Source organism: Cupriavidus sp. 86D6 (assembly GCF_057815095.1).
This window is the reverse complement of the sequence record NZ_JBYPSB010000001.1, coordinates 1-57,671: the sequence shown is the minus strand read 5'-3', so window position 1 is coordinate 57,671 and position 57,671 is coordinate 1. Positions and strand designations below refer to the sequence as shown.

Genomic DNA, 57,671 nt, shown 5'->3' with positions numbered 1-57,671 from the left:
GGCACGATGTCCGCCCACGACGTAGCGATCTTCGCCGCCGACAAATACCGGCTGCCGCTGCTGGACCTGTCGCAATACAGCCTGGACCGCGTGCCGTCGGTGCTGGCCGGCAACCGCGAATTCCACGCCCACCGCCTGCTGCCGCTGGGCCGGCGCGAGAACCGGCTGATCGTGGCGACGTCCGACCCGGCCAACCAGGCCGGCGTGGAGGCCATCCGTCAGAAGATGAACCTGACGGTCGAAACGGTCGTGGTCGAGCACGACAAGCTCATGAAGCATGTGCAGGCCGCCGGTGAAACGCTCGGCACGCTAAAGAACATCTCGCCGGTGACGCCGACCGCGCAGAAGATGATCGAGTACGACCCGTCGGCCGCGGCTGCCGCGCGCAAGGGGCCGGGCAACGACATCGACGACGCTCCGGTGGTGCGCTTCCTGCAGAAACTGCTGAACGAAGCGTTCAATCGCGGCGCATCGGACTTGCATTTCGAGCCGTTCGAGTTCTTCTACCGCATCCGCTTCCGCGTGGACGGCGTGCTGCAGGAAGTTGCGCGCCCGCCGCTGGACATCCGCGACAAGATCGCCACCCGCATCAAGGTGCTGTCGCGGCTGGACATTTCCGAAAAGCGCGTGCCGCAGGACGGCCGGATGAAGCTGCTGATCTCCGTGCCCAAGGACAAGGACAGCAAGGAAACCATCGAGAAGGCGATCGACTTCCGGGTATCGACCCTGCCGACGCTGTTCGGCGAGAAGATCGTGATGCGGATTCTCGATTCGTCCACCGACAAGCTCGACATCGACCAGCTTGGCTACGAGCCGGCGCAGAAGGAACTGCTGCTCGACGTCATCAAGCGCCCGTACGGGATGGTGCTGGTCACCGGCCCGACCGGCAGCGGCAAGACCGTGTCGCTCTACACGTTCCTGAACATGCTGAACCAGGGCGACATCAATATTTCCACGGCGGAGGACCCGGCGGAAATCCAGCTGCCCGGCGTCAACCAGGTTAACGTCAACGACAAGGCCGGCCTGACCTTCGCGGCCGCGCTCAAGTCGTTCCTGCGGCAGGACCCGGACATCATCATGGTCGGCGAAATCCGCGACCTGGAAACCGCCGATATCTCGATCAAGGCTGCGCAGACCGGCCACCTGGTGCTGTCGACGCTGCACACCAACGACGCGCCCACCACGCTGACGCGCCTGATGAACATGGGGGTGGCCCCGTTCAACATCGCGTCGTCGGTGCTGATGATCACCGCGCAGCGCCTGGCGCGCCGCCTGTGCTCGTGCAAGCGCGCGGGCGACCTGGCGCCGCAGGTGCTGCTCGATGCCGGCTTCACGCAAGCCGATATCGACGGCAGCTGGAAGCCGTACCACCCGGTGGGCTGCGAACGCTGCAACGGCAGCGGCTACAAGGGGCGCTGCGGCATCTACCAGGTCATGCCCATCACCGAGGCCATCCAGCAGATCATCCTGTCGCACGGCACGGCGTTGCAGATCGCCGAACAGGCCCGTAAAGAGGGCGTGCTATCGTTGCGCGAGGCCGGGCTGCAGAAGGTGAAACAGGGCATCACGTCGCTGGAAGAAGTGCTGGCGACCACGAACAGCTAGTCACGGACAAGGCGGTACTGACCAGGCGCGCGGCCGGGGACAGTACGAAAGGCAGAGCCGGCCGCGCATACGGGCATCCGCATCGGGTTGCGGAGGTCCAAAAACAATAGCAATAGCAATACTTCGGGGGTCAAATCATGGCGACGCGCGCACCAGCGGCGGGCGCCCGGACGGCAGCGCCGTCACGGGCCAGGACAGGGCGGAAGGCGCCCACGCAATACATCTTCGAGTGGGAGGCCAAGGACCGCAAGGGCAAGTCCTTCAAGGGCGAGCAACGGGCCGAGAGCCAGGCGGAGGTCACCACCACCCTGCGCAAGCAGGGCCTGACCGTCGTCAAGATGAAGAAGCGCAAGGCGGCGCGCGGCAAGAAGATCACCGAGAAGGACATCGCGTACTTCACGCGCCAGCTGTCGACCATGCTCAAGGCGGGCATTCCGCTGCTGCAATCGATCGACATCATCGCGCGCGGCCACGCCAACCCGAACTTCACCCAGCTGCTGAACGACATCCGCTTCGATATCGAGTCCGGCAGCAGCATGGCACAGGCCTTCCGGCGCCAGCCGAAGTACTTCGACACGCTGTACTGCAACCTGATCGATGCCGGGGAACAGGGCGGTATTCTCGACGCGCTGCTCGAGCGCCTGTCGCTGTACATGGAAAAGAGCATCGCGCTGAAGAGCCAGATCAAGTCGGCAATGATCTACCCGATCGCCGTGCTGTCGGTGGCCTTTGCCGTGACCGTGGTGCTGATGCTGTTCGTGATCCCGGCCTTCAAGGGCGTATTCTCGAGCTTCGGCGCGGCGCTGCCGGCGCCTACGCAGGTCGTGATCGGCATGTCCGATTTCTTCGTCGAATACTGGTATCTGATCGTCGGCGCGCCGATCCTGTCGATCGTCGCCTACTTCCGCGCCCGCAAGACATCGGAAAAAGTCCAGCGATGGCATGACAAGATGCTGCTGAAGATGCCGATCTTCGGCAGCCTGTTCCGCAAGGCCGTGGTCGCGCGCTGGACCCGCACGCTGGCCACGATGTTCGCGGCCGGCACGCCGCTGGTGGAGTCGATGGAATCGGTGGGCGGTGCGGCCGGGAACTGGCTGTATTACGATGCCACGCGTGAAATCGAGCAGGCCGTGCGCATCGGTACCAGCCTGACCAACGCCATGCAGGCCACGCACCTGTTCGACAACATGGTGCTGCAGATGACGCAGATCGGCGAGGAATCGGGTGCGCTGGACAACATGCTGCTGAAGGTGGCGGAATTCTACGAGCGTGAGGTGGACGACGCCGTGGCTGCCATTTCGAGCCTGATCGAGCCGCTGATCATCGTGATCCTGGGTGTGCTGATCGGCGGCATGGTGGTGGCCATGTACCTGCCGATCTTCAAGCTTGGCCAGGTGGTTTAACAACAGGTATCTCGCATGCAAGCAGTTTTTGGACCGGCCGGGGCCGTCACGCTGGATGCCCTGGCGCTGGTGCCGGCGCCTTTCCTGATCGTCGTGGCCGGTCTGCTGGGCCTGCTCGTGGGCAGCTTTCTCAATGTCGTGATCCATCGCCTGCCAAGGATGATGGATCACGAAGAGGCCAACTACATTGCCGAACTGCGCGGCGAGCCCCTGCCGCATCCCGGGCGTTACAACCTCATGGTGCCGCGCTCGGCCTGCCCGCACTGTGGGCACCAGATCGCGGCGTGGGAAAACGTGCCAATCGTCAGTTACCTGTTCCTGCGGGGCAGGTGCTCGTCGTGCAAGGCGCCGATCAGCATCCGCTACCCGCTGGTGGAAGCGGTAAGCGGGGTCCTGTCCGCACTGGCAATGTGGCATTTCGGCCCGACCGCCCAGGCCCTGGCCGCCATCGTCATGATCTGGGCCCTGGTGGCACTGTTCCTGATCGATGCCGATACCCAGCTGCTGCCTGACCAGATCACGCTGCCGCTGCTCTGGGTGGGGCTGCTGCTGAACCTGCAAGGATGGTTTGCGCCGCTGGCCGATGCCGTGATCGGGGCCGCCGCCGGGTATCTGGTGCTGTGGACGGTCAACCTGCTGTTCACGCTGGTACGCGGCCAGGCCGGCATGGGCCACGGCGACTTCAAGCTCATGGGCGCGCTGGGCGCATGGTTTGGCTGGCAGGCACTGCCTGCGCTGATTCTGATGTCGTCGATTGTCGGCGCGATCATCGGCGGGCTGATGCTGGTGGTCCAGCGCAAGGGCCGCGACACGGCGTTTCCGTACGGCCCGTATATCGCCGGGGCCGGCCTGATCGTGCTGTTCCTGGGCCCGGACGTGCTGCCGCTGGGGCTGATCGCGGGCCACTAGCGACGCCAGACCGGCCCGCATCGCAATCAGGGAAGTGCAAAACTGGTATCGTGGGCACCATTCGCCAATGACCCCCCTGCCTGCCCCCATGCTGGAAATCGGCCTTACAGGCGGTATCGGCTCCGGCAAGACCCGCGTCGCGGACATGTTTGCCGAGCGCGGTGCCGCGTTGATCGATACCGATCTGCTTGCCCACGAGATCACCGCGCCCGGCGGCGCGGCCATCGCACCACTGGTGGAAGCCTTCGGCCCGCGCTGCCTGCGGTCCGACGGCGCCATGGACCGCGACGCCATGCGCGCGCTGGTGTTTTCCGACCCCACGGCCAAGGCCCGGCTCGAAGGCATCACCCACCCTCTGATCCGCCAGCTGACCGAGGCGCGTGCGGCCGCCATCCGGTCTGCCGGCCAGCATCCGTATCTGATCTACGTGGTGCCGCTGCTCGTGGAATCGGGCACGTGGCGGGCGCGCGTCGGCCGCGTGCTGGTGGTCGATTGCCAGGAAGAGACGCAGGTGGCGCGGGTCATGGGCCGCAACGGGTTCACGCGTGACCAGGTGCTGGCCATCATGCACAAGCAGGCCACCCGGGCGGCACGCCTGGCCGTGGCCGACGACGTGATCGATAACGATGGCCCGCCCGACGCACTCGCGCCGCAAGTGGCGCGGCTCGATGCGCTGTATCGCAGTCTGTCGGCGCGGCCGGCCGGCGCATAAGACGACCCAAGGATCACCCGGTTGGGTTTCGCGCGGCGCCTCGGCTGTTCGGTCTGCGCCGCCCGGGGAACTTTCGATTTGTGGTTGGGCTCCGACTCGCATAGAATGCGCTGAAACATGCCGGGGAAAAAGCACCGAGTGACGGCTCCCGGCCTCTGCGCCACGGCTGGACCACCAGCGTGCGCGGAGAAACCGGCGGCAGCACCGCCGGGCGCCCTCGCCTACGAACCGCCATTCGGCGCGCAGCACGGATACCGACTTGATCCTGTACGAATATCCTTTCAACGAACGCATCAGGACGCTCCTGCGCCTGGAAGACCTGTTCGATCGGCTGGATTATTTCCTCGGGCAGGAACATCCGCTGCAGCACCACGTTGCCATCACCACGATCTTCGAGATCATCGATGTTGCCGGCCGTGCCGATCTCAAGACCGACCTGATCAAGGAACTGGAGCGTCAGCGCCAGGCCCTGGCGCCGCTGCGTGCCAATCCGCAGATCGACCAGGATGCACTGGTCAGCGTCATTACCGAAGTCGAACAGGGCATTGCAGCACTGAGCCAGACCGTTGGCAAGGCCGGCCAGCTGCTGACCGACAACGAGTGGCTCACCAGCATCCGCAGCCGGGCGATCATCCCGGGCGGCACCTGCGAATTCGACCTGCCGGCCTACTACGCCTGGCAACACCGTCCCGCCGAAGACCGCCAGGCCGATATCCTCAAGTGGGCCCGGCCGCTGACCTCGCTGCGCATGGGCGCGACCATCGTGCTGCGCCTGCTGCGTGAGTCCGGCCAGAGCGGCAAGGTCATCGCCACGGGCGGCAGCTATCAGCAGATGCTGTCCGGCCGCAGCTACCAGCTGATGCAGGTGTACCTGGACGAATCGCTGCTGGCCTTCATCCCCGAGATGAGCGCCAACAAGTACATGCTCTGGGTCCGCTTTACCCAGCAGGACGGCGACATGCGGCCGCGCTCGGTGGACGCGGATATCCCCTTCCTGCTCAAACTCTGTAATTTCTGAAGTTCGCGATGCCAGCCGTCGTCAAGTGTCCCACCTGCGGCAAGGATGTCGCCTGGGTGCCGGAAAACAAGTTCCGCCCGTTCTGCTCCGATCGCTGCAAGCAGATCGACCTCGGCGCCTGGGCGGCCGAGAAGTACGTCATCGGCGGCAAGCCGGACGAATCACCATCGCCAGACCTGCCGGCGGACGAGGAAGACTGACGACGCGTCGCAGGGCTGGCTCCCCTCGGCTGCATGGCGGCAGAGGGGATCGCCGATAGCGCGCTTCCGCACTCTCTCGCCGTCGCCAACGGAAATGCCCGGCTTGTAGCCGGGCATGCCTTGCCTGCGTTCAGCTGGCGCGGGATTCCTCCGCCAGCCATTCGACGACCGGGATGGTCGCCGGTAGCAGCGGCCCCACGTCCACGGGTACCGCCTGCCAGGAAAAAGCCTGGCCCTCCCTGCCAACCGGCTCGCCGCGCCAGTCGGTGATCTTGCAGAAATACAGCCGCACATAGGCGTGCGGGTAATCATGTTCGAGCGTGTGCCAGCGTTCGCTGCGCAGGATGTCGAGCCCCAGTTCCTCGTGCAGTTCGCGCGCCAGCGCGTCTTCCACCGTTTCGCCCGGCTCCAGCTTGCCGCCCGGAAATTCCCAGTAGCCCTCGTACGGCTTGCCCGCCGGGCGCTGTGCCAGCAGGAAGCGGCCATCGGACTGGATCATCACGCCCACGGCCACCTCCGTGACCTTGCGCGTCTGGCCGTCGGCCGTCGTCACGGTTTCCACCTGCGCCGTCATGCCCCGTTATTCCTTGTCCGCCACGAACGGCTGGCCATGCTTGCCGCCCCAGTCGCGCGCAAATTGCCAGGCCACCCGGCCCGAACGCGAGCCGCGCTCCAGTGCCCAGATCAGCGCGTCGCCGCGCGCCGCCTCGATATCGGCCGGCGTGCAGCCGAAGTGCGACAGCCAGTGCCCGACGATCGCCAGGTACTCGTCCTGCTTCGGCGGGTAGAACGACAGCCACAGGCCGAAACGCTCGGACAGCGAGATCTTCTCTTCCACCACCTCGCCCGGATGGATCTCGCCATCGGACGTGTGCTGGTACGTCTCGTTGTCCTTCATGTACTCGGGCAGCAGATGGCGGCGGTTCGACGTGGCATAGATCAGCACATTGTCCGACTGCGCGGCCACCGAACCGTCGAGCGCCGACTTCAGTGACTTGTAGCCCGACTCGCCGTCTTCGAACGACAGGTCGTCGCAGAAAATCACGAAGCGTTCCGGCCGCGAAGCCAGCCTTTCGACGATGTCGCCCAGGTCGCCCAGGTCGTCCTTGTCCACTTCCACCAGCCGCAGCCCATCCTTCACGAATTCGTTCAGGATGGCCTTGATCAGCGACGACTTGCCTGTGCCGCGCGCGCCGGTCAGCAGCACGTTGTTGGCCGGCAGTCCCTTCACGAACTGGCGCGAGTTGGCCACGATCGCGTCCTTCTGGCGATCGATGTTCTTCAGGTCGTTCAGGTGGATCGGCGGCAGCTGGCGGATAGCCTGCAGATAGCCGATGTTGCCGAACAGGCTCTGCCGCTTGCGCCAGCGGAATGCCACCGCCTCCTTCCAGTCCGCCTCGGTCAGTTCGGGCGGCAGCCATTGTTCAAGGCGGGCGAGGAAGTTGTCGAGGCGGGCAGCAAGGTCGGACATGGGGCGCTTCTTCTCAGACGAATGACGGAATACGAAAGGCGACGGGCGAAAGTCGAGAATTTGAAGGTTCTACGACTTACGAACGGTAATCGGCGTTGATCGACACGTAGTCGTGCGACAGGTCGCACGTCCACACCGTGGCGTCGGCATTGCCACGGCCCAGCGCGATACGCACCGTGATCTCGGCCTGCTTCATCACGCGCTGGCCGTCTTCCTCGCGATAGTCGGGGTTGCGGCCGCCATCGCGTGCCACCCAGACGTCGTCGAGCCACAGGTTGACGCGGTTCACATCGAGATCGTTCACGCCGGCATAGCCGACGGCGGCCAGGATACGGCCCAGATTGGGGTCCGACGCATAGAAAGCGGTCTTGACCAGCGGCGAATGGGCCACGGCATAGGCGATCTGGCGGCATTCGGCCACATCCTTGCCGCCTTCCACGCGAATCGTCATCAGCTTGGTGGCGCCTTCGCCATCGCGCACGATCATCTGGGCCAGTTCCTGGGCCAGCGACGTCACCGCGTCGCGCAGCGCGTCAAACGCCGGGCCTTCGGCGGCGGTCACGCTGACGCCCGACTTGCCCGAGGCAATCAGCACGAACGAGTCATTGGTCGACGTATCGCCATCGATCGTGATGCTGTTGAACGAGTGATCGGCCGCATGCGACACCAGCGTCTGCAGCACCGGCTGGGCCACCGCGGCGTCCATCGCAATAAAGCCAAGCATCGTCGCCATGTTCGGACGAATCATGCCGGCACCCTTGCTGATGCCCGACAGGGTCACGGTCTTGCCGTCGATCTGCACCGTGCGCGACGCGGCCTTGGGCTGCGTGTCGGTGGTCATGATCGATTCGGCGGCGGCCAGCCAGTTGTCGGCGCGCGCGTTGGCGATGGCCGTGGGCAGCGCGGCGGTCAGGCGATCCACGGGCAGCTGCTCCAGAATCACGCCGGTCGAGAACGGCAGCACCTGGTTGGCGGCGATGCCCAGCTGCCTGGCCAGCGCGTCGCAGGTGGCGCGCGCGGCGGCCAGGCCCGGTTCGCCGGTGCCGGCGTTGGCATTGCCCGTGTTGACCACCAGCGCGCGGATGCCGGCGCCCGCGGCCAGATGCTCGCGGCAGACCTGCACCGGCGCGGCGCAGAAGCGGTTCTGGGTAAAGACGCCCGCCACCGTGCTGCCTTCGGCCACCTTGACCACCAGCACGTCCTTGCGATTGGCCTTGCGGATACCGCCCTCGGCCCAGCCGAGTTCGACGCCAGCGACGGATTTCAGGTTGTCTGCCTGCGGCAGGGGCAAGTTCACGGGCATGTTCGTTTCCTTTGCTGCAAATTGTGTGATGCACCTGATGAACATGCCCGCTTGAGCGGTCGGCTCAAGCGGGCATGTCCAGGGATTCGGTCGATGACGCGCCGCTCGGGGCGCGTCACCGGCAGTGGCGGGCCGGCTTCAGCTCAGCTTGCCGTGGCACTGCTTGAACTTCTTGCCCGATCCGCACGGGCAGGGGTCGTTGCGGCCAACCTTGGGCATGCCGGCCAGCGCCACGTCGCCGCCCATCGCGGCCATCGCGGCGGCTGCCGTGCTGCTGCGCGGCGACGCCTCTTCCACCGGCTCGCCGCCGTCGGCGAATTCGTCGTGCTTGTATTGCACGTTGGCCAGGTGCGACAGGCCTTCCTCGATTTCCTCGGATGCCTGCTCCAGCTGCTCCGGCGACTGGATCTGCACGTTGAACACCACGCGCGTGACTTCGTTCTTGATGACGTCCAGCAGGCGGGCGAACAGTTCGAACGACTCGCGCTTGTATTCCTGCTTCGGGTCCTTCTGCGCGTAGCCGCGCAGGTGAATACCCTGGCGCAGGTGATCCAGCGCGGCCAGGTGCTCGCGCCAGTGCGTGTCGATGCTCTGCAGCATGACCGACCGCTCGAAGCCCGCGAACGAATCGCGGCCAACCTGTTCCACCTTGGCGTCGTAGGTCTCGCGCGCGGTCTTCAGGATCAGGTTCAGCAGCTCCTCGTCCTCGATGCTCTGGGCGCCCTCGATGGTCTTGGCCAGCGGCACGTCCAGGCTCCAGTCGTCACGCAGACGCTGCTCCAGCCCGGCGATATCCCACTGCTCTTCCATGCTTTCAGCCGGCACGTAGTCGCGGAACATTTCCACGATCACGCTTTCGCGCAGGTTGGCCACCATGTCGCCGACGTCCTTGGCTTCCAGCACGTCGTTACGGAGCTTGTAGATTTCCTTGCGCTGGTCGTTGGCCACGTCGTCATACTGCAGCAGCTGCTTGCGGATGTCGAAGTTGCGGCCTTCCACCTTGCGCTGTGCCGATTCGATCGAACGCGTGACGATGCCGGCCTCGATCGGCTCGCCCTCGGGCATCTTCAGGCGTTCCATGATCGCGCGCACGCGGTCGCCGGCGAAGATGCGCAGCAGCTGGTCGTCCAGCGACAGGTAGAAGCGCGACGAACCCGGGTCGCCCTGGCGGCCGGCACGGCCCCGCAGCTGGTTGTCGATCCGGCGCGACTCGTGACGCTCGGTGCCCACGATATGCAGGCCGCCCGATGCCTTGACCTGCTCGTGCAGCGACTGCCATTCCCCTTCGAGTTGCGCGATCCTGGCGGCCTTCTCGGCATCCGACAGGTTCGGGTCGGCCTGGATGAAGCCCGATTGCTTCTCGACGTTGCCGCCCAGCACGATGTCGGTACCGCGACCGGCCATGTTCGTGGCGATCGTGATCATCTTCGGCCGGCCGGCCTGCGCCACGATCTCGGCTTCGCGCTCGTGCTGCTTGGCGTTCAGCACCTGGTGCGGCAGCTTTTCCTTGTTCAGGAGGTCCGACAGGTATTCCGACGTCTCGATCGACGTCGTGCCCACCAGCACCGGCTGGCCACGCTCGTAGCAGTCGCGGATATCGCGCACCACGGCGTCGTAGCGTTCCTTCGACGTCTTGTAGATCTGGTCCTGCAGGTCCTTGCGCTGGGCCTGGCGGTTGGTCGGGATTACAACCACTTCCAGGCCGTAGATTTCCTGGAATTCGTACGCTTCGGTATCGGCCGTGCCAGTCATGCCGGCCAGCTTCTCGTACATGCGGAAGTAGTTCTGGAACGTGATGGTGGCCAGCGTCTGGTTTTCCTGCTGGATCGTCACGCCTTCCTTGGCTTCCACGGCCTGGTGCAGGCCGTCGGACCAGCGGCGGCCCGTCATCAGCCGGCCCGTGAATTCGTCGACGATCACCACTTCGTCGTTCTGTACCACGTAGTGCTGGTCGCGATGGAACAGGCTTTGCGCACGCAGGGCGGCGTACAGGTGGTGCATCAGCGTGATGTTCTGCGGCGCGTAGAGCGATTCGCCCTCGCCGATCAGCCCTTGCGCGGCCAGGATCTGCTCGGCCTTCTCGTGGCCGGCCTCGGTCAGGTAGACCTGGTGGCCCTTCTCGTCCACGTAGTAGTCACCGGGCTTCTCGACGCCCGTGCCATCGGCCTTTTCCTCGCCGATCTGGCGCTCGAGCAGCTTCGGAATGCCGTTCATGCGCTGGTAGAGGTCGGTCTGGTTCTCGGCCTGGCCCGAGATGATCAGCGGCGTACGCGCCTCATCGATCAGGATCGAGTCCACTTCGTCGACGATCGCATAGTGCAGCGGGCGCTGCACGCGCTGCGACGGGTCGTAGACCATGTTGTCGCGCAGGTAGTCGAACCCGAACTCGTTGTTCGTGCCGTACGTGATGTCGGCGTTGTAGGCCACCTGCTTCTGGTCGTGCGGCATCTGCGACAGGTTCACACCCACCGACAGCCCCAGGAAGTTGTACAGGCGCCCCATCCACTCGGCGTCACGCTGGGCCAGGTAGTCGTTCACCGTCACCACGTGCACACCCTTGCCGGTCAGCGCGTTCAGGTACACGGGCAGCGTGGCGGTCAGCGTCTTGCCTTCGCCGGTTCGCATTTCGGCGATCTTGTTGTCGTTCAGCACCATGCCGCCAATCATCTGCACGTCGAAGTGGCGCATCTTCATGACGCGCTTGCTGGCTTCGCGGCACACGGCAAAGGCTTCGGGCAGCAGGGATTCGAGCGATTCGCCGCCGGCATGGCGCTGGCGGAACGTCTCGGTCATGCCACGCAGTTCGTCGTCCGAAAGCACCTCGAACTTCGGCTCGAGCGCGTTGATCTGCGTGACCGTGCGGCGATATTGTTTGATCAGCCGCTCATTGCGGCTGCCGAAGACTTTCTTGAGAAGGCCCGTGATCATCGAGTGCTTTCACCTGCGCGGCAGACCGGTACGAGACCCGCCAAATCCGCGCGAGGAATGGGTAGATTGGCGCAAAACGCCGAGTTTATCATGTGCCGATGTCCTGACCGGACCTGTCACCAGCACAGTTTCTGTACAGGTGCAACAGCCCGGCCCCATTGACCGGCGGCCCGTGCAGCAGGTTGGGACAGACGCGGCGGCTTCAATGTTCCGGGCATCCGGCCCGATGGCGGCCGGTGGTCGTCATCGGATGGCGCGCCGGTCGGTCGGCGCAGGGGCAGCCGCCAGGGGGAGCTGCGCCGGCACGGGCACCGCGGCGGTCAGGAAGCCGCCCGGGTTGCGTGGCACGCCGTTCACATGGACCTCGAAATGCAGGTGCGCCCCTGTGGAGCGGCCCGTGCTGCCCACGCGGGCGATCGGCTGGCCCGCCCGGACCAGGTCGCCGGCCTTGACCAGCACTTTCGACGCGTGGGCGTAGCGGGTCTTGAGGCCGTTGCCATGGTCGATATCGATCATGTTGCCGTACTCGTGGTGCCATTCGGCGGCCACCACCACCCCGCCTGCGGCGGCCACGACCGGCGTGCCGGCGGGCGCGACGAAATCCACGCCATCGTGCTGCGAGCGGCGGCCGCTAAAGGGATCGATGCGCGCGCCGAAGCTCGATCCATCGTAGCCCGACGCCACCGGCAGCACGCTGGGCTGGCGGCGCTCACGCAACTGGCGATCCATCAGCGCGGTCTCGATCACGTCGAAATAGTCGACGCGATGGTCGGCCTGGCGGCCCAGCCGCGCCAGTTCGTCACTCAGCTCGGGCATCGTCAGGTCGCTGGACTGTGCGGGGTGGGCCGGGCCGCCGCGCGCCGGCCGATGGCGGAAATCGAAATCCTGGGGGGAGATGCCGGCCAGGCCGGACACGCGCTCGCCGAGCGCGTCCAGGCGCACCATCTGGGCCTGCAGTTCGCCCAGCCGGGTGGCCATCACGGCCAGGTTCTCGCGCAAATAGGCATTGTCCCGCGCCTGGCGGGTGATTTCCGGCGCCGACGCATTGCGGGCAACCAGCCAGGTCAAACCCGACGAGGCCGCCGCCACCAGCGCGCACAGCGCCAGGCCGAAGAGCACGACGCGCGCCCGCGTCAACTGGAAGCGAAACACCCGCGGCTCGCGCGGATGCAGCACGATGATCTGCATGACCGTTCCCCAATTTCAAGGACGGCGCCATCGAGGCACCGGCGCGCTGGCAGGCATCGCATCCCGGCTCTCGGACGGGCAAGGATTGCGCGCTAGAATGCTTGCATGCGCTTGTTCACCCACCACGCTCACCAGACCCCGAACGCCAAGCCTCTCAATGATTGGCTGGCCAAGTCCGGCCCGGTTTCCGCGCTGATGCAGACCGCGCGGCAACTGGCGTCACTGGAAGCGGAAGTCTTTGCGTTGCTGCCACCGGCCCTGCGCAGCGGCATTGCGGTGGGCGGCATCAAGACCGACAACCGGGGCCCGCAGGCGGAGCAGACGCTGCTGTTGCTGGCCGCCCATGGCGCGGCCGCCGCACGGGTCAGGCAAGTGGTGCCCACATTGCTTTCCCGGTTGCAACAACGAGGCTCGCAGGTTACTGCAATCCGGGTACGGGTACAACCCGAGGTGGGACGCGGCGACTGGGACACCGAGCCCGTCGAGCGCAAGCCGCGCACGCAGAATCTGTCGCAAGCCGGCATGCAGAGCATGGACGCACTGGCGCGCACCCTGGAGGATTCGCCGCTGAAGGACGCCGTGCAGGCATTGCTGGCGCGTCACCGCTGAAGACCGAAAGCCCCAAAACGCTTCAGTCGAGCCCATCACGATAATCCCACATCGTTGCGCCTATCGGGCAGATGCGACGGTCATCGCAAATCCTGATATTTCCCCGCGATTTTGATGTACCGGTGCGCGAGCCGCGCATCGGGCCCGCTGTCGTCAAAACCATGACGCCGGGCAATTTGATCAAGCTTTCCGGCTCATAGAATGGGCTCGGGCGTACATCACGACCCTTTGCATTGTCCAAAGGAGAAACATCATGTACCAGCGCATTCTGAAAGCCATTTCCGAAAGCGAAGACAGATTTATCCGAATTCGGCGTCAGATCCACCAACACCCGGAAATCGGATTCGAAGAAACCCGGACCAGCGATCTCGTAGCAGAAATGCTAAAAGGCTGGGGCTACGAGGTGCATCGCGGCTTGGCCCGGACCGGCGTGGTCGGCACGCTGAAGGTGGGCAATGGCAGCAGGCGCCTGGGCATCCGCGCCGATATGGACGCCTTGCCGATGACCGAAAACAGCCAAAAGGAATGGAGCAGCACCGTTCCCGGCAAATTCCACGGCTGCGGCCACGACGGACATACCGCGATTCTGTTATGTGCGGCGGAATATCTGGCAAAGACCCGGAATTTCGACGGCACGCTGCATCTGATTTTCCAGCCGGCCGAGGAATTGCTTTACGGCGGCAAAGTCATGGTGCATGACGGATTGTTCGAGCAATTTCCCTGCGATGCGATTTTCGCCATGCACAACATGCCGGGATTCAAGGAATGCGAATTCTATTTCAGGAAGGGTGCATTCATGGCATCGTCCGACACCTTGCATATCGAGATTACCGGGGTCGGCGGGCATGGTGCGATTCCGGAGAAAACGGTCGATGCCACGCTAGTTGCCTGCCATATCGGCACCGCGCTGCAAACCATTGTCTCGCGTAATGTGTCGCCGTTCGAGGCCGCGGTTATCACCATCGGCAGCATCCAGTCCGGAGAAGCGCCAAACATTATCAACGCCAAGGCCCTCATGAAACTGAGCGTCCGGTCGTTGAATCCGTCCATCCGCACCCTGCTGCTCAAACGGATCGGCGAAGTCGCCCAGCTGCAGGCGCAGAGTTTTGGCGCGACTGCCGAAGTCTTTCATGTGAACGGCAGCCCGGTGCTGGTCAATGACGACCAGGCCACCGAGTTCGCCGCCGAGGTCGCGGAGGACGTGTTTGGCAGGAACAAGGTCCATACCGACGCGCCTCAGCTACCCGGCAGCGAGGATTTTGCGTTCATGCTCGAAGCCAATCCAAATGGCAGCTACATGCTGATCGGCGGGGGCGACGAGCCGCGCTATTGCATGGTGCATAACCCCGGTTATGACTTCAACGACAAATGCCTGGTGCCTGCCGCCGCATACTGGTGCGCGCTGACCGAGCGATACCTGAAGTAGGCCCCATGCAGGCTGGATTCGAGGTTATCCCATGAAAACACAGGATCTGGCGCTGGTCGCGCTGCTCTGCCTGATACTTCTGCCGTTCGCGGTGTTCCCGGCATGGCTCGATGCCTACAAGAGCTTCAACGGGCAGCACGGCATGGTCATGGCGTTTATCAAGTTTGGCGTGCTGGCGACGTTGGGCGAGGTCATCGGGCAGCGCATACGCACCGGGCATTATTTCAGGAAGGGGTTCGGCATCCTGCCGAGAATGGTCGTCTGGGGCATTCTCGGCCTGTTCATCAGCATGGCGTTCAAGGTCTTTGCCGTCGGCTCGCCCTATTTTGCGGAATACCTGGGCATCGACGGCATTGTCGCGGCCATGGCGGGCGGTTTCACGATGCTCAAACTGGTGGGCGCCCTGATTATCAGCACCTTGCTGAACCTGACCTTCTCGCCGGTCATGATGACCGCCCACAAGGTCACGGACATGCATATCGTCCGCCATCACGGCTCGTGGCGGTCGCTATACCGGCCGATTGCCGTCGCGGAACACCTGAAGGCGCTCGACTGGCAGACGCAGTGGGGCTTCGTGTTCAAGAAGACCATTCCGTTCTTCTGGATTCCCGCCCATGGACTGACCTTCCTGCTGCCCCCCGATTCCCAGATCCTGTTTGCGGCATTGCTTGGTGTCGCCCTGGGTATCGTGCTGGCCCTTGCAGGCCCCAAGCCTGCGAAACCCATGCCGGCCTGATCGGCGATCCCAACAAAAAACCCCCGCTCTCACGAACGGGGGTTTTTCAATCTGGCGGAACCGCTATGGTCGATCAGGCAAACGCCGGTTGCACCTGCGGCAGGAAAGCCGTGGGCGCTTCCTCGACCTTGTCGAAGGTCACGATCTCGTAGGCTTCCTGGTCGGCCAGTAGTGCGCGCAGCAGCTGGTTGTTCAGACCGTGGCCCGACTTGTGGGCAACGTACGAGCCAATCAGCGGATGGCCCACCACGTACAGATCGCCAATGGCATCGAGGATCTTGTGACGCACGAACTCGTCGCCGTAGCGCAGTTCCTCGTTGTTCAGCATGCGGTGCTCGTCGAGCACGATCGCGTTGTCCAGGCTGCCGCCACGGGCCAGGCCCATCTCGCGCAACGCTTCCACCTCGTGGGCAAAGCCGAACGTGCGGGCACGCGCGATTTCGCGGACATAGCTCGTATCGGCAAAGTCGATCGAGAACGTCTGGCCGGTCTTGTCGACCGCCGGATGGCGGAAGTCGATCGTGAACGCGAGCTTGAAACCGAAGAACGGCTCCAGGCGGGCCAGCTTGTCGCCCTCGCGCACTTCCACCGCCTTCTTGACGCGGATGAAACGCTTGGCGGCCGGCTGCTCCTCGATGCCCGCGGACTGCAGCAGGAATACGAACGAAGCCGCGCTGCCGTCCATGATCGGGATTTCCTCGGCGTCGACGTCGACGTAGAGGTTGTCGATGCCCAGGCCGGCGCAGGCCGACATCAGGTGCTCGACCGTCGAAACGCGGGCGCCGTCCTTCTGCAGGACCGACGCCAGACGGGTGTCGCCGATGGCGCTGGCGGCCACCGGAATTTCCACCGCTTCGGGCAGATCGACGCGCGTGAAGACGATGCCGGTATCGGCGGGGGCCGGCCTCAGCGACAGCGTCACCTTGCGACCCGAGTGCAAACCGATGCCGACCGTCTTCACCACGGATTTGATAGTGCGCTGTTTGAGCATGACGGCCTCAACTATTATTAAAAGCTATTGGGCGTAATTTCCAATAACGCGATACTACCATTACTGGATGTATTGCGCTGCACCACTTTGTGTCCGGGTGTTATGCAATGTTAATGAAGCGCCCAATACATCACCCTCACTGACACGCTTCGTGTCAGGCGCGCAACGCTTCCAGAACCGCTTCGGCGCTGCTCACCTTGAATTCGCCCGGTTCTTCCACGGCCAGGTGCGTCACCACGCCATCGTCGATGACCATGGCATAACGCTTGGCGCGCACGCCCAGGCCGCGCTGGCTCAGGTCCTGGTCCAGGCCGAGCGCCTTTGCCCACTGTGCGGCACCGTCGGCCATCATGCGGACCTTTCCATCGGTCTTCTGCTCGCGGCCCCAGGCGCCCATCACGAAGGCGTCGTTGACCGCATGGCACCAGACCTCGTCCACGCCAGCCGCGCGCAGCTGGTCGTTGAGGTTGACGAAGCCCGGCACATGCTTGGCCGAGCAGGTGGGCGTGAATGCGCCGGGCAGGCCGAACACCACGATCTTCTTGCCCTTGACCAGTTCGGCCACCGGAAAGGCATTGGGGCCCAGCGCGCAGCCGCCGGTCTCGGTCTCAAAGAACTCGTACAACGTGGCGTCGGGGACGCGCTGGCCAACGGCGATCATTTTGGACAATCCTCCAGCGTGGTGTCTGGCGTGTATCGGAAAAACCTGCCTGCATCATAGGGGCGGATGCCGTCGCCACCAAGCGGCGCGGCATGCGGGTGCAGCAGGAATTACCTGGGATTCGAAACGCCGCGCGGCGCGTTGGGTCAACGCGCCGCGCGGACGGAGACATCCCGCCGCCGGGGGCGGGAAACCAGTCCGGGGAGGCGGCCGATGGCCTGCCTGCCCGGCAACGGGATGCGACGGACAACATGTGGCGTGGCGCGGCGCAGCCGCACGCACTGACGGGTGACGTCAGTCCAGGCAAACGCCGGGCGGATAGGGAGCGCCCAGGCGATGCGTGACGGACCGCTGACAGCCTGCCAGGCGCGCGGCGGATGCCGCTGCCCTGCCGGTTCCCAACTTAGTCCGCCTGCTTGCGCAGGAAGGCCGGGATGTCGTACGTATCCACACCCTTTTCTTGCAACGCCGCCACGTGAGCCGATGCCGACTCACGCGAGCTGCGCCACACCGCCGGGGTATCCAGGTTGCTGTAGTCCGGCGATGCATGGGCCGGCGCGGCCGTCAGGCCCGCCATCATCTGCACCGGGATGTTGTCCGTGCCGGTCTTCAGCAGCGTCATCGGCTGCTGCTTCTTGGCCGAACGGCCCAGGCCCGTGGCCACCACGGTCACGCGCAGGGCGTCCCCCATCGAGTCGTCGTACACCGTACCGAAGATCACGGTCGCGTCTTCCGCGGCATAGCTGCGGATCGTGTTCATGACTTCCTTGGTTTCCGACAGCTTCAGCGAACGGCTGGCCGTGATGTTGACCAGCACGCCACGCGCGCCGGACAGGTCCACGCCTTCCAGCAGCGGGCTGGCCACGGCCTGCTCGGCCGCCAGGCGGGCGCGATCCACGCCCGACACGGTTGCCGTGCCCATCATGGCCTTGCCCTGCTCGCCCATCACCGTCTTCACGTCTTCGAAGTCGACGTTCACCAGACCATCGACATTGATGATCTCGGCGATGCCGGCCACGGCGTTGTGCAGCACGTCATCGGCGCACTGGAAGCACTTGTCCATCTCGGCGTCGTCGCCCATCACTTCGAACAGCTTCTCGTTGAGCACAACGATCAGCGAGTCCACCGACGATTCCAGCTCGCCCGAGCCATGTTCGGCCACCTTGGCGCGGCGCGCGCCTTCGAAGTCGAACGGCTTGCTGACCACGCCCACGGTCAGGATGCCCATTTCCTTGGCCACCTGCGCCACGATCGGCGCAGCACCGGTACCGGTACCGCCGCCCATGCCGGCAGTGATGAAGACCATGTGGGCGCCGCGCAGCGAATCGGCGATCTGTTCGCGCGCCTGCTCCGCGCAGTTGCGGCCCACTTCAGGCTTGGCGCCGGCACCCAGCCCGGAATTGCCAAGCTGCAGCACGCGCGATGCGCTCGAACGCTTCAGCGCCTGGGCATCGGTGTTCATGCAGATGAATTCCACGCCCTGCACCCCACGGCTGATCATGTGCTGCACGGCGTTGCCGCCTGCACCGCCCACGCCCACCACCTTGATGATGGTGCCGTCCTGAATCTCCGTTTCGATCATGTCAAAGTCCATCACTGCCTCCGAGAAAAATCAGTCCCCAAACGCTGCAGCCTCCCCGCCGCAACCCTTGGTTTCTGAACAAGAAACCATCAAAAAACGACTAGCCAATACCGCAGCAAAACTGCTTGACCTGCTCAACGTGCCACGATCCGTTCGGCTGACTGCAACAGGATCGTCACACTTAAAAAAGTCCTGACAAGCTTGCGGCTCAGAAGTTGCCGACAAACCATTCCTTCATGCGCGTCCACACCTGCTTCACCTGGCCGCTCTGCACGGCCACCTTGCGCCCGCGCATGCGCTGCACGCAGCCTTCCTGCAGCAGCCCCATAACGGTCGAATAGCGCGGACTCTTCACGACTTCGTGCAGATTGCCGCGGTACTCGGGCACGCCCACGCGCACCGGCTTCAGGAAAATGTCCTCGCCCAGCTCGACCATGCCCGGCATCATCGCCGTACCGCCGGTAATCACCACGCCCGACGACAGCAGTTCCTCGTAACCCGACTCGCGCACCACCTGGTGCACCAGCGAATACAGCTCCTCGATACGCGGCTCGATCACGGCGGCCAGCGCCTGGCGGCTCAGCGTGCGCGTGCCGCGGTCGCCCACGCCGGGCACCTCGATCATGTCTTCCGGGTCGGCAATCGCCTGCTTGGCAATGCCGTACTGCATCTTGATGTCCTCGGCATCGGGCGTCGGCGTGCGCAGCGCCATCGCGATGTCGTTGGTGATCTGGTCGCCGGCGATGGGGATCACGGCCGTATGGCGGATCGCGCCCTCGCTGAAGATGGCGATGTCGGTGGTGCCGCCGCCGATGTCGACCAGCACCACGCCCAGTTCCTTCTCGTCCTCGGTCAGCACCGCCAGGCTCGACGCCAGCGGCTGCAGGATCAGGTCATGCACTTCCAGGCCGCAACGGCGCACGCACTTGACGATGTTCTGGGCCGCGCTGACCGCGCCGGTGACGATATGCACCTTCACTTCCAGGCGGATGCCGCTCATGCCGATGGGCTCGCGCACGTCTTCCTGGCCGTCGATGATGAATTCCTGCGTCAGGATGTGCAGGATCTGCTGGTCGGTCGGGATGTTCACCGCCTTGGCGGTCTCGATCACGCGGGCCACGTCCGTCTGCGTGACCTCCTTGTCCTTGATCGCCACCATGCCGCTGGAGTTGAAGCTGCGGATATGGCTGCCGGCAATGCCCGTGAACACCTCGGCAATCTTGCAATCGGCCATCAGTTCGGCCTCTTCCAGCGCCCGCTGGATCGACTGCACGGTGGCCTCGATGTTGACCACGACCCCCTTCTTCAAACCCTTGGACTCTGACTGGCCCATCCCGATGACCTCATAGCTGCCGTCGGGGCGCAGTTCCGCCACCACGGCCGCCACCTTCGAGGTGCCGATGTCGAGACCGACCAGAAGGTCCTTGTATTCCTTGCTCATCGAGTTTTCTCCGCGTTCTTACTCTTGAGTCGCGTCGGATTGTTGTTGGTGTTGCCGGCCGAAGCCGCCTGGGAACCTGCCGCACCCGCTGCCGCCTTGGCCGCTGCCTTGGCCGCCGCTTGCGCCTGGGCTTCGGTCAGGAAGCGCACGCTGGCCGTGCGGATGGCAAAACCGTTGGGATACCGCAGGTCGGCGTACTCGATCTGCTTGCCCCACTGCTGGGTCAACTGCGGCCACGACGCCACGAAACGCTTGACCCGCGCCTCCATGGCGGCGCGATCCTCGTCGTTCTGCTCGCGCCCGAACTCGATCACCGTGCCGTTGGACAGCTTTGCGCGCCAAGCATAGCGGCCGGAAAGGGCCACGGCCAGCGGTTCGGCCTTGATCGGCTTGAACCACTCGCGCATGGTCTCCAGCTTCTCGACCACGTCTTCCTCGCTGTCCGGCGGGCCGTCCAGCGCCAGCAACTGGGCGTCTTCCTCGGCTTCGGCCGTGTTGGCGACGAATACCTCGCCGTAGGTATTGATCAGCCGGCCGCTGTCCGACCCACCCCACGTGCCCAGCGCCTCGTGCTCTTCCACCTGTACCGCCAGGCCGTTCGGCCATTCGCGCCGCACGCTGGCATGGCGCACCCAGGGCACCGACTCGAACGCCTGGCGCGCCGCGTTCAGGTCGAGCGTGAAGAAATTGCCCGACAGCTTGTTCAGCGCGTTGGCCCGCACGCTCGGCGCGTTCACGTGGCGCAGCTGGCTGCCGTCCAGCGACGTCAGTTCCACGTGGGTAATGGCGAACACGGGCCGCTGCGCCAGCCACAACAGGCCGGCGCCAAGCGCCATGAGCGCCACCAGCGCATAGAGCGCTGAGGCGATCAGGTTGAGCAGGCGCGCGTTGTGCCACATGGTCGTTTGGTGGGGCGGTCAGCCGTTGGTGATGCGGTTATTCGGGTTTCCAGTGCTCGTTCGGATGCAGGTCAAGCGTCGCGGCGGCCAGCACCTGCATCACGAAATCCTCGTAGCTGATGCCCGCCGCGCGCGCCGCCATCGGCACGAGCGAATGGCCGGTCATGCCGGGCGACGTATTCATTTCGAGCAGATGCGGGCGGCCGTCGCGGGTCAGCATGACGTCCGCACGGGCCCAGCCACGGCAACCCAGCACGCGAAACGCTTCGACGGCCAGCGCCCGCACTTCGTTCTCCAGTGCCTCAGGCAAAGTTGACGGGCACAGGTATTGGGTAACGTCAGTAAAGTACTTATTTTGATAGTCGTAGTTGGACTCGGGCGCGACAATCTTGATAACGGGCAGTGCTTCGGCCGTTGCGCCCTCGCCCACCACGGGGCAGGTCAGCTCGTCGCCGTCGATGAACGTCTCGGCGATGACGTCGGCATCGAGCCCCGCCGCCTTCTCGAACGCCTCGCGCATCTGGCCGGCGTCGGTGACCTTGGTCAGGCCGATCGACGACCCCTCGCGGGCCGGCTTGACGATCAGCGGCAGGCCCAGATCCCGCACCACGGCGTCGAAATCGGTATCGGCGTACAGCATCGCAAAGCGCGGCGTGGCCAGGCCGTGCGTCATCCACAGGCGCTTGGTGGCCTGCTTGTCCATGGCCAGCGCCGACGCCAGCACGCCGCTGCCCGTATAGGGCACGCCCAGCTGTTCCAGCAGGCCCTGCATCGTGCCGTCCTCGCCGTAACGGCCATGCAGCGCGATGAAGACGCGGTCGAACTTCGCCGCGGCCAGTTCCGCCACGGACTGCAGCGCCGGGTCGAACGCGTGGGCGTCCACGCCGCGCGACTGCAGTGCCGCCAGCACGCCGTTGCCGGACATCAGCGAGATTTCGCGCTCGGCCGAGCGCCCGCCCAGCAGCACGCCAACCTTGCCCAGCGATTTCGGATCGATATTGGGATGCGCCACGAAGCTCATTGCTGACCTCCCGCCTGGTGCGACACCAGTTGTCCCGGCACCGCACCGATCGTGCCGGCACCCATGGTCACGACCACATCGCCAGGTCGCACGGCATCCATGATCGATTGGGGCATGTCTTCGATCTGTTCCACAAAAACGGGTTCTACCTTGTTGGCCACCCGCAGCGCGCGGGTCAGCGCGCGGCCGTCGGCGGCCACGATGGGCGCCTCGCCGGCCGCATACACCTCGGCCAGCAGCAGCGCGTCGACGGTGCCCAGCACCTTCACGAAATCCTCGAAGCAGTCGCGCGTCCGCGTGAACCGGTGCGGCTGGAAGGCCAGCACCAGCCGGCGGTCCGGGAATGCACCGCGCGCGGCGGCCAGCGTGGCGGCCATTTCCACCGGGTGGTGGCCGTAGTCGTCCACCAGCGTGAACGTGCCGGCGCCATCGGGCGTCGCCACCTCGCCGTAGCGCTGGAAGCGGCGGCCCACGCCGTGGAACTCGCGCAGCGCCTTGACGATGGCGGCGTCGGGCACCTCCAGTTCGGTGGCGATGGCGATGGCGGCCAGCGCGTTCTGCACGTTGTGCAGGCCCGGCAGGTTCAGCACCACGTCCAGCGGCGGTTCGGCGTGGCCGTTGAGCTGGCGCAGCACCGTGAAATGCATCTGGCCGTCCACCGCGCGGGCGTTGATCGCGCGGATCTGGGCATCCTCGGCAAAGCCGTAGCGCACCACGGGCTTGGACACGAACGGCATGATCTCGCGCACGTTCGGGTCATCCACGCACAGCACGGCAATGCCGTAGAACGGCAGGCGCTGGGTGAATTCCACGAACGCCTGCTTCAGACGGGCAAAGTCATGCCCGTACGTGTCCATGTGGTCGGCGTCGATATTGGTGATGACTTCCATCACCGGGAACAGGTTCAGGAACGACGCATCCGACTCGTCGGCCTCGGCCACGATGAAGTCGCCCGTGCCCAGGCGCGCGTTGGCGCCGGCCGAATTCAGCCGGCCGCCGATCACGAAGGTCGGGTCGAGCCCGCCCTCGGCCAGCACCGACGCCACCAGGCTGGTGGTCGTGGTCTTGCCGTGCGTGCCGGCGATGGCCACGCCCTGCTTCAGGCGCATCAGTTCGGCCAGCATCACGGCGCGCGGCACCACCGGAATGCGCTTGGCGCGCGCGGCCAGCACTTCCGGGTTGTCGTGGGTCACCGCGGTCGACACGACCACGGCGTTGGCGCCTTCCACATTGGCCGCATCATGGCCGTGGCACACGCGGGCGCCGAGCGAGGCCAGGCGCCGCGTGGCAGCGTTGCTGCCCATGTCGGAGCCCGAGACCTTGTAGCCCAGGTTCAGCAGGACCTCGGCGATGCCGCTCATGCCGGCCCCGCCAATGCCTACGAAGTGGATGTTCTTGACGATATGCTTCATTGCTTCCGTTTCATTTTTCGCCCGCCACCTGCCGGCAGATCTCGGCCACGCGCCGGGTTGCCTCAGGTTTGGCCAGGCTGCGCGCCGCGCGCGCCATGTCCTTCAACTGGCCGCGGTCCAGACCGGCGATCGTTTGCGCCAGGCCCTCCGCGGTCAATGCGTTCTGTTGCACCAGCAACGCCGCGCCCTGCTTCGACAGGAAGCTGGCGTTGGTGGTCTGGTGGTCGTCCACCGCGTGCGGGAACGGCACGAACAGCGCGGCCACCCCGGCGGCCGCCACTTCCGAGACCGTCATCGCGCCAGCGCGGCAGATGACCAGGTCGGCGTCGGCGTAGGCCGCCGCCATGTCGTCGATAAATGGCACGGTCTCGCCGGCCACGCCCGCCGCCACGTAGTTGGCGCGCAGCTTGTCGATCTGTTTCGCGCCGGCCTGATGCTTCACCGTCGGCCGGGTGGCCTCGGGCAGCAAGGCCAGCGCCTTCGGCACGACGTCGTTCAGTGCCGCCGCGCCGAGGCTGCCGCCCACCACAAGGATGCGCAGCGGTCCGGTGCGATGGTCGTAGCGAGACGCCGGCTCCGGGATCTCCGCCAGTTCGGCGCGGACCGGGTTGCCGGTCCATTCGCTGTCCGGCAGCGCGTCCGGGAACGCGCACAGCACGCGGTCGGCCACCTTGGCCAGCACCTTGTTGGCCAGCCCGGCGATGGAGTTCTGCTCATGCAGCACCAGCGGCCGGCCCAGCAGCGACGCCATCATCCCGGCCGGGAACGTAATGTAGCCCCCCATGCCCAGCACCACGTCGGGCTTCACCCGGCGCAGCGCGCCGATGCTTTGCCAGAACGCGCGCAGCAGGTTCAGCGGCAGCAGCAGCTTGGTCACCAGGCCCTTGCCGCGCAGGCCACCGAACTGGATGTACTCCATCGGGATGTCATGCTTGGGCACCAGCGTGGCTTCCATGCCCGAGCGATTACCCAGCCAGACCACGCGCCAGCCCTCGTCGCGCAGCGCGCGCGCGACCGCCAGCCCCGGGAACACGTGCCCCCCGGTGCCGCCAGCCATGACGAGAAGGGTGCGGTCGGTCATACCTTCCCTCCGCGCATCCGGCGATTCTGGCTTCGGCCGCTGCGCTTAACTTCCTGCTTGCGCAGGAAGTTAGCCTTCGCCGAAATCGAGCGTTGACGCACTCCGGTCATACCTTCCCTCCGCGCGCCCGGCGATTTTGGCTTCGGCCGCTGCGCTTAACTTCCTGCTTGCGCAGGAAGTTAGCCTTCGCCGAAATCGAGCGTTGACGCACTCCGGTCATACCTTCCCTCCGCGCGCCCGGCGATTTTGGCTTCGGCCGCTGCGCTTAACTTCCTGCTTGCGCAGGAAGTTAGCCTTCGCCGAAATCGAGCGTTGACGCACTCCGGTCATACCTTCCCTCCGCGCATCAACACTCGATTTTCGTAGTCGATCCGCAGGACGATCGCCAGCGCCACGCAGTTCATCAGGATGCCCGAGCCGCCGTAGCTCACCAGCGGCAGCGTCAGTCCCTTGGTGGGCAGCAGGCCCAGGTTCACGCCCATGTTGATGAAGGTCTGCCAGCCGACCCACACGCCGATGCCCTTGGCCACCAGCCCGGCAAACGTGCGGTCGAGCTGCAGCGCGGTGCGGCCGATGTTGAAGCAGCGGCGCACCAGCCAGTAGAACAGCACGATCATCACCAGCACGCCGATAAAGCCGAATTCCTCGCCGATCACCGCCAGGATGAAGTCGGTATGCGCCTCGGGCAGGTAGTGCAGCTTCTCGATACTGCCGCCCAGGCCCACGCCCGTCCATTCGCCACGGCCGAAGGCGATCAGCGAGTGCGTCAGCTGATACGCCTTGCCCAGCGCGTTGCTCTCTTCCCACGGGTTCAGGTACGCAAAGATCCGCTCGCGGCGCCAGGGCGACGCCGTGATCAGCAGCGCGAACGCGCCCACGGCCACGCCCACCAGGCCCGCGAACAGCTTGCCGTTGATGCCGCCCAGGAACAGGATGCCCATGGCCACGGCCGCGATCACCAGGAACGCGCCCATGTCGGGTTCCAGCAGCAGCAGCATGCCCACCACCACCACCGCCACGCCCATCGGCAGGAAACCCTTGCTGACGGTCTGCATCCATTCCTGCTTGCGCACCGTGTAGTTGGCCGCGTACAGCACCACGGCCAGCTTCATCAGTTCCGATGGCTGGAAGTTCATCACGCCCAGCGGAATCCAGCGCCGCGCGCCGTTCACGCCCTTGCCCACGAACGGCACCAGCACCAGCACCAGCAGCACCAGCGCGATGATGAACAGCTTGGGCGCGTACTTGTCCCACACCTTGACCGGCACCTGGAACGCCGCCAGGCCCACCGACAGGCCGATGAACAGCGCGAACGCATGGCGCACCAGGAAGTGCGCCTCGCGGTAGTTGGCGTAGCGCGGCGAGTCGGGCAGCGCGATCGATGCCGAATAGACCATCACCAGGCCGAACGTCAGCAGCACGATAGCCACCCACAGCAGCGGCTGGTCGTACTCCATCATCCGCGAACGGGTCGGCTTGACGCCCGACACCGCGTCGCGCAGGCCACCCCAGGCGTTGCCGATGGTGGCGCCGATGAATCCGCTGCGCTTGACCTGCGAGTCGCTCATGGCATGATCCCCCGGGACAGGGCCAGTTCTTCCACCGCGCCGCGAAACACCTGCGCGCGATGCACGTAATTGCGGAACATGTCGAGGCTGGCACAGGCGGGCGACAGCAATACGACATCGCCCGATTCGGCCAGACCCGCCGATTTCTCGACCGCTTCTTCCAGCGTGGCGGCGTCAATGATCTGCGTGCCCGTGGCGGCCAGTGCCTCGCGGATGGCGCCGGCGTCCTTGCCGATCAGCACCACGGCGCGTGCATATTGCGTCACCGGCGCGGCCAGCGGAGAAAAGTCCTGGCCCTTGCCTTCGCCGCCGGCGATCAGCACCACGCGCTTGTCCAGCCCGTTCAGCGCGGCCACGGTGGCCCCCACATTGGTGCCCTTGCTGTCGTCGAAGTACTCGACCTCGTCGATGGTCGCCACCCACTCCACGCGGTGCGGCTCGCCGCGATACTCGCGCAGGCCATGCAGCAGCGCGTTCAGCGGCAGGTCGATCGCCCGGCACAGCGCCAGCGCCGCCATGGCGTTGGTGGCGTTGTGGAGGCCACGGATATGCAGCGCATCGGCCGGCATCAGGCGCTTGTGGCGCACCGGCACGGCTTCCGTGACCGCCTCGTCCTTCCTGCGGCGGCGGGGCTTCTGCTCCGGTTCGGCTTCCGTATCGGGCTCGGCCACGATCAGCCACGGCATGCCGCCGTCGCGCAGTACGCCGTAGCTGCCGGCGGTCTCGGGCAGGTCGGTGCCGAAGGTGACCGGCGTCGCGCCCGGACGGGCCATGTCCAGCGTCAACTTGTCCTGGCGGTTCAGCACCTGCACGCAGCCTTTGCCGTCCGGGCCGAAGATGCGGGCCTTGGCGGCCGCGTAGGCTTGCATGCTGCCGTGCCAGTCCAGGTGATCCTGTGTGACGTTGAGCACCGTCGCGGCGTGGGGCGCCAGCGAGAAGGTGTATTCCAGCTGGAAGCTCGACAGCTCCAGCACCCAGACATCGGGCAGCGTGGCGCTGGCGATGCAGGCCGACAGCTTGTCCAGCGCCGACGGGCTGATATTGCCGGCCACGCCAACGGTCTTGCCTGCGCGCTCGATCAGCCGGCCGGTCAGCGCCGTGGTGGTGGTCTTGCCGTTGGTGCCGGTGATGGCCAGGACGCGCGGCGCGTAGCCCGACGTGGCTTCCAGATAGCCCAGCGCCTGGGCGAACAGTTCGATCTCGCCCCAGACCGGGATGCCGCGCGCCTGGGCCGCATCGAGCAGCGCCTTCGTGCCGGCTTCCAGCGGCGACAGGCCGGGGCTGATCGCCACCAGGCCGATATCGTCGAGCAGGCTTTCGGCGAACGGGCCGCCCGCGAACTGCGCCGTGGTCAGTTCGGCCTGCAGGAAGGCAAGGTTGGCGGGCGCCTCGCGTGTGTCGGCCACGCGCACGCGGCAGCCGTTCAGGCCGCACCAGCGTGCCATGGCCAGCCCCGATTCACCGAGGCCAAGTACCAGCACATGAGGTTTCTGCAACACGCCAAACACTTCGATTTCCTGCCTATATATAGAGAGCTTCAGTTTTCGGGGACGCTCAGCGCAGCTTCAGCGTCGACAGGCCAATCAGCACCAGCAGCATCGTGATGATCCAGAACCGCACGGTGACCTGTGTTTCCTTCCAGCCACTCAGTTCGAAGTGGTGGTGCAGCGGCGCCATGCGGAACAGGCGCCGGCCTTCGCCATAGCGTTTCTTCGTGAACTTGAACCAGGTGACCTGCAGCATCACCGACAGCGTTTCCACCACGAAGATGCCGCCCATCACGAACAGCACGATTTCCTGGCGCACGATCACGGCGATGGTGCCCAGCGCGCCGCCCAGCGCCAGCGCGCCGACATCGCCCATGAACACCCGCGCCGGGTGCGCGTTGAACCAGAGGAAGGCCAGGCCCGCGCCGGCCATCGCCGAGCAGAAGATCAGCAGTTCGCCGGCGCCCGGGATATGCGGGAACAGCAGGTACTTGCTGTAGACCGCGTTGCCCATCACGTAGGCGAACACGCCCAGGCCGCCGCCGACCAACACCACGGGCATGATCACCAGGCCGTCCAGCCCGTCGGTCAGGTTCACCGCGTTGCTGGAGCCGACGATCACCAGGTACGTCAGCACGATGAAGCCGGTCACGCCCAGCGGGTAGCTGATTTCCTTGAAGAACGGGACGATCAGGTTCGTCTTGTACGGCACATCGGCGAACATGCCGCCTTCGATCCAGCTCAGGAACAGGCTCCAGACCCGCACGTTGCTGGCCTCGGTCACCGAGAACGCCAGGTACACGGCAGCCACCAGGCCAATCAGCGTCTGCCAGAAGAACTTCTCGCGGCTCGACATGCCGCGCGGGTCGCGATACACCACCTTGCGGTAGTCGTCGACCCAGCCCACCGCGCCGTAGCCCAGCGTCACCAGCAGCACCACCCAGATGAAGCGGTTGCCCCAGTCGCACCAGAGCAGCGTCGACACGCAGATCGAGATCAGCACCAGCACGCCGCCCATGGTGGGCGTGCCGGACTTGACCAGGTGCGTCTGCGGGCCGATGGTACGCACGGCCTGGCCGATCTTCAGTTCGGTCAGGCGACGGATGACCCACGGCCCGAAACCGAGGCCGATCACCAGCGCGGTGAGGTTGGCCATCACCGCGCGGAAGGTCAGGTAGTTAACGACCCGCAGGAAGCTGTAATCGTTTTGCAGCCACTGGGCCAGTGCCAATAACATCGTTCGTCTTTCTTAGTGAGCGGAAGGGGATGCGACCAGCGCATCGACCATCCGTTCCATGCGCATGAAGCGCGATCCCTTCACGAGCACAGCGGCTGCACCAGCCACCACGCCCTCCTTGTCTTCCTTCAGCGCCTGCGCCAGGGCTTCCGCATGGGCAAAATGGCGCGCGCCCGGGCCGTATGCCTGCACGGCATGCGTGGCCAGATCGCCCAGCGCCCACAGCGTCTCGATGCCGCGGTCCCGTGCGTAGGCGCCAATCTCGGCATGGAACGCCGGGCCCTGGTCGCCCACTTCGCCCATGTCGCCCAGTACCAGCACGCGGGGGGCGGCAAACCCGGCCAGCACGTCGATGGCGGCGCGCACGGAATCGGGATTCGCGTTGTAGGTATCGTCGATGACCACCGTGCCAGCCGGCGTGTGCTTGACCTGCAGGCGGCCCTTCACGGCCGAGAAGCCTGCGATGCCGCGCTGGATCGCATCCACCGCCACCCCGGCCGCCAGCGCGCAGGCCGTGGCGGCCAGCGCGTTGCGCACGTTGTGCGCGCCCAGCAGCTGCAGCCGCAGATCGAAGCTCTGGTTTGGCGCCGTCACGTGCAGCACCTGCGCGCCGTCGTCCAGCGTCACGGTCGCGCGCACATCGGCCGAAGCGTCGGTGCCGAACGCCAGCACGCGGCGGGCGCCCGCCGCCTGGCGCCAGATCGCGGCATGCGCGCCGCCGCTTTCGGCATCCACCGGAAACACCGCCACGCCATCGGCCAGCAGTGCGGCGATGGCGCTGGCGTGCTCGTGGGCCACCGCTTCCACGCTGACCATGAATTCCTGGTGCTCACGCTGCGCGTTGGTGATCACGGCCACGGTCGGCTGGGCGATGGCAGCCAGGTAGACCGTCTCGCCCGGATGGTTCATGCCCAGTTCCAGCACCGCCAGCTTGTGGTGCGCGCGCAGGCGCAGCACCGTCAGCGGCAGGCCGATATCGTTGTTCAGGTTGCCGCCCGTGGCCAGCCGGTCGTCCTCGCCCACGGCCGCGGCAAAGATCGCCGCGATCATTTCCTTGACCGTGGTCTTGCCGTTGCTGCCGGTGACGGCCACCGTCGGCGGCGTGAACTGGCGGCGCCAGCCGGCACCGAGTTCGCCCAGGCCGATGCGCGTGTCCGGCACGATCAGCGCCGGCACGTCGAGGTCGATGTCGCGGCTCACCAGCACGGCGGCGGCGCCGCGCGCCACCACATCGGCCAGGAAGTCATGGGCGTCGAAGCGGTCGCCCTTGAGCGCCACGAACAGATCGCCCGGCTGTACGGTACGGCTGTCGGTGTGCACGCGCGAAAACGTGCGGGTGGCATCGCCGGAAATACGCGCGCCGGCCATCCAGCCGGCGGCTTGCTGCAAATTCGTCATCTGGTGTCCGTTCATGCCGACACCCCCCGCGTGCCCAGGGTCAGGCGCACATGTTCGCGGTCCGAGAACGGCCGCTTGCGGCCCTGGATCTCCTGCGTGGCTTCATGGCCCTTGCCGGCCACGAGCACCACATCGGCCGGGGCGGCGTGCTTGATTGCGTAAAGAATGGCCGCGGCGCGGTCTTCGATCAGCCGTACGCGGCTGCGGTCCTGCATGCCGTCGGCGATCTGTTCGAGGATATCGAGCGGATCTTCGCTGCGCGGGTTGTCGCTGGTCAGCACCACGTCGTCGGCCAGGCGTTCGGCCACGCCGCCCATCAGCGGGCGCTTGGTGGCGTCGCGGTCGCCGCCGCAGCCGAATACGCACCAGAGCCGGCCCTGGCGGGCGTCGGCCACCGGGCGCAGCGCGGTCAGCGTCTGCACCAGCGCGTCGGGCGTGTGGGCGTAGTCCACCACGGCCAGCGGCGCCTCATGGCCGCCGAACAGTTCCATGCGGCCATCGACCGGCGTCAGCTGGCGAAGGGCGGCAATCGCCGCATCCCAGGCCACGCCCTGCGCCAGCGCGGCACCCAGCACCGCCAGCAGATTGCTGACGTTGAAGGCGCCGATCATCGGCGTGGTCACGTCGGCGCTGCCGAAGCTGCCATCGACATGGAACGCCGTGCCCGAGGCCGTGGCGCGCACATCGGTGGCGCGCAGCCATTGGCCGCGTGCCGCCGAGGCACCGGCCTTGCCGTCGATGCCATATTCGATCACCTGCGGCGCGCTGACGGCGGCGGCATTGCCGGCCAGCAGGCGGCCGCCCATGGCGTCGTCGCGATTGATCACGGCCGCGCGCAGGCCATCCCACTGGAACAGCAGCGCCTTGGCGGCCTCGTACTCGGCCATCGTGCCGTGGTAGTCGAGGTGATCCTGCGTCAGGTTGGTCAGCACCGCCACGCCAAACCCGGTGCCAGCCACGCGGCCCTGCTCCAGGCCGTGCGACGACACTTCCATGGCGATGGCGCGCGCGCCCGCATCGTTCAGCTCGGCCAGGCTGGCCTGCAGCTGCACGGCATCGGGCGTGGTGAAACCGGTGATGCGCAGTGCATCGGGGAAGCCTGTGCCCAGCGTGCCGATCGTCGCGCACGGCGTGCCGGTGCCCTGCAGCAGGCGCGCCAGCCACTGCGCGCACGATGTCTTGCCGTTGGTCCCCGTGATGCCGGTCACGGCCAGGTTGCGGGCGCCGATGCCGTACCAGCCGGCCGCGATCGGGCCGGCCAGCCAGTGCAGCTGCGACACGGCCAGGTGCGGCACGGCGTCGCCGTGCGGCCAGTCGAAGCCATCGGCCTCGTAGATCACGGCCGAGGCGCCCGCGGCGATGGCCTTGTCGATATGCGGACGGCCGTCGGTCGCCAGGCGTTCGTTACCCAGCACGTAGGCAAAGAACACGTCGCCCGGCTGCAGGCGGCGCGTGTCGCCGGTCAGCCGGGCACCGGCCGGCGCGTGCGAATGCAGCCAGGCCAGCGTGTTGCTGGCCTGAGTGGACACCTCGAGCGGGAGCAGCGGCTTGGCCGTCATGGCGTGGCGCTCCACGGTGGTTCGCTTTCCTGGACCTTGTCGGTGACCATCAGCTGGCGGATCGGCGAATCGGGCTGGACGTTCAGCGAGCGCAGCGCGCCGCCCGTAATGGCCGAGAAGACCGGGCCGGCCACGGCACCGCCGTAGTGGCTGCCGGCGGTCGGCTCGTCGACGCTGACCGCCACGATCACGCGCGGGTTCGACATCGGCGCCAGGCCGATGAACGACGCGCGGTACTTGCTGCGGTCATAGCCACGGCCAACGTGCTTGTATGCGGTACCGGTCTTGCCGCCCACGCGGTAGCCCATCACCTGGGCCTCCGGTGCGGTGCCGCCCGGAGCGGTCACGGTTTCCAGCATGCCGCGCACTTCACGCGCGATCTGGGGCGTCAGGATGCGTTCGCCGCTGACCGGGCCGTTGGTCTTGAACATCGACACCGGAATCAGCTCGCCGTCGTGGGCGAAGATCGTATAGGCATGCGCCACCTGGAACAGCGACACCGACAGGCCGTAGCCGTAGGACATGGTGGCCTGCTCGATCGGGCGCCAGCTCTTCCAGGGCCGCACGCGGCCAGCCACCGCGCCCGGGAAGCCGATCTTCGGCGCCTGGCCCAGGCCCACGCTGGTGAACATGTCCCACATCTCCTGCGGCTTCATCATCATCGCGATCTTGGTCGTGCCGATGTTGCTCGACTTCTGGATCACGCCGCCCACCGTGAGCGTGCCGTAGTTGTGGGTATCCGAGATCGTGGCGCCTTCGAAGTTGAACTTGCCGGTGGTGACCACCGTCGTGGCCGGCGTCACGCGGCCCAGCTGCAGCGCCAGGCCGATGGTGATCGGCTTCATCATCGAACCGGGCTCGAAGGTGTCGGTCAGCACGCGGTTGCGCAGCTGTTCGCCCGACAGGCGGCTGCGGTCGTTCGGGTTGTAGGTGGGCCAGTTGGCCAGCGCCAGCACCTCGCCGGTCTGGGCGTCCAGCACCACGGCGCTGGCGGCCTTGGCCTTGTTGCGCTCCACCACGGCCTTGACCTCGTTGTAGGCCAGGTACTGGATCTTGGCGTCGATCGACAACTGCATGTCCTGGCCGTCGCGCGGCGTCTTCAGGATGCCGACGTCTTCCACCACGCGGCCCAGGCGGTCCTTGATCACCTGGCGCGCACCGGGGCTGCCGGCCAGCACGCTTTCGCGCGCCAGTTCCACGCCTTCCTGGCCCTTGTCCTCGACGTTGGTAAAGCCGACGATGTGCGCCATCGCCTCGCCTTCCGGGTAGAAACGCTTGTACTCGCGGGTCTGGTGCACGCCCTCAATCTTGAGCGCCGCGATCTTGTCGGCGGCGTCGGGCAGCACCTGGCGCTTCAGGTAGACAAAGCTCTTGTCTTCATTGAACTTGGCGCGCAGGTCCTTCTCGGACATGTCCAGCAGCCTGGCCAGCTGGCGCATGCGCTGGGGATCGAGATCGGGCACGTCTTCGGGCACGGCCCAGATCGCCTTGACCGGCAGGCTGGTGGCCAGCACCAGGCCGTTGCGGTCCAGGATCTTGCCGCGCGTGGCGGGCAGTTCCAGCGTGCGCTGGAAACGCTTCTTGCCCTCCATCTCGTAGAACTGGTTGCCAGGGCCCTGGATCCACATCGCCCGCGCGGCCAGTGCCACGAACGCGGCGAACATCAGGAACACCACGAACTTCGAGCGCCACATCGGCAGGCGCAGGCCCAGCACCGGGCTGGCCGAGAACTGGCCGGTGCGCGGGCGCGCGGCCTCCCCACGCGGCTTGTTGCCGGCGCGGGCGCGGTTCAGGCTCGGGCGGGCCAGGCTCATTTGGCGGGTCCCCCGGCGGGTTGCTGGGCATCGGGCGGGGTGTCAGGCAGCACCACGCCCTGCAGGTATTGGGTACGGCCGGCCATGGCCGGCGCCATCTTCAACTGCGCACGCGCCGAATCGGCAATGCGCGCGCTCTTGCTGAGCGAACTCTGCTGGTACTGCAGGCGCGACCAGTCGATGTCGAGCTGCTTTTCCTCGGTCTGCGCGCGCTCCAGCGCCACGAACAGCGTGCGGGCCTGGTGCTGGGCGCTCACCAGCGACAGCGCGCACAGCATCAGCGCGGCAAGCAGGAAGAAGGTCAGGCGGTTCATGCCGGCTGGCCTCCGAGCTTTTCGGCCACGCGCATCACGGCCGAGCGCGCGCGCGGGTTATCGGCCACTTCCTGGGCGCCGGGCTTGAAGCGGCCCAGCAGCTTCATGGTCGGCTGGGGCAGGTCCGCGGCACGCAGCGGCGCGCGGCGCAGCGCCGGGTCCGCGTCGCGGTCCGGATGGGCGTGCGCCTGCATGAACCGCTTGACGATGCGGTCCTCGAGCGAGTGAAAGCTGATCACCACGAGGCGGCCTCCGACCTGCAGCAGCTCGTACGCAGCCTTCAGGCCTCTTTCGAGGTCCGCAAGCTCTTGATTGACGTGAATCCGTAGAGCTTGAAAGGTGCGGGTCGCAGGGTCCTGACCCTTCTCGCGTGTCTTGACGGTTTTCGCCACGAGCGCGGCAAGCTCTGAAGTAGTGGCGACAGGTCCGCCATCGCCGGGTTCGCTCCGGCGAGCAACAATCGCCTTTGCAATCTGTACAGCAAACCGTTCTTCCCCATAGTCTCGTATCACCCTGGCAATGTCCTGCTCGTCCGCCTGTGCAAGCCATTCGGCTGCAGTGACGCCGCGCGTGGTGTCCATGCGCATGTCCAGCGGGCCCTCGAAACGAAAGGAAAATCCCCTCGCCGCCTCGTCGATCTGGGGCGAGCTGATGCCCAGGTCGAGCAGCACGCCAGCCACGGGCGGGCGCCCGGCCAGCCGGTCGCCCATCTCCGCAAAGCTCGCGTGCTCAATGGAGAAGCGGGCATCCTCGATGGTGCCCGCTTCTGCGATTGCTGCCGGATCCTTGTCGAATGCGACGAGGCTGCCGGCCGGCCCCAGCCGCGCCAGCACGGCACGGCTGTGACCGCCTCTTCCGAAGGTGCCGTCCACGTAGGCGCCGTCGGGCCGCCAGACGAGCGCGTCGACGGCCTCGTCCAGCAACACGGTGCGATGGCGCAGGGCGGTGGTCCCCGGCGTTTCGGTAGGGGTCATGACCTCTTCAGAAAGAGAAATTCTTCAATGCGTCCGGCATGCCTTGCGCCATCGCCGCCTGTTCCTTGGCGGCGTAGGTGGCGGCATCCCAGACTTCGAAATGGCTGCCCATGCCGAGCAGCATCACTTCCTTGTCGAGCATGGCGGCAGCGCGCAGTTCCGGTGCAATCAGCACGCGGCCCGCGCCGTCCATTTCCACGTCGGCGGCGTTACCAAGGAAGATCCGCTTCCACCAGTGGGCATCCATGGGCAGTGCCGCGATGCGGCCGCGGAAAACCTCCCACTCGGGCCTGGGAAAGAGCAACAGGCAGCCATCCGGGTGCTTGGTCAGCGTCACCCGGCCCTCGGCCTGCGTTTGCAGCGCCTCGCGGTGCCTGGCCGGAATGGACATCCGGCCCTTGGCATCGAGCGACAGCGCCGATGCTCCCTGAAACAAGCTCTTCCCCCGGTAACCGCCGGCTATTTCAGCCTTTGGCAGGTCGATTCGTCCTTGTCCGCAACCGCCCGGTCCGATGCGAATCATCGCAGAGACAAGGCGGTATTTCACACAAAAATACACTTCCTCACACTATTTCCCACTTTAGAGGAAGCGTTTTGGCCGGTCAAGGCTCGCTATGGGGCAAAAAACAGGGTTTTTTTAATCAGAACAAAGACTTAGCGCGCCAACTTCACGCACCGCAACAGTGAATCCTTAATGAAATGAAGCACTTGGGGAAGAAAGCAGAGAAACCACCTGAGAACTATCTGAGGGAGGACTGCTGCCGGCAAGAATCGCATCCGGTTGCGCGCCGTCGGGAAGGATACAACGTTTTGCCGCCAGCCCCGCCCGACCAAGGGCTCACGGCAGTTTTCCACAGCCGTGCGAGGCAGCGTTCAGATGCCCGCTGAAAATGAAAATGGCAACGATGCGTACACGCCCGTCGCCATCTGCCATACGCCCCGGTTGTCGCGGCTAGATGCGATAGGCCGTGGTGGTCATGATCTTCGAGGCCGCGCGCATCAGGGCACGCACCGGGCCGGGCAGCGGCACGCCGCCGGCGTCGCGGGCGGCATCGCCATGGCGGATCTCGTCGTCGCGCATCTGTTCCAGGATGGCTCGCGAGCGGCCGTCAGCGGCCGGCAGGCGGTCCAGATGCCCGGTCAGGTGATGCTCGACCTGGCGTTCGGTCTCGGCCACGAAGCCCAGGCTGACGCGGTCGCCCGCCCGGCCCGCGACGACGCCGATGGCAAACGCGCCGGCATACCAGAGCGGATTGAGCAGGCTCGGCCGCGAACCGAGTTCGCGCAGGCGCTCGGCGCACCATGCCAGGTGATCTTCCTCTTCGCGCGCGGCGGCATCCATCTGCGCGCGCACCGGCGCGCTGCGGGCCGTGAGCTTCTGCGCCTGGTACAGGGCCTGCGCACAGACTTCGCCCACATGGTTGATGCGCATGAGGCCGGCCACGTGGCGGCGCTCTTCTGCACTCATCTGTTCCGTATCGGGCGTCAGGCGGTCTGCGGGATTGTCGCGGCCCGCGCGGGTCGCACCGGCAATCGCGCGCAGCGCGACATCGAATTCGTGGATCAACGTGTCCATGGGTGTCAATGGAAGGTCTGCGGCCGCCATACGCGCGTGCCCCACTGATGGGTAGAGCTTTTCCTCGATGGCGCACCGGGATTTCCCGCATTGTACCCGCGGGATTTTGTGCAGGTTTGCGCATCGACATGTCCCCGCGCGGTTTCGCTAAGCCTGGGTCCCGGATAACCCTGAGTTGTGAAAACCAGACAAGACGTTTACCACAGGGTCAAAAAAATAGTGATTTTGCTAGAGTGATCGGCAGCTTCCATGGAAGTCAAGCACGGAAGGATGAAGAGGGCTGACAGGAGGTCCTTCCGCATAGCTTCAACTAATAATTCTTAAGTGGAGATCACCCAGCATGAAAAAATCGCTACTCGCGCTTGCCGCGATGAGCGCTTTTGCCACGGCTGCAAATGCGCAAACCAGCGTGACCCTGTACGGCGTTGTCGACCTGCCTATCGAATACAACAACAACCTGGCACCCGGCTTCAACACCAATCCCGCAACGTGGGGGCCGAATGGCCGCCCGCCTTCGCTGCCCGGTGGCGGCAGCCGTGTCGGCCTGCAGACCGGCGGCGGCCTGTCCGGCTCGCGCTGGGGTCTGCGTGGCACTGAAGACCTGGGCGGCGGCCTGAAGGCACTGTTCGTGCTGGAAAGCGGCTTCGGCCTCGACGACGGCAGGTCGCAGCAAGGCGGCCGCCTGTTCGGTCGTCAGGCATTCCTGGGTCTGCAGAGCGACAGCTACGGCCGTCTGACCATGGGTCGTCAGTACACGACCATGTTCGACATGTTCGCGAACTTCTCGCCGACCGGCTACGCGACGATTTACGAACCGGTGGTGGCCCAGCTGGGCACCAACTTCCGTTCGGACAACACCGTCAAGTACACGGCCGTGTTCGGCCCGGTCACCGCCGAGGCGCACTGGAGCTTTGGCACGGGCGTGGCCGCGATCGGTCCGGTACCGCTGGCCGCCGCGGGCGCGGGCGAAACCCCGGGCAACTTCAACAACAACGCGGGCGGCGGCGCCGGCGTGCTGTACATGAGCGGCCCGCTGGGCCTGACGCTGGCGTACGACGAATGGCGTCCGACGATCACGATCGGCCAGCCGGGCCGTTCGCGCAAGGTGGGTGCCGCCGGCAGCTACACGGTCGGACCGGCCAAGCTGATGGCGGGCTACCGCTACGGCCGCACGACCGACAACACGGGCGCCGAACTGCTGCGCGACAATTACTACTGGTTCGGTGTGAACTACCAGGTATCGGCCCCGCTGGGCCTGACGCTGGCGTATTTCTACGACGACGTGAAGACGATGCGCGCATCGTCGGCGTTCGTGGCGGACAACCCGAAGAACCCGTGGCAGATCAGCTTCGTGGCCGACTACAACTTCTCGAAGCGCACCGACGTCTACCTGACGGCCGGCTACGTGAAGAACTCGGGCCTGAACTTCGACACCTCGGCCGTCAGCTTTGCCAACGGCTACCCGTTGCAGCAGGGCAAGACCAGCCAGGTTGGCGTGGCCCTGGGTATCCGCCACAAGTTCTGATCCGCTTCACGGCGGTTCGGCATTGTTCCTTTCTTCAAGGCGCCTTCGGGCGCCTTTTTTGCGTCTGGCGGGCGCCTTTTCCCTTCCGCCGGCACAAATGTCTCAACGGGTTTCACCTCATCCGCGAAGTGGCGCAGACCCGACTAGAATGGCCTGCAGACCGGAACACCCGGCCGCCTCACCTGGAGACATTGCCATGCATCCACCTCGCCGGCGCACCCTCGCCCTGCTCCTGTCGGTTGCCCTGGGCCCGCTGGCCGCGGCCCCGGCGCTCGCCAACGAACCTACCCGACCCGGCCGATCCGGCTGGTCGTGCCCTTCCCGGCCGGCGGCACCACGGACATCATGGCGCGCGCGGTGTCGGCAGAGCTGTCGAAGCTGCCGGGCTGGAACGTGGTGGTCGACAACAAACCCGGCGCGGGCGGCAATATCGGCTCGGACATCGTGGCCAAGTCGGCCCCCGACGGCTACACGCTGCTGATGGGTACGGTCGGCACGCACGGCATCAATCAGTCGCTCTACGGCAAGCTGCCGTTCGACCCGATCAAGGACTTCGCGCCGATCACGCTGGTGGCCGCGGTGCCCAACGTGCTGGTGGTCAATCCCGCCTTCGCCCAGCAGAACAAGATCCAAAGCGTCAACGACCTGATCGCCTACGCGCGCGCCAATCCGGGCAAGCTCAACATGGCGTCGAGCGGCAATGGCACGTCGATCCACCTGGCCGGCGAGCTGTTCAAGACGCAGACCAAGACCTTCATGGTCCATTTTCCGTACCGCGGCAGCGGCCCGGCCCTGACCGACCTGTCCGGCGGCACCATGCAGGTGATGTTCGACAACCTGCCGTCGTCGATGCAGCTGATCAAGTCGGGCAAGCTCAAGGCGCTGGCCGTGACCAGTGCCAAGCCGTCGCCGGCCCTGCCCGGCGTGCCCACCGTGGCGCAGGCGGCCAACCTGCCGGGCTTCGAGGCCAGCTCGTGGTTTGGCCTGCTGGCGCCGGCCGGGACGCCGCCGGAGATCATCCATCGCATCCAGCAGGAAGTGGCCAGGAGTCTGAACATGCCGGCCGTGCGTGAACGGCTGGTGGCCCAGGGCGCCGATCCGGTGGGCAACACGCCCGAGCAGTTCGCCGCGCTGATCCGCTCCGAGACCACCAAGTGGGCCAAGGTCGTCAAGGATTCGGGCGCCAAGGTGGATTGACGTCTCCAGCCACCGGCATGGCGGCGATACGGGGAACGCCGGGCAGCGCATATACTTGAGGCATCAAATGTTCATGCTGCCCGAATCCCGATGCCTAATCCTTCCGTCGCCAGCAGCGCCGCCGATGACACCCCGGTCGATCTGGAAACCAGCGCCGGCGAATCGGACCACGAGGCGCTGCGGCTCTGGCTGCGCCTGCTGACCTGTACCACGCTGATCGAGGGCGACATCCGCTCGCGCCTGCGCCAGGACTTTGCGGTCACGCTGCCGCGCTTCGACCTGATGTCGCAACTCGACCGCCATCCCGAAGGGCTCAAGATGGGCGAGCTATCGCGCCGCATGATGGTGACTGGCGGCAATGTCACGGGCATCACCGACCAGCTGCAGCAGGAAGGCCTGGTCACGCGCGAGGCGCTGCCCACGGACCGCCGGGCCTATCTGATCCGCTTGACGCCGGCCGGGCGCGAGGCGTTCTCGCGCATGGCACGCGCGCACGAGACCTGGGTGGAACAATTGTTCTCGGGCCTTGCCGAAACCGATCGGCGCGCCCTCTTCCGACTGCTGGGCCGCCTCAAGTCCAGCCTGACGAGCACGCCATGACCCGAACCGCCATTTCCGTATTTCGCTGGATGCCCACGCTGTGCGCGGCCGCGCTGGCCGCGCTGGCCGCGGGCTGCAGCAGCGCACCGTCCGGCCCGCAGGTCACGCCGGTCAATGCCACGATCAAGCTCGGCCGTGTGACCGAAAAGACCTTCCTGTCGCGCGTGGAGGTGCCGCAAGGCGGCGGCTACGGCGGCTACGGGATGGGGGTTGGCGGTGTGGCCGCTGGTGGCGGAGGCGGAGGCGGTGGTGTGGGGGTGGGTTTCTCGGTCGATCTGACGCGGCTGCTGAATCCGCCGCCGCCGCCCATGCTGATGGATCTGTACCAGTACAAGGTCCGGACCACCGACGGCATGGTGGCCCAGGTGAACGGGCCGGCCGCGCCGGGGCTTGAACCCGGCACATGCGTGCGGTTGATCTATCCCGATGGATCGACCCAGCCCCAGATGGCGCCGTCGAACGAATGCTGACGACGGCCGCCCTGCCCGTTCAGGCGGCCTTGCGGCTGTCGCGCAGTTCGCGCCGCAGGATCTTGCCGACGTTCGTTTTCGGCAGCTCGGTGCGGAATTCGACGTACTTCGGCCGCTTGTAGCCGGTCAGGCGGTCCTTGCAGAAAGCGATCACGTCGGCTTCCGACAGCGCCGGGTCCTTCTTGACCACGAACAGCTTCACCACCTCGCCCGAGTGCTGGTCGGGCACGCCAACCGCCGCCACTTCGAGCACGCCCGGGCATTCGGCAACCACGCCTTCCACCTCGTTCGGATACACGTTGAAGCCCGACACCAGGATCATGTCCTTCTTGCGATCGACGATCTTCGTGTAGCCGCGCTCGTCCATCACGCCGATGTCGCCGGTCTTGAAGAAGCCATCCGGGGTCATGACCTTGGCGGTCTCGTCGGGGCGGTTCCAGTAGCCGGCCATCACCTGCGGGCCGCGCAGGCAGATTTCGCCCGGCTGGCCCAGCGGCAGTTCGTTGCCGTCGTCGTCGCGGATCGACACTTCCGTGGAAGGCAGCGGCAGGCCGATGGTGCCCGAGAACGCGTCGGAATCGGTCGGATTGCAGGTGGCCGACGGCGAGGTTTCCGACAGACCGTAGCCCTCGATGATCGGGCAGCCCGTCTTGGCCAGCCAGTTCTTGGCCACCGCTTCCTGCACGGCCATGCCGCCGCCGTTGGCCACGCGCAGGCCCGAGCAGTCCACCTTGGCAAAGTCGGGATGGTTCAGCAGCGCGTTGTACAGCGTGTTCACGGCCGGGAACATATGGAACTTGTACTTCTGCAGTTCCTTGATAAAGCCCGGGATGTCGCGCGGATTCGGAATCAGGATGCTCAGGCCGCCGCTGCGCATGCCCAGCAGGCAGCAGACCGTCAGCGCGAAGATGTGGTACAGCGGCAGCGCGGTGATCGTCACCACCTGGTCGATATGGGCGCCCTTGGCCAGCGCCGGCTGCATCCACGCCTCGGACTGCAGCACGTTGGCCACGATATTCCGGTGCAGCAGCGTGGCGCCCTTCGACACCCCCGTGGTGCCGCCCGTGTACTGCAGGAACGCGATGTCGTCCGGGCCCGTGCTGACGGGCTTCAGTTCCATCTTGCGCCCTTCGGCCAGCACGTCGTTGAAGCGCACGCAGTTGGGCAGTTCCCAGGCCGGCACCATCTTCTTGACGTTGCGCACCACGAAATTGACGATGGCGCCCTTCAGGCCGCCGAGCATGTCGCCCATGCTGGCCACCACCACGTGCTTGACCGGCGTGGCCGGCAGCACGGCCTGCAGCGTGGCGGCGAAATTCTCAAGGATGACGATCGCTTCTGCGCCGCTGTCCTTGAGCTGGTGCTCCAGTTCGCGCGGCGTGTACAGCGGATTCACGTTGACCACCACGTAGCCGGCACGCAGCACGGCGGCCAGCACCACCGGATACTGCAGCACGTTCGGCATCATGATGGCCACGCGGGCGCCCGGGCGCAGGCCGCGCGACTGCAGCCAGGCCGCGAACTGGCGCGACAACTGGTCCAGTTCGCCATAGGTGATGGCGCGGTCCATGCAGATGAACGCGCGGCGGTCGGCGTAGGTACGGAACGAATGCTCGAGCAACTGGGCCAGCGAACGGAACTGGCTGGCGTCGATCTCTGCCGGTACGCCTGCCGGATAGTGTTTCAGCCACAGCTTTTCCATACCGTCTCCTGAATTTCTGAATGGTCGTTCGATTTTTGGGGAATGCTAAACGCGTGCCCCATGTGAAGACAACCCGTTAGACGAAGTCCTCCACGAATTGGACCGTCGAAATGGTGAATTATCCGCCACCCATCGGTGAGATCGAGGGAATACCCTGATGAAAACGGCGGAGAAAGCCGCAATCCCTGCCGCCGATCAAGCCGGCGGCAGCACCAGCTTCATCATGTTCTGCGCCAGCTCATGCGCCAGCGCCTCGGGGTCCATGCGTCCCGGTTCATGCCAGGTGTACATGAAGCCGATCACACCCCCCATGGAATGGGCCGTCACCCGCGCATCGCCGAATGCGAACACGCCTGCGGCGCGCCCTTCCTCCAGCAGCACGTACAGGTCGCGGTAGAACTCGCGCGCCATGCTGTTGAGCCACGCGACCGTATCGCTCTTCAGGTACTGGTTGTCACGGAAACTCAGCGCCGCCGCCACATGGCACCTGACGCAGCGGCGCGCCATTTCCAGCAGGCAGGCATGCAGGCGTTCGCGCACCGGCAGCGCCGGGTTGGCCGTTTCCCGAATCACTGGCAGGCAGGTCTGCGCCGATTCGCGGCACAGGATGTCGAAGATTTCGTACTTGTCGGCGAAATAGTAGTAGACCGCCGGCTTGGTCACGCCCAGGGCCCGGCACAGGTCGTTCATCGTCATGCCCGGATAGCCTTTCGTGTAGAAAAGCTGCGCGGCCGTATCCAGGATCTGGCGGCGGCGCATTTCCTGGCGCTCGGCCACGTGCGAGCGGGCGGGGCCGTCGTCGCTCAGTGTGGCGGCGGCGGTGGCGCGCGGCAGATTGCCGGGTTTCTTGGGGGCATGAGACATGGCCGCCATTTTCGCATGCGGGGCGTGCGTCACCATCGGGAAACTCCCGCGTCAGGGTTTTGGCGTATCGGCCACGGCCCCCGTGGTGCCACGGGCCGTCAGCGGCGTGACGTCGGTGGCCGGCGGCGCCAGCCTGCGCAACGCCGCGTCGCGTTCGGCCGGCGGCAGATCGCCGATCTTGCGCGCGGCGGCATAGAAGCGTTCCCAGTCGCCGCCGCACTGCGCCAGCAGCGCCGTGAAGGCCGGCACCCATTGCTGGTACGTGGCCACGGCGGCCAGGTGGGCGTTGGTCAGCGGCTGGTCGAACCAGCGGTCGTAGCCGGTATAGCCGGCCCATTCGACCTTCAGCGCGGCGTACTCCTGTCGCAGTTCGTCGAAGATGCGCGCCTTGCCCTGGCGCTTGGCTTCGTCGGTCAGCGGTGACTTGTACAGCGCCACCAGCTTGTCGCGCGTGCCGAGCAGCATCGCCCGGAACTGGCGGCGCCGGCCGTCATAGATCTTGTAGCTGGCGCGCGCGTCGGCCGAACCCTCCTGCGCCAGCCAGTGCTCCACGCCGGCCACCTCCACGGCGGTGGCAAACGACTCGTTGAACGCGGTGTCGTTGCGCACGTACACCACCTGGTGCGCCAGTTCGTGGAAGATCAGCCGGGCCAGTTCGCCCTCGGGCTGGTAGACGAAGGTATTGAGTAGGGGATCGTCGAAATAACCGAGCGTGGAATAGGCCGGGATGCCCGCCACGTAGGTTTCGAAGCCGTCGCGGCGCAGCCCCTTGGCATAGTGATCGGCATCGTCCTGGCTGTAGTAGCCGCGATAGGTAATGCAGCCGACGATCGGGAAGCACCACTTGCGCAGGTCCAGCGACAGTTCGGGCGTGGCGAACACGCTCCACACCACATAGGGCCGGTGCAAATTGGCGTAACGGCGATAACTGCCGTTGTCGGGAAGTTTCAGTTCGCGCGATGCGTAGTCGCGGATGCGGCGCGCCAGTTCCAGCCGCTGCGCCAGCTTCCGGTCGTTGGCGCCGTTGGCCGTGGCGATGGCGTCGTCCAGCGACTGCGCCGAAGCCATCACGCCCAGGTGTCCGCCGATCGACTGATAGTAATAGCCGACCGTGTCGCAGCCGGCCGCCAGCGTCGCACCAGCGAGTATCGCGAGGATACCCGCCAGGCGCCGGCGGGCCGGCCACCGTTTCATGATGCCAGGGCCTCGGTCCGCACCGCCTCCACTTCCACGAGGCAGTCATAGAACACCGGCGCGCGGCCCAGGTCGGTCAGCTGCTGGCTGGTCAGTTCGTTGGCGTTCTTGCCATCGGGGGCCAGCTTCTTCCACCAGATCGACAGGCCCACCACCAGCCCCTGCCTGGCGCGATCGGTCACGCGGGCACGCGCCTGCATGCTGCCGCGGTCGTTGTAGACGCGCACCATATCGCCGTGGGCGATGTTGCGCGCGGCGGCGTCCACCGGATGGATGTCCAGATGGGGCTCGCCTTCGGTGCTGCGCAGGCTGTCCACATTGACGAACGTGCTGTTCAGGAAATTGCGCGCCGGCGGGGAGATCATCGACAGCGGATACCGTGCCGCCAGTTCCGGCGCCGACGACGGCGTCTCGTACGGCGCCACATGGGCCGGCAGCGGGTCGAGCCCGTCGCGCGCCATGGCTACCGAATAGAACTCGCACTTTCCCGAAGCCGTCGGGAAGCCGCCGTCGGCGAACGGCGCCGCGTCGATATTGAGCCGCTGCCAGCCGCGCGCCTTCAGCGTGTCCCAACTGATGCCCTCGGCGCGCTTGTCGTCGCGCAGGATGGCCTGGCTGGCGATTTCCTCGTCGGTATCGGCAAAGCACGGCTCGGCAAACCCCATGCGCGCGGCCAGCCGACGGAAGATCTCGGTGTTCGGCAGCGCCTGGCCCAGCGGGGCCACGGCCTGGTTGTTGGCCATGAAGTAGACGTGGCCGTAGGTCTTGTGGACGTCCACGTGTTCCAGCTGCGTGGTGGCCGGCAACACGATATCGGCATAGTCGGCCGTATCGGTGCGGAAGTGTTCCAGCACCACCGTGAACAGGTCCTCGCGCGCAAACCCCTGCGCCACCTTGGCCGACTCGGGCGCCACCGCCACCGGATTGCTGTTGTAGACGACCACGGCTTCGATCTTCGGGCCGTTGCCGCGCGTGCCGTCGTCCAGCAGCGCATCGCCGATCGTGCTCATGTTCACGGTGCGCGGCAGTTCGGGCCACTTGGGCAGCAGGTCGGGGCGCTGCAGCGACGCCGTATCGACCGGGAAGAAACCCGACGTGGACAGCTGCAGGCCGCCCGCCGGCTGGCGCCAGGCGCCTACCAGCGACGGCAGGCAGGCCACGGCGCGTACCGCCTGGCCGCCGCCGCGCACGCGCTGCATGCCGTAGTTCAGGCGGATGGCCACGGGCTGGCGTTCCTTGACCGCCAGCTGGCCGTACAGGCCAGCCAGCCATTCGATATCCTCCACGGGCACGCCGCAGATGTCGGCCGCCCGGGCCGGCGGATAGTCCATCGCCCGCTCGCGCAGCGCGTCGAAACCGACCGTGTGCTGCGCGATGTAGTCGTGGTCCAGCAGGCCGTCCCGGATCAGGATGTGGATCATCGCCAGCGCCAGTGCGCCGTCGGTGCCCGGCATCGGCGCGATATGGCGATGGCACTTCTCGGCCGTCAGCGATCGGTACGGGTCGATCGCCACCAGCGTGGCGCCGCGGCGCTTGGCTTCCTGCGCGCGGGTCCAGAAATGCAGGTTCGACGCAATCGGATTGCCGCCCCAGATGACCACCAGCTTCGCATCGACCACGTGCTCCATGTCCATGCCGACGCTGGCGCCATAGGTGTAGCGCAGCGCCGTGGCGCCGGCACTGGCACAGATCGTGCGATCCAGCAGCGACGCCCCGAGCTTGTGAAAGAACCGCGCGGCCATGCTTTCGCCCTGCACCAGGCCCATCGTGCCCGCGTAGCTGTACGGGACGATGGCCCCGGGGTTGCGTGCGGCGATGGCGCCCAGCCGCGTGGCGATCTCGTCGAGCGCGGTTTCCCAGGAGATCGGCTCGAACTTGCCCTCGCCCTTCCTGCCCACGCGGCGCAGCGGCGTCAGCAGGCGGTCGGCGTGGTACGTGCGTTCGGTGTAGCGCGACACCTTGGTGCAGAGCACCCCGCCCGTGGTGGGATGGTCTGGATCGCCGGCCACCTTGGTGGCGCGGCCGTCCTCGACGGTGACGAGCAGCGCACAGGTGTCGGGACAATCATGGGGGCAGGCGGCGCGGACGATGCGGGTGGCCATGGTGGGCTCGGGCAGACAGATACGGCGGGTGGGGGCGCCCGGTCCGGGCATTCGGCGGGCCGACGGCGTGGCGTTTGTCAACGGCGTGACTGTGGCGCAGTGGCGTCGGCCAAACATTGCTGACCGGGAGAAATTGTTTGGCTCCGATTGTATTCGATTATGATGTGCCGGCGCAGTCCGGCCAAGGCCGGCAACTGTCCGGCCCAGCAGGGCCGGGAGCCGTACCGGCACAAGATCCGGACGGCATCCGCGGGGTCCGAAAGCAGCAAAGACGCAACGAAGAACGTTTTACGGATTTTTGACGGGGATTCACATGGGTTTCACTTCTGGGGTCAAGCGCCGGCAGTTCGCCGGCCTGATGATGGCGGCCGCGCTCGCGGCCAGCGGCGTACCAGGCGCCGCGTTTGCCGCCAACACCGCGCCCGCCGAGGCTGGCGTGTCCGCCGATACGATCCTGCTGGGACAATCGGCCGCGCTGACCGGCCCCACGGCCGTGCTGGGCAAGCAGATGAACGCCGGCGCGCGCCTTTACTTCGACTACATCAACAGCCATGGCGGCGTGTTCGGCCGCAAGATCGAACTCAAGGCGCTGGACGATGCCTACGAGCCCGACGAGGCCGTCAAGAACACGAAGAAGCTGATCGAGGAAGACCGCGTCTTTGCGCTGTTCGGCTATGTGGGCACGCCCACCAGCCAGGCCGCGCTGCCGCTGGTCAGCCAGGCGCGCATTCCGTTCTTCGCCCCGTTCAGCGGCGCACAGACGCTGCGCGACGGGTCCAACCGCTACGTCTTCCACGTGCGCGCGGGCTACGAGGAAGAAACCGCCGCCATCGTGCGCCAGATCCGCACCACCGGCCTGAAGCGCATTGCCGTGGTCTACAACGACGACGGCTACGGCAAGGCCGGCCTGGCGGGCATCGAGCACGCCATCAAGGCGCTGCCGGCCGACAGCGGCGTGAAGCTGGTGGCGCAGTCCAGCGTGGTCCGCAACACGGTGGAAATCGGCGATGCGATGCAGGAGGCCATGAAGGCCAAGCCCGATGCCGTGGTGCTGATCAGCGCCTATCGCACGGCCGGCGCCTTCGTGAAGGAGGCCCTGCGCCGCAGCTACAGCGGACAGTTCTACAACGTGTCGTTCGTGGGCACCCAGGCGCTGGCCAGGGAAGTGGGCCCGCAGGGCAGCGGCGTGATCATCTCGCAGGTGATGCCGCATCCGGGCAATGCCACGCTGCCGGTGGTGCGCGAATACCTGCGCCTGCTGCAGGCGGCCGGCAAGCAGAACGACTTCGACTACGCCAGTATCGAAGGCTTCATCGCCGCCAAGGCATTCGTGGAAGGCCTGCGCCGCGCCGGCAAGGACCTGACGCGCGAACGCTTCGTGATGGCGCTGGAGAGCATGCGCAACGTGGACCTGGGCGGATTCATCGTCCAGTTCGGCCCGGACAACCACGTGGGCTCGAAATTCGTCGAAATGACGATCATCAATTCGCGGGGGGTGGTGATTCGCTGAGGGGTGTGGTGCCACGATTTTCTCCCCTCTCCCGCGCTGCGGGAGAGGGGCGGGGGAGAGGGCCGCGCCGATCAAGATGCGATAGCGGCAAATTGACCGCCATGCCCTCTCCCCAACCCCTCTCCCATTGCATGGGAGAGGGGAGTGAGCTCCGGTCAAGGGTTTCGATTGGACCCCCCCTCGCTCATCCCATGTCATTCAGGTGACATGCCGACCACCGTAGCGGCGCGATCTCCTTGAGCGCGGGCTGTTCCGCCTTGCAGCGCGGCATCGCGTGCGGGCAGCGCGGGTGGAAGTGACAGCCCATCGGCGGATTGAGCGGCGACGGGATTTCGCCCCGGATCGCCACATACGTCTTCTTGCCCACCTCCAGCTTCGGCGCCTCGGCCAGCAGTGCCTGGGTGTACGGATGGTTCGGCGACGCGAACACTTCCTCGGTCGGCGCCGATTCCACCACACGCCCCAGGTACATGATCACCACGCGGTCGCTGATGTGCTTGACCACCCCCAGGTCGTGGCTGATGAACAGGTAGGTCAGGTTCAGGTCTTCGCGCAGGCGGATGAACAGGTTCAGCACCTGGGCCTGGATCGACACGTCCAGCGCCGCCACGGACTCATCGCAGACCAGGAATTCCGGCTTCACGGCCAGGGCCCGGGCAATGCCGATGCGTGCCCGCTGGCCCCCCGAGAACTGGTGCGGAAAACGGCGCAGCACCGTGGGGTCCATGCCCACGCGCACGAGCATGTCTTCCACATAAGCCTTCTGCGCGCCCTTTTCGACCATGCCATGCACGACCGGCGCCTCGCCGACGATGTCGAGCACGCGCAGGCGCGGGTTCAGCGACGCGTACGGGTCCTGGAAGATCATCTGGATGGCCAGCTGCTTCTCGCGCCGCTTGTCGGGCGGCAGGCGGTCCAGGTCGGTGCCGCGCCAGAGCCGCTCGCCTTCGGTCAGCGAATGCAGGCCCACGGCCATGCGGCCCAGCGTGGACTTGCCGCAGCCCGACTCGCCGACCAGCCCCACGACCTCGCCGGTGCGGATGGCCAGGTCCACCCTGTCAACGGCATGCACCACTTCCATCTTCTGCTTTGCGCCAAACACATTGGCGACCCGGGCGGCAACGTCCAGCGACTTGACGAATCGCTTGGACACCCCGCGCAGTTCCAGCAGCGGCGCCGGCGGCGTGGCGGCGTCGGGCGACGCGTCCACGGCGGCGGCCTTCGGGGTTTCGATCACGGGCGTACTCATGCGGCCTCCTGCTGGGCATGCACCGGGTGGAAGCAGCGCAACTGCCGGCCATCTGGCGAAACGGCCAGCGGCGGATCGCTCTTGCACACGTCGGTGGCGTACGGGCAGCGGTTGCGGAACGAGCAGCCGCCGGGCAGGTTCAGCAGCGACGGCGTCATGCCAGGGATCTGCCGCAGCGGCGCACCGCGCGGATTGCGCGACGGCGCCGAGCTGATCAGTCCGTGCGTATAGGGATGATGGGGCTGCTCCAGCACCTGGCGCACATCGCCCGATTCGACGATCTTGCCCGCGTACATCACGCAGACCTTGTCGGCCAGGCCGGCCACCACCGACAGGTCATGGGTAATCCAGATCAGCGCCGTGCCCGATTCGCGGCACAGCGTCTGCATTTCATAGAGGATCTGGCCCTGGATGGTCACGTCCAGCGCCGTGGTCGGCTCGTCGGCGATGATCAGGTCGGGCTTGTTCAGCAGCGCGATGGCAATGGCCACGCGCTGGCGCATGCCGCCCGAGAACTGGTGCGGATAGGCCTGCAGGCGCTCGTCCGGCGACGGGATGCCCACGCGCGCCAGCGCATTGCGGGCCCGCTCGCGGGCGGCGGCCTTGCTGACGTCGTCGTGCGCGCGCACGGCCTCGATCATCTGCGTGTCGATGCGCAGGACCGGGTTCAGCGTCATCATCGGGTCCTGGAAGATCATGGCGATGCGGTTGCCGCGCACGTCGCGCTGCTGGGCCGGGGTGAGCGCGCGCAGGTCGCGCGTCACGCCGTCGCGGCTGGTCAGGGCGATGCGGCCGTCCACGACCCGGCCGGGCGGATCGATCAAGCCCATGATCGAATAGCCGGTCATCGACTTGCCGGAGCCCGACTCACCGACCAGGCCCATGATTTCGCCACGGCCCACCGAGAACGACACATCGTCCACGGCCCTGGCCACGCCGGCGCGGGTGAAGAACTGCGTTTTTAGATTTTCTACGACCAGGGTTGGCTGGGTCATTTCGGCGCTCCTGGCGTCTTACTGCGTCTGCAGGCGGGGGTTCAGTACGTCGCGCAACTGGTCGGCCACCAGGTTCATCGACACGATGGTGACGACCAGCGCGATGCCGGGGAAGAAGCTGATCCAGTACTTGCCGGACAGCATGTATTGCTGTCCGTTGGCGATCAGCATGCCCAGCGACGGCTCCGTGACCGGCACGCCCAGCCCCAGGAACGACAGCGTGGCTTCCAGCGTGATGGCCGATGCCACCTGCAGCGCGGCGATCACGATCAGCGGCGGCAGGCAGTTCGGCAGCAGGTGCCGGAACATGATGCGCTGCGGCGGCAGCCCCAGGCAGGTGGCCGCCTCGATGTATTCCTTGCGGCGCTCCACCAGCGCCGCGCTGCGCGTGGTGCGGGCATAGTAGGCCCACTGCACCGCCACCAGCGCGATCACGATATTGCCGATGCCGGGTCGTAGAAACGCCAGAAGGATCAGTGCCAGCAGGATCGGCGGGAACGACAGCTGCAGGTCGGCCACGCGCATGATGAATGCCTCGGTGCGCCCGCCGAGAAAGCCGGCCAGCAGCCCCAGCGTGGCGCCCAGCAGCAGGGCAATCACCGTGCTGACCACGCCCACGCCCACGCTGATGCGCAGGCCGTACATCACGGCCGACAGCATGTCGCGGCCCTGCTCGTCGGAGCCCATGATGAACGTCATGCCGCTGCCGGCCTGCTCGCCCGGCGCCAGGCGCGCGTCGAGCACGTCCAGGGTGGCCAGGTCATAAGGATTCTGCGGGGCCAGCAGCGGCGCGAAGATCGCGATCAGGATGATCAGCAGCAGCGTCACCAGCCCCAGCACCGCGAGCTTGCTTTCGAAGAACTGCCGCGCGAAGCGGCGCAACGGGGTCTGTTCCCTGGCCGCCGGCGTCGGCTGGGCCGGGGCTTGCTGAGGGACGGTCGATGTGCTCATGGCTCAGCCCTTGTTGTCGGCAATGCGCACGCGCGGATCGAGCATGCTGTAGACGATATCCACCACCAGGTTGATCAGGATGAACAGCGTCACGATCACCATCAGGTAGGCGACGATCACCGGGCGGTCCAGCAACTGGATCGAATCGATAATCAGCTTGCCCATGCCGGGCCACGCGAAGATCGACTCGGTCACGATCGCGAACGCGATGATCGAGCCGAACTGCAGCGCGATCACGGTGACGATCGGGATCAGAATATTCTTAAGAACGTGGACACCGACGATGCGCGTATTGGACAACCCCTTGGCACGCGCGAACTTCACGTAATCCTGCAGCATCGCCTCCTGCGTGCCGGCACGCGTGAGCCGGATCACCATGGCGATGTTCAGCAGCGACAACGTCACGGCGGGCAGGATCAGGTGCCGGATGCCGTCCCCGGTCAGGAAGCTCAGCGGCACGCCCAGCACGCTGACGGTCTCCCCCCGGCCGTTCGACGGCAGCCAGCCCAGCTGCACGGCGAACACCATGATCAGCATCAGCCCGACCCAGAACGTGGGCAGCGAGAAGCCCAGGATCGACACCGTCATGATGGTCTTGCCGGCCACGCCGTTCGGCCGCAGCCCCGCCCACAGGCCCAGCGGGATGCCCAGCACGATGGCCAGCAGGATGGCGCACACCGCCAGCTCCATCGTGGCCGGCATGCGTTCGAAGATCAGCTTCAGCGCCGGGGTGCCATGCGCGAACGAGGTGCCCAGATTTCCGTGCAGCGCGTTCTGCAGGAAGATCCAGTATTGCTCCCAGAGTGGCTTGTCGAGGCCAAGCGCGGCGATGGTGCGTTTGATGTCTTCCTGGTCGGCCTGCGGGCTGATCAGGATGTCGATCGGGTTGCCGATCGCAAAAACGCCAAGAAACACGAGCAACGACATGACCAGCAGCACAACCACGCTCTGCATCAGTCGCCGGATGATGAAGACCAGCATTTTCCAGACGCCTATCCTTTCGCCGGCGCGCGGTGGCGCACTGCCGGCGGGTTCGCGGCCCACGGGGAAAATCGTGGGAACATCGCCCCGGCTTCTCGTGGAAGACCGGGGCCGCGATCATACCGGAGCCGCCAGCCGCTGGCGGCGCCGTCCTGCCCTGCTGGCTTACTGGGCAGGCTTGAACAGGTGCGCGTAGGTACGTTCGTCGGTACGCGGCACATACGTGATGCCCTTCTGCGTGGCCCACGTGGTCACCTGATGGTGGATCGGGATGATGCCACCATCAAGAATGGCGATGGCCGTAGCTTCCTGCAGCAGCTTGGACCGCTCGTTGTCATCCACGGTGGCCAGCGCCTTTTCCAGCACCGCATCCATCTTCGGATTGCAGTACTCGCCCCAGTTCGTGGTGCCGAAGCCCTTCTTCGAGTCTTCACACGCGAGCAGCGCGCGCAGCGGCGAGCTGACCTCGCCGGTCTGGGCGCCCCAGCCCACCAGGCCGAACGACCATTCGCGCTTGATCGCCTTCGACGAGTACGTGGCCATCGGCATGCCTTCCACCTTGGTATTGATGCCGATGCGGGTCAGGTTCTGCGCGATGGTCTGCGCAATCTTCTCGTCGTTGACGTAACGGTTGTTCGGCGTATGCAGCGTCAGCCCGAAGCCGTTCGGATAACCGGCGTCGGCCAGCATCTTCCTGGCCGCTTCCGGATCGTATTTCACGGTCTTCAGCGCCGGGTTGTGGCCGAACAGCGTGGGCGGCACCAGGTTGTTGGTCGGCTCGGACAGGCCTTCCATCAGGCGGTCCTTGATGCCCTGGCGGTTGATGGCCGTGCTGATGGCGATGCGCACGCGCGCGTCCTTCAGCGGGTTCTTGTCCATCGGCTGGCCGTCCTTGGTCGTCACGAACGGCGACTTGTCGCGCTTGACGTCGAAGTACAGGTAGATCACGCGGTGCGAGATCTTCGAGAAGAACGACAGCTTGGGATCGCTTCGCACCTTCGGCAGGTCGGGCGTGGGCACGTTCTCGATGGCCTGCACGTCGCCCGACAGCAGCGCGGCCAGGCGCGTGGCCGGGTTGGGGATGAAGCGCAGCGTCACCTTGTCCCAGGCCGGCTTGGCTCCCCAGTAGTCGGGGTTCTTCACCAGTTCCACCCGGTCGTCGCGCGCATAGCTGACGAACTTGAACGGCCCGGTGCCCACCATGCCCTTGCCCTGTGCAAAGTCGTCGGAAGACAGGCCCTGCGTGGCCTTCTTCTGGACCATGAACACCGATGTCAGGTCGTTGAGCATCAGCGGGTACGGCTGGTTGGTGGTCACCTGGATCGTGTACTTGTCGATGATCTTCTTGTTGATGATCGCCTTGGTGTACACATCGAACTTGCCCGGGCTGTTGACGATGGTAGCCGGGCGGTCCAGCGACCACGCGATGTCTTCGGTGGTCAGTTCGGTGCCGTCATGCCATTTCACGCCCTTGCGGATCTTGAATTCCCACGTGAGGTTGTTGACCAGCTTCCACGATTCGGCCAGGCCCGGCACCACCTTGCTGTCGGGGTCGAGCTTGATCAGCGTCTCGAACACGTGCTCGGACACATTGATGTTCGAGAACAGGTTGTAGAAATGCGGATCCATTGAGGTCGGCGGCGAGCTCATGGCGATCTTGAGATCGACCGCCTGGGCCGGAGTGGCCAGGCCGAGCGCACCGGTCAGCAGGACAGTACCGACCGCCTTGCCGACAGCCTTCTTGACGTGACGAAGGAACATCGCACGATTCTCCCAGTGGGAAGTCTTGAAATGACGATAAGGATCGGTCGCGCGCGTCCCGAATGTCTCACGCAGGAGCGCCGCATTTTGGTGCGGCATTCCGCTGGGCAACGTGGCGCGCAACCGGCCGGGCAGTTCAAGCATGAACTGTTCCAGCAGTGCACGGCGTCCGCCATGCGGGGAAACCCACCCGCCCTGCAGCATCGCCCGTTGCTGCGCTGCGCCAGCATGGAGGCGGGCCGCAGGGCCGGTACCGCTGCCGGAGCCAATGTATGCCCGCCGGGGCTGGCCGCGCACCGATACGTGACCGGGCCGGCGGCAGGTGCCGGGAACGCCTTGTTTTGGCGCTTCTACGATAGGCGTCGTATGATCTGGGGTATCCAATTGCCCCATTTGCCCGGACCGGCATCATGAAGCTCATCCCCGAAATCCTGCAGGCGCAAGCCGAAATCCGCACCATTCGACGTGACATCCACGCGCATCCCGAACTGTGTTTCGAGGAACAGCGCACCGCCGACGTGGTGGCCAAGAACCTGGAATCCTGGGGCATCGAGGTCCACCGCGGCCTGGGCACCACCGGCCTGGTCGGCGTCATCCGCCATGGCAATAGCGCCAAAACCATCGGCCTGCGTGCCGACATGGATGCGCTGCCGCTGCAGGAAGCCAACACCTTCGGCCATCGCTCGCAACACGAAGGCAAGATGCACGCGTGCGGCCATGATGGCCATACGGCGATGCTGCTGGGCGCCGCGCGCTACCTGGCCGAGCATCGCAATTTCGACGGCACCGTGCACCTGATCTTCCAGCCGGCCGAAGAAGGCGGCGGCGGCGCGCGCGAGATGATCAAGGACGGCCTGTTCGAGCGTTTTCCGTGCGATGCCGTGTTCGGCATGCACAACTGGCCGGGCATGCCGGTCGGCTCGTTCGGCACCACGGCCGGCCCGCTGATGGCATCGAGCAACGAATTCAAGATCACCGTGCGCGGCAAGGGCGCGCATGCAGCCATGCCGCACAATGGCGCCGACCCGGTGTTCACGGGCGCCCAGATCGTAACGGCGCTGCAGGGCATCATCACGCGCAACAAGCGGCCGATCGACACCGCCGTGATCTCGGTGACGCAGTTCCACGGCGGCGACGCCACCAACATCGTGCCCAATGAAGTCTGGCTGGGCGGCACGGTGCGCACCTTCACCGTGGAAGTGCTCGATCTGATCGAACGGCGCATGGAAGAAGTGTCGCGCGCGGTGGCGCAGGCGTTCGATTGCACGATCGATTTCGAATTCCGCCGCAACTATCCACCCACCATCAACAGCGCGGCCGAAGCCGAGTTCGCGGTGGGCATCGCCAGCGAACTGGTGGGTGCCGACAACGTCGACGGCAACGTGGAACCGACCATGGGCGCCGAGGACTTTTCGTTCATGCTGCAGGAGAAGCCCGGCTGCTACCTGTTCATCGGCAACGGCGAGGGCTCGCACCGCGAGGCTGGCCACGGCATGGGCCCGTGCATGCTGCACAACCCCAGCTACGACTTCAACGACGAACTGCTGCCGGTGGGCTCCACGTTCTTCGTCAAGCTGGTGGAGAAATGGCTCGCGCCGGCCTGATCCGGCACTGATCGACGTTTCAGGCGACGTACGATGCCCCATACGCTGCTGGACGACGCCGTGGCGTCGCGATTTGCCCGGGTGGCGCTCGACAATATCGTGCGTCCGTATCCGCACAAGCTGGACCACCTGATGGTGGATGCGGGCGACCTGGCCGCGCCGGCGGTCAGCCACCCGGTCTTCTACGGTAGCTACGACTGGCATTCGTCGGTGCACATGCACTGGCTGCTGGTGCGGCTGCTGGCCTTGCGTCCGAACCTGCCCGATGCCGGCCGCATCCGCGAAACACTCGATGCCCAGTTCCGCCCGGAGGCCTTCGCCACGGAGCTGGCCTATTTCGAACGGCCCGCCTCCCGGACCTTCGAACGGCCTTATGGCTGGGCATGGGTGCTGCGGCTCCAGGCCGAGCTGGGCGCGCTGGGACTCAAAGACCCGCAGGCGGCCAGGTGGGCCGCCGCTTGCGCGCCGCTGGCCAACCATCTGGCCCAACGCCTGATGGACTACATCGACGTAGCCGATTTCCCGGTTCGCACCGGCACCCATTTCAATAGTGCGTTTGCGCTGGTGATGGCGCTGTTCTATGCGCGGCAGGACCAGCATCCGGCCCTGCGCAAATCGATCGTGCGTCGGGCGCATCGCTGGTTCGCGCATGACCTGCGCTATCCGGCCCGCTACGAGCCAGGCGGCGACGAATTCCTGTCAGGCGGCCTGATGGAGGCCGTGCTGATGCGGCAGGTCATGGATGACTGCGGCTTTGCGGAATGGTGGGACCTGTTTTCGCCGGGACAGGCCGAACTCGGAACCTGGCTGACCCCTGTGGCTGTCGCGGATCGGACCGATCCGAAGATGTCTCATCTGGACGGTCTGAATCTGTCGCGCGCCTGGTGCTGGCGGCTGCTGGGTCCGGCCTTGCCATCGCCTCTGCAGCCGCTGGCCGTGCGGGCCTGGTCCGATCATCTGGAAGTGTCCCTGCCGCAGGCCGTGGATGGCCACTACGTGGCGACGCACTGGCTTGCCTCGTTCGCGCTGCTGGCGCTGGAAGACCTGAGCGTCGGGTAGCGGCCGCCCGGGCGGGGCTCGGCGGGGCCCGGCGGGGTTCTGCCGGGTTCGCGGGCTTAGTCGAGCGCGATATCGCCGTACCAGGCTTCGGCGCGGCTCTTGGTGTTGTCGGTATCGGTCATCAGGCCGACCGCGAGGATCTTGCCGGGATCGGCGCCGAACGCCTTGCGGTAGTCGGCACGCAGGTCGCGTTCATGGCATCGCCATTCGTTGGTATGGCGCGTGCCCGAATCCACGATGATCATGCGAACGCGGTCCGTGTGGGGATTGTTCAGGACGCTGCCCACCGGACGCTTGCCGCCCCAGATGTACATCAACGTGGCATACGGCATTTCCCGACCCGTGGTAATGCGCGCCATTTCGTACATCAACTGGTCTTTCAGCGACAACGTGCTGCGATCCCCATCGAACGCGACGAAAATCCGCAATGGGGCATCCTCGCGATGGCTGACCGCGTTATCCGCGACACGAATCACATCCCGCGTCTTCCACATCCAGCGCAGCGTGCCAGGATCGCGCTGTTCAAGCGGGACGTACAGTCCCGACGCGGACCCGTCGGCCTCGGCATGCAGCACGGTGCGCTGGTCGACTTCGGCCAACGAATAACGGGTAGGCGTCTTGTTGCGATTGACCTTCCAGGGCTGCCAGCCTGTTGGGCTCGCCGTGGGGCCCGCAGGGGTGGCGAAGGCCGAGAATAGCGGCGGTTCTGCCAGCAACGGCAACGATGTGGCGTCGGATTCGGCCTCGCTGTCGCCGCCCGCGTCCGAATCGGCTGCGCCGCTCGCCGCCTGATTTGCCGCCCGATTCGCCTGCTCGAGCAGGTCGGCCGCCTGGCTTCGAACGGCAGCGTTCAACAAGCCTTTTTCCGCGAACGTCGCGCAATTTCCGTCCGAGACGGTGGCCAACCTTGATGGATCGGTCGGTGCGACCGTCGATGATGCACAACCGGCGAGCGCGAGCGCGCTCACCACACAAGCCAGTGCTGGCCGAAACTTCATGGCCACGATAACCCCCTGGACCCTGATAACCCGATACTTACCCGTTCGTCGAAATCCCAACCGCCTGGCTATTCGGCGCCGAGGCTTGGTATTGCAGACTGCTTCGTGCTGAATTTTTCAGCACTTGAAGGCAGACGATATCAGATGCATCGCGGACCCGGAATGCTCGGGTACCCTGAATACAACAGCCAACATGACGGGCTGTGCTTTTCGAATTTGTTCTATGGACAGTGGGCGCAGCCATGGCATGTGCGCCGGGGGCCAAGGGGGAATTTGCCTGCTTTGCGTTTCACGCCCGCCAAAGCAAAACCCCCAAGCTTTAAGGGCTTGGGGGTTCTGGGTATAAGAGCCTGGCGATGACCTACTTTCACACGGGTAGTCCGCAC

The 57,671-nt window shown here is 65.8% G+C and carries 48 protein-coding genes and 1 pseudogene (1 of these 49 running past the window's edge); 16 read left to right on the top strand and 33 right to left on the bottom strand.

Annotated elements, in window-relative coordinates:
* From pilB to yacG, 6 genes are all read left to right on the top strand, one after another.
* Nucleotides 1–1,605, top strand: the 3' portion of a protein-coding gene (gene pilB / locus AC3G88_RS00245; protein ID WP_488773566.1) for a type IV-A pilus assembly ATPase PilB. 117 nt of this gene lie to the left of the window's left edge; 1,605 of the gene's 1,722 nt are visible here — the last part of the coding sequence; the start codon falls outside the window, past its left edge; it ends in the stop codon at nt 1,603–1,605.
* Nucleotides 1,606–1,742: 137 nt separating this feature from the next.
* Nucleotides 1,743–3,008 carry a type II secretion system F family protein gene (locus tag AC3G88_RS00240; RefSeq protein WP_153947206.1) on the top strand — a complete coding sequence of 422 codons (1,266 nt, stop codon included), beginning with the start codon at nt 1,743–1,745 and terminating at the stop codon, nt 3,006–3,008.
* Between the two features lie 15 nt (nt 3,009–3,023).
* A complete protein-coding gene (locus AC3G88_RS00235) occupies nt 3,024–3,917 on the top strand; it encodes a prepilin peptidase (protein ID WP_488892923.1) in 894 nt (297 codons plus the stop codon).
* A gap of 88 nt (nt 3,918–4,005) precedes the next feature.
* Entirely contained in the window at nt 4,006–4,629 is a 624-nt protein-coding gene (gene coaE, locus AC3G88_RS00230; RefSeq protein WP_488893147.1) for a dephospho-CoA kinase, read from the top strand.
* A gap of 259 nt (nt 4,630–4,888) precedes the next feature.
* Nucleotides 4,889–5,647 (top strand): cell division protein ZapD, encoded by a 759-nt coding sequence (gene zapD, locus AC3G88_RS00225; protein ID WP_092601271.1) that lies wholly within the window; start codon nt 4,889–4,891, stop codon nt 5,645–5,647.
* A gap of 8 nt (nt 5,648–5,655) precedes the next feature.
* Nucleotides 5,656–5,847: a DNA gyrase inhibitor YacG gene (gene yacG / locus AC3G88_RS00220; protein ID WP_488773568.1), complete on the top strand. Its 192-nt coding sequence runs from the start codon at nt 5,656–5,658 to the stop codon at nt 5,845–5,847.
* A gap of 130 nt (nt 5,848–5,977) precedes the next feature.
* Here the strand turns inward: yacG and mutT are convergent, their stop codons facing one another.
* The 5 genes from mutT to AC3G88_RS00195 form a co-directional block, all read right to left on the bottom strand.
* Nucleotides 5,978–6,421, bottom strand: a complete 444-nt coding sequence (mutT, locus tag AC3G88_RS00215; RefSeq protein WP_488892922.1) for an 8-oxo-dGTP diphosphatase MutT — start codon at nt 6,419–6,421, stop codon at nt 5,978–5,980.
* 6 nt (nt 6,422–6,427) lie between these two features.
* Nucleotides 6,428–7,318 carry an ATP-binding protein gene (locus tag AC3G88_RS00210; RefSeq protein ID WP_400392307.1) on the bottom strand — a complete coding sequence of 297 codons (891 nt, stop codon included), beginning with the start codon at nt 7,316–7,318 and terminating at the stop codon, nt 6,428–6,430.
* 76 nt (nt 7,319–7,394) lie between these two features.
* Entirely contained in the window at nt 7,395–8,621 is a 1,227-nt protein-coding gene (gene argJ, locus AC3G88_RS00205; protein ID WP_488892921.1) for a bifunctional glutamate N-acetyltransferase/amino-acid acetyltransferase ArgJ, read from the bottom strand.
* A 138-nt stretch (nt 8,622–8,759) separates the two neighbouring features.
* Nucleotides 8,760–11,549, bottom strand: a complete 2,790-nt coding sequence (secA, locus tag AC3G88_RS00200) for a preprotein translocase subunit SecA (RefSeq protein WP_400392302.1) — start codon at nt 11,547–11,549, stop codon at nt 8,760–8,762.
* Nucleotides 11,550–11,792: 243 nt separating this feature from the next.
* On the bottom strand, nt 11,793–12,737 hold the full coding sequence (locus tag AC3G88_RS00195; protein ID WP_488892920.1) for a M23 family metallopeptidase: 945 nt from the start codon (nt 12,735–12,737) through the stop codon (nt 11,793–11,795).
* A 105-nt stretch (nt 12,738–12,842) separates the two neighbouring features.
* Here AC3G88_RS00195 and AC3G88_RS00190 point away from each other — a divergent pair, with 105 nt between their 5' ends.
* The 3 genes from AC3G88_RS00190 to AC3G88_RS00180 all read left to right on the top strand — a co-directional run bounded on the left by AC3G88_RS00190 (nt 12,843) and on the right by AC3G88_RS00180 (nt 15,508).
* Complete coding sequence (locus tag AC3G88_RS00190; RefSeq protein ID WP_400397169.1) at nt 12,843–13,346, top strand: DciA family protein; 504 nt, start codon at nt 12,843–12,845, stop codon at nt 13,344–13,346.
* A gap of 253 nt (nt 13,347–13,599) precedes the next feature.
* Nucleotides 13,600–14,772 (top strand): M20 aminoacylase family protein, encoded by a 1,173-nt coding sequence (locus AC3G88_RS00185; RefSeq protein ID WP_488892919.1) that lies wholly within the window; start codon nt 13,600–13,602, stop codon nt 14,770–14,772.
* Between the two features lie 31 nt (nt 14,773–14,803).
* Nucleotides 14,804–15,508, top strand: coding sequence for a hypothetical protein (locus AC3G88_RS00180; RefSeq protein WP_488892918.1), 705 nt, complete (start codon nt 14,804–14,806; stop codon nt 15,506–15,508).
* A 73-nt stretch (nt 15,509–15,581) separates the two neighbouring features.
* On the opposite strand, the gene lpxC is transcribed toward AC3G88_RS00180, so the two are convergent.
* The 18 genes from lpxC to coq7 form a co-directional block, all read right to left on the bottom strand.
* A complete protein-coding gene (gene lpxC / locus AC3G88_RS00175) occupies nt 15,582–16,499 on the bottom strand; it encodes a UDP-3-O-acyl-N-acetylglucosamine deacetylase (RefSeq protein WP_488892917.1) in 918 nt (305 codons plus the stop codon).
* Nucleotides 16,500–16,653: 154 nt separating this feature from the next.
* Nucleotides 16,654–17,160: a peroxiredoxin gene (locus AC3G88_RS00170; RefSeq protein ID WP_488892916.1), complete on the bottom strand. Its 507-nt coding sequence runs from the start codon at nt 17,158–17,160 to the stop codon at nt 16,654–16,656.
* A 403-nt stretch (nt 17,161–17,563) separates the two neighbouring features.
* Nucleotides 17,564–18,754, bottom strand: coding sequence for a cell division protein FtsZ (gene ftsZ / locus AC3G88_RS00165; protein ID WP_092601247.1), 1,191 nt, complete (start codon nt 18,752–18,754; stop codon nt 17,564–17,566).
* 196 nt (nt 18,755–18,950) lie between these two features.
* Nucleotides 18,951–20,183 (bottom strand): cell division protein FtsA, encoded by a 1,233-nt coding sequence (gene ftsA / locus AC3G88_RS00160; protein WP_061955279.1) that lies wholly within the window; start codon nt 20,181–20,183, stop codon nt 18,951–18,953.
* Entirely contained in the window at nt 20,180–21,082 is a 903-nt protein-coding gene (locus tag AC3G88_RS00155; RefSeq protein WP_488773575.1) for a cell division protein FtsQ/DivIB, read from the bottom strand. The genes ftsA and AC3G88_RS00155 overlap by 4 nt, the downstream gene beginning before the upstream one ends.
* 37 nt (nt 21,083–21,119) lie before the next feature.
* Nucleotides 21,120–22,103 (bottom strand): D-alanine--D-alanine ligase, encoded by a 984-nt coding sequence (locus AC3G88_RS00150; protein WP_488773576.1) that lies wholly within the window; start codon nt 22,101–22,103, stop codon nt 21,120–21,122.
* Nucleotides 22,100–23,515 (bottom strand): UDP-N-acetylmuramate--L-alanine ligase, encoded by a 1,416-nt coding sequence (gene murC, locus AC3G88_RS00145; RefSeq protein WP_400391246.1) that lies wholly within the window; start codon nt 23,513–23,515, stop codon nt 22,100–22,102. Before murC ends, AC3G88_RS00150 begins: the two co-directional genes overlap by 4 nt.
* Before the next feature lie 10 nt (nt 23,516–23,525).
* A complete protein-coding gene (gene murG, locus AC3G88_RS00140; protein ID WP_488773577.1) occupies nt 23,526–24,596 on the bottom strand; it encodes an undecaprenyldiphospho-muramoylpentapeptide beta-N-acetylglucosaminyltransferase in 1,071 nt (356 codons plus the stop codon).
* Nucleotides 24,597–24,922: 326 nt separating this feature from the next.
* Nucleotides 24,923–26,164, bottom strand: a complete 1,242-nt coding sequence (ftsW, locus tag AC3G88_RS00135; protein WP_092601237.1) for a putative lipid II flippase FtsW — start codon at nt 26,162–26,164, stop codon at nt 24,923–24,925.
* A complete protein-coding gene (murD, locus tag AC3G88_RS00130; protein ID WP_488892915.1) occupies nt 26,161–27,672 on the bottom strand; it encodes a UDP-N-acetylmuramoyl-L-alanine--D-glutamate ligase in 1,512 nt (503 codons plus the stop codon). The genes ftsW and murD overlap by 4 nt, the downstream gene beginning before the upstream one ends.
* 46 nt (nt 27,673–27,718) lie before the next feature.
* Entirely contained in the window at nt 27,719–28,888 is a 1,170-nt protein-coding gene (mraY, locus tag AC3G88_RS00125) for a phospho-N-acetylmuramoyl-pentapeptide-transferase (RefSeq protein ID WP_066732432.1), read from the bottom strand.
* A gap of 12 nt (nt 28,889–28,900) precedes the next feature.
* A complete protein-coding gene (locus tag AC3G88_RS00120) occupies nt 28,901–30,301 on the bottom strand; it encodes a UDP-N-acetylmuramoyl-tripeptide--D-alanyl-D-alanine ligase (RefSeq protein ID WP_488892914.1) in 1,401 nt (466 codons plus the stop codon).
* The gene (locus AC3G88_RS00115; RefSeq protein ID WP_488892913.1) at nt 30,298–31,845 is read right to left on the bottom strand and encodes a UDP-N-acetylmuramoyl-L-alanyl-D-glutamate--2,6-diaminopimelate ligase; all 1,548 of its coding nucleotides are present in this window, start codon (nt 31,843–31,845) and stop codon (nt 30,298–30,300) included. The genes AC3G88_RS00120 and AC3G88_RS00115 overlap by 4 nt, the downstream gene beginning before the upstream one ends.
* The gene (locus tag AC3G88_RS00110) at nt 31,842–33,659 is read right to left on the bottom strand and encodes a peptidoglycan D,D-transpeptidase FtsI family protein (protein ID WP_488773581.1); all 1,818 of its coding nucleotides are present in this window, start codon (nt 33,657–33,659) and stop codon (nt 31,842–31,844) included. The genes AC3G88_RS00115 and AC3G88_RS00110 overlap by 4 nt, the downstream gene beginning before the upstream one ends.
* Nucleotides 33,656–33,973: a cell division protein FtsL gene (gene ftsL, locus AC3G88_RS00105; RefSeq protein ID WP_092601229.1), complete on the bottom strand. Its 318-nt coding sequence runs from the start codon at nt 33,971–33,973 to the stop codon at nt 33,656–33,658. Before ftsL ends, AC3G88_RS00110 begins: the two co-directional genes overlap by 4 nt.
* Nucleotides 33,970–34,947, bottom strand: a complete 978-nt coding sequence (gene rsmH, locus AC3G88_RS00100) for a 16S rRNA (cytosine(1402)-N(4))-methyltransferase RsmH (RefSeq protein WP_488773582.1) — start codon at nt 34,945–34,947, stop codon at nt 33,970–33,972. Before rsmH ends, ftsL begins: the two co-directional genes overlap by 4 nt.
* A 7-nt stretch (nt 34,948–34,954) precedes the next feature.
* Nucleotides 34,955–35,383 (bottom strand): division/cell wall cluster transcriptional repressor MraZ, encoded by a 429-nt coding sequence (gene mraZ / locus AC3G88_RS00095; protein ID WP_488893146.1) that lies wholly within the window; start codon nt 35,381–35,383, stop codon nt 34,955–34,957.
* 516 nt (nt 35,384–35,899) lie between these two features.
* Nucleotides 35,900–36,523 carry a 2-polyprenyl-3-methyl-6-methoxy-1,4-benzoquinone monooxygenase gene (coq7, locus tag AC3G88_RS00090; protein ID WP_488773583.1) on the bottom strand — a complete coding sequence of 208 codons (624 nt, stop codon included), beginning with the start codon at nt 36,521–36,523 and terminating at the stop codon, nt 35,900–35,902.
* Between the two features lie 340 nt (nt 36,524–36,863).
* Between coq7 and AC3G88_RS00085 the strand changes: the two genes are divergently transcribed.
* The 4 genes and pseudogenes from AC3G88_RS00085 to AC3G88_RS00070 all read left to right on the top strand — a co-directional run bounded on the left by AC3G88_RS00085 (nt 36,864) and on the right by AC3G88_RS00070 (nt 40,315).
* The gene (locus tag AC3G88_RS00085; RefSeq protein ID WP_488773584.1) at nt 36,864–38,048 is read left to right on the top strand and encodes a porin; all 1,185 of its coding nucleotides are present in this window, start codon (nt 36,864–36,866) and stop codon (nt 38,046–38,048) included.
* A 196-nt stretch (nt 38,049–38,244) separates the two neighbouring features.
* Nucleotides 38,245–39,245: pseudogene (locus AC3G88_RS00080) on the top strand (Bug family tripartite tricarboxylate transporter substrate binding protein).
* 90 nt (nt 39,246–39,335) lie between these two features.
* On the top strand, nt 39,336–39,845 hold the full coding sequence (locus AC3G88_RS00075) for a MarR family winged helix-turn-helix transcriptional regulator (protein ID WP_488773585.1): 510 nt from the start codon (nt 39,336–39,338) through the stop codon (nt 39,843–39,845).
* Nucleotides 39,842–40,315 carry a hypothetical protein gene (locus tag AC3G88_RS00070; protein ID WP_488892912.1) on the top strand — a complete coding sequence of 158 codons (474 nt, stop codon included), beginning with the start codon at nt 39,842–39,844 and terminating at the stop codon, nt 40,313–40,315. The genes AC3G88_RS00075 and AC3G88_RS00070 overlap by 4 nt, the downstream gene beginning before the upstream one ends.
* A gap of 19 nt (nt 40,316–40,334) precedes the next feature.
* Here AC3G88_RS00070 and AC3G88_RS00065 read toward each other — a convergent pair whose 3' ends face one another.
* From AC3G88_RS00065 to AC3G88_RS00050, 4 genes are all read right to left on the bottom strand, one after another.
* On the bottom strand, nt 40,335–42,017 hold the full coding sequence (locus AC3G88_RS00065) for a long-chain fatty acid--CoA ligase (protein ID WP_153947177.1): 1,683 nt from the start codon (nt 42,015–42,017) through the stop codon (nt 40,335–40,337).
* A gap of 195 nt (nt 42,018–42,212) precedes the next feature.
* The gene (locus AC3G88_RS00060; protein ID WP_488773588.1) at nt 42,213–42,881 is read right to left on the bottom strand and encodes a TetR/AcrR family transcriptional regulator; all 669 of its coding nucleotides are present in this window, start codon (nt 42,879–42,881) and stop codon (nt 42,213–42,215) included.
* A gap of 51 nt (nt 42,882–42,932) precedes the next feature.
* Nucleotides 42,933–44,075 (bottom strand): aminopeptidase, encoded by a 1,143-nt coding sequence (locus AC3G88_RS00055; protein WP_488892911.1) that lies wholly within the window; start codon nt 44,073–44,075, stop codon nt 42,933–42,935.
* The gene (locus tag AC3G88_RS00050) at nt 44,072–46,177 is read right to left on the bottom strand and encodes a molybdopterin-containing oxidoreductase family protein (protein WP_488892910.1); all 2,106 of its coding nucleotides are present in this window, start codon (nt 46,175–46,177) and stop codon (nt 44,072–44,074) included. The genes AC3G88_RS00055 and AC3G88_RS00050 overlap by 4 nt, the downstream gene beginning before the upstream one ends.
* A gap of 313 nt (nt 46,178–46,490) precedes the next feature.
* On the opposite strand from AC3G88_RS00050, the gene AC3G88_RS00045 reads away from it, so the two are divergent.
* Entirely contained in the window at nt 46,491–47,687 is a 1,197-nt protein-coding gene (locus tag AC3G88_RS00045) for an ABC transporter substrate-binding protein (RefSeq protein ID WP_488773591.1), read from the top strand.
* 184 nt (nt 47,688–47,871) lie between these two features.
* On the opposite strand, the gene AC3G88_RS00040 is transcribed toward AC3G88_RS00045, so the two are convergent.
* The 5 genes from AC3G88_RS00040 to AC3G88_RS00020 form a co-directional block, all read right to left on the bottom strand.
* Nucleotides 47,872–48,936: an ABC transporter ATP-binding protein gene (locus tag AC3G88_RS00040; RefSeq protein ID WP_488773592.1), complete on the bottom strand. Its 1,065-nt coding sequence runs from the start codon at nt 48,934–48,936 to the stop codon at nt 47,872–47,874.
* The gene (locus AC3G88_RS00035; RefSeq protein ID WP_488773593.1) at nt 48,933–49,931 is read right to left on the bottom strand and encodes an ABC transporter ATP-binding protein; all 999 of its coding nucleotides are present in this window, start codon (nt 49,929–49,931) and stop codon (nt 48,933–48,935) included. Before AC3G88_RS00035 ends, AC3G88_RS00040 begins: the two co-directional genes overlap by 4 nt.
* Before the next feature lie 18 nt (nt 49,932–49,949).
* Entirely contained in the window at nt 49,950–50,882 is a 933-nt protein-coding gene (locus AC3G88_RS00030; RefSeq protein ID WP_488892909.1) for an ABC transporter permease, read from the bottom strand.
* A 3-nt stretch (nt 50,883–50,885) separates the two neighbouring features.
* The gene (locus AC3G88_RS00025; protein WP_153947169.1) at nt 50,886–51,863 is read right to left on the bottom strand and encodes an ABC transporter permease; all 978 of its coding nucleotides are present in this window, start codon (nt 51,861–51,863) and stop codon (nt 50,886–50,888) included.
* Nucleotides 51,864–52,028: 165 nt separating this feature from the next.
* Entirely contained in the window at nt 52,029–53,624 is a 1,596-nt protein-coding gene (locus AC3G88_RS00020; RefSeq protein ID WP_488892908.1) for an ABC transporter substrate-binding protein, read from the bottom strand.
* A 410-nt stretch (nt 53,625–54,034) separates the two neighbouring features.
* On the opposite strand from AC3G88_RS00020, the gene AC3G88_RS00015 reads away from it, so the two are divergent.
* A complete protein-coding gene (locus AC3G88_RS00015) occupies nt 54,035–55,228 on the top strand; it encodes a M20 aminoacylase family protein (protein WP_488773596.1) in 1,194 nt (397 codons plus the stop codon).
* Between the two features lie 33 nt (nt 55,229–55,261).
* Entirely contained in the window at nt 55,262–56,287 is a 1,026-nt protein-coding gene (locus AC3G88_RS00010; protein WP_488892907.1) for a DUF2891 domain-containing protein, read from the top strand.
* Nucleotides 56,288–56,343: 56 nt separating this feature from the next.
* On the opposite strand, the gene AC3G88_RS00005 is transcribed toward AC3G88_RS00010, so the two are convergent.
* The gene (locus AC3G88_RS00005) at nt 56,344–57,294 is read right to left on the bottom strand and encodes a DUF3047 domain-containing protein (protein WP_488893145.1); all 951 of its coding nucleotides are present in this window, start codon (nt 57,292–57,294) and stop codon (nt 56,344–56,346) included.
* Nucleotides 57,295–57,671: the final 377 nt, after the last annotated feature.

Coding starts and splice junctions, on each gene's coding strand:
- AC3G88_RS00035 (WP_488773593.1), bottom strand. CDS start 49,931: ATGACCCAGCCAACCCTGGTCGTAGAAAATCTAAAAACGCAGTTCTTC.
- coq7 (WP_488773583.1), bottom strand. CDS start 36,523: ATGGACACGTTGATCCACGAATTCGATGTCGCGCTGCGCGCGATTGCC.
- ftsA (WP_061955279.1), bottom strand. CDS start 20,183: ATGAGCAAGGAATACAAGGACCTTCTGGTCGGTCTCGACATCGGCACC.
- AC3G88_RS00060 (WP_488773588.1), bottom strand. CDS start 42,881: ATGTCTCATGCCCCCAAGAAACCCGGCAATCTGCCGCGCGCCACCGCC.
- coaE (WP_488893147.1), top strand. CDS start 4,006: ATGCTGGAAATCGGCCTTACAGGCGGTATCGGCTCCGGCAAGACCCGC.
- AC3G88_RS00065 (WP_153947177.1), bottom strand. CDS start 42,017: ATGGAAAAGCTGTGGCTGAAACACTATCCGGCAGGCGTACCGGCAGAG.
- AC3G88_RS00030 (WP_488892909.1), bottom strand. CDS start 50,882: ATGAGCACATCGACCGTCCCTCAGCAAGCCCCGGCCCAGCCGACGCCG.
- AC3G88_RS00110 (WP_488773581.1), bottom strand. CDS start 33,659: ATGAGCCTGGCCCGCCCGAGCCTGAACCGCGCCCGCGCCGGCAACAAG.
- AC3G88_RS00085 (WP_488773584.1), top strand. CDS start 36,864: ATGAAAAAATCGCTACTCGCGCTTGCCGCGATGAGCGCTTTTGCCACG.
- AC3G88_RS00055 (WP_488892911.1), bottom strand. CDS start 44,075: ATGAAACGGTGGCCGGCCCGCCGGCGCCTGGCGGGTATCCTCGCGATA.
- murC (WP_400391246.1), bottom strand. CDS start 23,515: ATGAAGCATATCGTCAAGAACATCCACTTCGTAGGCATTGGCGGGGCC.
- AC3G88_RS00040 (WP_488773592.1), bottom strand. CDS start 48,936: ATGAGTACGCCCGTGATCGAAACCCCGAAGGCCGCCGCCGTGGACGCG.
- AC3G88_RS00155 (WP_488773575.1), bottom strand. CDS start 21,082: ATGTGGCACAACGCGCGCCTGCTCAACCTGATCGCCTCAGCGCTCTAT.
- ftsL (WP_092601229.1), bottom strand. CDS start 33,973: ATGAACCGCCTGACCTTCTTCCTGCTTGCCGCGCTGATGCTGTGCGCG.
- AC3G88_RS00185 (WP_488892919.1), top strand. CDS start 13,600: ATGTACCAGCGCATTCTGAAAGCCATTTCCGAAAGCGAAGACAGATTT.
- AC3G88_RS00070 (WP_488892912.1), top strand. CDS start 39,842: ATGACCCGAACCGCCATTTCCGTATTTCGCTGGATGCCCACGCTGTGC.
- AC3G88_RS00120 (WP_488892914.1), bottom strand. CDS start 30,301: ATGAACGGACACCAGATGACGAATTTGCAGCAAGCCGCCGGCTGGATG.
- AC3G88_RS00020 (WP_488892908.1), bottom strand. CDS start 53,624: ATGTTCCTTCGTCACGTCAAGAAGGCTGTCGGCAAGGCGGTCGGTACT.
- AC3G88_RS00015 (WP_488773596.1), top strand. CDS start 54,035: ATGAAGCTCATCCCCGAAATCCTGCAGGCGCAAGCCGAAATCCGCACC.
- ftsW (WP_092601237.1), bottom strand. CDS start 26,164: ATGAGCGACTCGCAGGTCAAGCGCAGCGGATTCATCGGCGCCACCATC.
- AC3G88_RS00240 (WP_153947206.1), top strand. CDS start 1,743: ATGGCGACGCGCGCACCAGCGGCGGGCGCCCGGACGGCAGCGCCGTCA.
- lpxC (WP_488892917.1), bottom strand. CDS start 16,499: ATGCTCAAACAGCGCACTATCAAATCCGTGGTGAAGACGGTCGGCATC.
- AC3G88_RS00075 (WP_488773585.1), top strand. CDS start 39,336: ATGCCTAATCCTTCCGTCGCCAGCAGCGCCGCCGATGACACCCCGGTC.
- mraY (WP_066732432.1), bottom strand. CDS start 28,888: ATGTTATTGGCACTGGCCCAGTGGCTGCAAAACGATTACAGCTTCCTG.
- AC3G88_RS00210 (WP_400392307.1), bottom strand. CDS start 7,318: ATGTCCGACCTTGCTGCCCGCCTCGACAACTTCCTCGCCCGCCTTGAA.
- AC3G88_RS00235 (WP_488892923.1), top strand. CDS start 3,024: ATGCAAGCAGTTTTTGGACCGGCCGGGGCCGTCACGCTGGATGCCCTG.
- AC3G88_RS00180 (WP_488892918.1), top strand. CDS start 14,804: ATGAAAACACAGGATCTGGCGCTGGTCGCGCTGCTCTGCCTGATACTT.
- yacG (WP_488773568.1), top strand. CDS start 5,656: ATGCCAGCCGTCGTCAAGTGTCCCACCTGCGGCAAGGATGTCGCCTGG.
- rsmH (WP_488773582.1), bottom strand. CDS start 34,947: ATGACCCCTACCGAAACGCCGGGGACCACCGCCCTGCGCCATCGCACC.
- secA (WP_400392302.1), bottom strand. CDS start 11,549: ATGATCACGGGCCTTCTCAAGAAAGTCTTCGGCAGCCGCAATGAGCGG.
- mutT (WP_488892922.1), bottom strand. CDS start 6,421: ATGACGGCGCAGGTGGAAACCGTGACGACGGCCGACGGCCAGACGCGC.
- argJ (WP_488892921.1), bottom strand. CDS start 8,621: ATGCCCGTGAACTTGCCCCTGCCGCAGGCAGACAACCTGAAATCCGTC.
- AC3G88_RS00050 (WP_488892910.1), bottom strand. CDS start 46,177: ATGGCCACCCGCATCGTCCGCGCCGCCTGCCCCCATGATTGTCCCGAC.
- ftsZ (WP_092601247.1), bottom strand. CDS start 18,754: ATGGACTTTGACATGATCGAAACGGAGATTCAGGACGGCACCATCATC.
- AC3G88_RS00170 (WP_488892916.1), bottom strand. CDS start 17,160: ATGATCGCCGTTGGCCAGCGCGTCCCCGACGCCACGTTGTACGAGTTC.
- AC3G88_RS00190 (WP_400397169.1), top strand. CDS start 12,843: ATGCGCTTGTTCACCCACCACGCTCACCAGACCCCGAACGCCAAGCCT.
- AC3G88_RS00115 (WP_488892913.1), bottom strand. CDS start 31,845: ATGACGGCCAAGCCGCTGCTCCCGCTCGAGGTGTCCACTCAGGCCAGC.
- AC3G88_RS00025 (WP_153947169.1), bottom strand. CDS start 51,863: ATGCTGGTCTTCATCATCCGGCGACTGATGCAGAGCGTGGTTGTGCTG.
- AC3G88_RS00195 (WP_488892920.1), bottom strand. CDS start 12,737: ATGCAGATCATCGTGCTGCATCCGCGCGAGCCGCGGGTGTTTCGCTTC.
- AC3G88_RS00045 (WP_488773591.1), top strand. CDS start 46,491: ATGGGTTTCACTTCTGGGGTCAAGCGCCGGCAGTTCGCCGGCCTGATG.
- AC3G88_RS00010 (WP_488892907.1), top strand. CDS start 55,262: ATGCCCCATACGCTGCTGGACGACGCCGTGGCGTCGCGATTTGCCCGG.
- AC3G88_RS00150 (WP_488773576.1), bottom strand. CDS start 22,103: ATGAGCTTCGTGGCGCATCCCAATATCGATCCGAAATCGCTGGGCAAG.
- murG (WP_488773577.1), bottom strand. CDS start 24,596: ATGACCGACCGCACCCTTCTCGTCATGGCTGGCGGCACCGGGGGGCAC.